We start from the raw sequence: 57,671 nt of genomic DNA on the forward strand, positions 1-57,671 counted from the left end.
ATTGATGAAGTTAATTAATTTATCTATTGAAAATAACTTAAGAATCATTGACACCAATGGGATGAAGAAAGAGTTAGATCAGAAATTGTTTGACCTCTTTGTTATAAATCAAAGCACCAAAGCGTTACTTTCAGAGTTAGATATGGATAAATTATATTCCTTAGCTACAGACGTTTTTAGTGAGGTTTCAGGAAGCAGGATTACCACTTTTGGTGTATATGATGAGATTGATGATAAGCTTAAGATTGTTGGCTACCGAAATGTAAGTTCTTTTCAGTCTGTTTACACAGAATTTAGCCTTCATAAAAATGTATTACCATGTAAAGTAGTATTACATATAGAGAAGGATTTAGAACTTATAAAAGAATTATTTATAGAATGGGAACGTTTCACAGATATAAATGCAAAATATATTGTTCTCATTCTAAAGCAAGAGATTATTGGAATGGTTACCTTAGGAGAATGTATATCAGGTAATGACTATACGGAGTCAACATTTGAACTAATTGAAACATTGTCCTCATCTACTTGTATAGCTCTAACGAACGCTAAACAATTTAAAACAATTTCTTTGCAGAAACAAATGAATGAAGAAAAGTTTAGGACACTGCAATTATTTAATCATCTATCTAGAAACATAAATATTTGCGAAACAGAAGAAGAACTGCTAAGCGTTTCATTAAAAACGATTGAATTAGCATTTGGAGTGGAGCATGCTTTTTTTGCTAAACAACGGAAAGGAAATCAGTATTACATTATTAGTTCAATACAATCAAAACATAATGGAAAACATTTTCACTTAGCTAATGATTTCTATCAGGATTTTGGGGAGATTTTTGTCCAGTATGAGAATAGGTCACTAAACCAATATTTTGGAGACGACTCATTCGTTTCTTCGTTGGGGGAGACTAATGGTTTAATAATATCTCCTATTATGCAGAGGAAGAATTCTTACCATACAGAAGAAGAGCCGATGTATCTCCTCGTGATCTTGAATGCTAAACGGCGTTTTAAAGGGGAAGATGTATTGGTGATGGAAACGTTAACTCAAAACATGAAACCCGTTTTGTATCATATGAATAAAGTAAGGAACTCACAAAAAGATTTTTTCCTACGGGTAGAGGAAGAACTGAGGGCTAAAGAATCTATTAGGGATGTCATTATTTACTGGCGTAAACTAAGCAATCCGTTTTATGATTATAAAGAGGAGATTGAATCAAATCTATTATTAGCTGATGAAGAACTATATGAGTTTAACGGATATCAGTTTATTGTTGGTCATAAGTGGTATAAAGAGTTGGAACAATGGTTCTTCATTGTTAATCCAACAAATATAGAACAGATTATTTTGGATGTAAGTGAAAAAAGTGGCTAATTAGTTAACCACTTTTTCGTCTATTCTTACTCTTCCTTCTTTTCAATTTCCATCATCTTTTGAATAAGAATATGCTGAGGCATGTGTAGAATCTGCTCAAGTGGTAGCTTTAGTTTTTCAGCTAGTTTCATAGCAGTTTCGGGTGATAATTGTAAAGGTTTCAAGAGTATTTCCTCCATTCATTTAAGGAAGTGGTCTAATGACATTAATATTTGCCCACAGAGGGTATTCTTCAGCATTTCCAGAGAATACAATGAGAGCTTTTATGGAAGCAGAAAAGGCTGGCGCTGAAGGTCTAGAGATTGATGTACAACTAACAAAAGATGGAGAAGTTGTTGTTATACATGATGAAAAAGTCGACCGTACAACTGGTAGCACAGGCTATGTAAAAGATTTTACCTTTAAAGAACTTAGAAAGCTAGATGCAAGTTATCTTCACAAGACACTTCTTAAAAAGGAGCCAATTCCGTCTTTAGAAGAATTATTTGAGTGGATGAGCACGACCAATCTTGTGTGTAATGTTGAATTGAAGAATATTATTTTTCGATATGAGGGAATGGAAGAAAAAATTATTGAACTAGTAAGGAAATATAACCTTGCTGACCGGATAATCCTCTCTTCCTTTAACCATTACAGTATTATCTACAGTTATAGAATTGACCCAGAGGTAGAAATAGCACCGCTTCTAGCAGAGGGACTATACATGCCATGGGTATATGCTAGTTCCATTCAAGCAAAGGGCATTCATCCTAAATATATTGCAGCAACTAATGAAATGGTGAAGTCCTGTATGGAAAATGGAATCGCCGTTAGGCCATACACAGTTAATAAAAAAGCGGATATGCTGAGGTTTTTTGAGGTAGGTTGTTCAGCATTTATTACGGACGATCCGGTAAAAGCACTGAGAATAAGAAAACAGTTTGAAAGAAAAAGCAAAAAATAAAACAAAGAAAAGCTTGGTGGAACTGATTTCTCACCAAGCTTTTTGTGTTTTCGAAATAAATGTGGTTTTATAACTTTATTTAAATCTGGATTGAACCTTGTTTCTTTTACGGTCACGATGAAGGATAAAACCAGCAACGAACCCTAAGCCTATTAGGAATAAAAGTAAACCAGCTATAAATTGAAGCCACAAATAAGGAAACGGAGAAGTTAAAACCCCAAACACCATATCCCTCATTAATTTAATGCCATATGCAGCTAAAAAACCAGGGATTAATAAGACAAATAATGCAATGATTCTAATCATAACATGTCCTTTCAGAAAAAAATTCACTCTAAAAAATCATAGTATAGAAAAGCATTTTCTGCAATTATTGTTTGAAGAATAATTTTAATGAAGGAAAGGTTAATTGGATTGTTTTATTGTATTACTAAATCCTAATAAAATTCAAAGTGTTATCAGAGTTGATTGGAACGGAGGGCGCTTGACTCCTGTAGGAATAGAGGGAATGGGAGACCCCACAGGCGGAACGCCGAGGAGGCTCCCAACCCTCCCTGCGGAAAGCAAGTGCCTGGAGTGGAAATCAACGGCGTACATAAGTCAAAAAACATCTGAATTTTAAGAAATTTGTCAAGAATGCACTTTCATTTTACAATAGGTTCATGAAAACTTTTTCATGTAATTATCTGCAAAATATTTCCTATTTGAAATGTGGTGATACATATTGCAAAAAGTGATGATTGTTGGTGCCGGAAAGGGAGGCACTTCAATATTAAAGATCTTGACAGAGACAGATATGTTAGATGTAAAAGTCGTGATCGATAAGAATGAGAATGCACCTGGATTCAAAATTGCCAAAGAAAAAGGGATCACGACAGATATAGATTGGCGTCCTCATTTAAGTGAAGAGATTGACATAATTATAGAAGTTACCGGAGATGAAGAGGTATTTAAACAGTTAAGGGACGCAAGGTCTCGAAATACAGTCTTAATACCCGGAAGTGTAGCTTTTTTAATCTCCAAGTTAATGGAAGAAAAAGAAGATTTAATTTCAATATTTAAAAATGAAACATACAAGCAAGAGCTTATTTTTAATTCGACTGGGGATGGAATGGTCGTAATTAATAAAAATTCCGAAGTTATTTTGTTTAATAAAAGTGCAGAATTAATGACAGGAATTAACAGGTCACAAGCACTAGGTAAAAACATCCTTGAAATCATACCGAGCAGTCAACTTCCAAGGGTTTTAGATACGAGACGTATTGAATTAAATCAGGAACTTATTCTTTCGAATGGTATGAAAATTATTACAACAAGAATACCAATGGTTGATGAAAATGATGAATTAATCGGGGCTTTTTCTGTATTTAAAGATATTACAGAAGTAGTCAACTTAGCTGAAGAAATTACCAATCTTAAAAGTATCCAAACGATGCTACAAGCGATTATTCAATCCAGTGATGAAGCCATTTCAGTTGTTGACGAAAATGGGAATGGGATTTTAATTAACCCCGCTTACACTCGTCTAACTGGATTAACGGAAGAACAAGTCATAGGGAAGCCTGCAACCGCTGACATTTCAGAAGGTGAAAGTATGCATATGCGAGTGTTGCAGACTAGAAGAGCCGTTCGTGGTGTGGCAATGCGTGTTGGACCAAAGAAAAAAGAAGTCGTGGTAAATGTAGCCCCTATCATTGTTGACGGTAAGATAAAAGGAAGTGTCGGTGTTATACACGACATGTCTGAAATACAAAGTTTAAATAGGGAACTTACTAGGGCAAGGCAAATTATCCGCACGCTAGAAGCAAAATACTCTTTCGAAGATATTATTGGTGATTCTGAAGAAATGACTCTGGCTATTGGACAAGCTCAACTTGGTGCCAAAACACCTGCGAATGTTTTGCTTAGGGGTGAATCTGGTACGGGAAAAGAGTTGTTTGCTCATGCCATCCACAATGCAAGTGACCGTAAATATAATAAATTTATCCGTGTGAATTGTGCTGCTTTATCAGAAACGTTGCTAGAAAGTGAATTGTTTGGGTATGAGGAAGGTGCTTTTTCCGGGGCCAAGCGAGGCGGAAAAAGAGGATTATTTGAAGAAGCGAATAATGGCAGTATTTTTTTGGATGAGATTGGTGAATTAACCGCAAGTACCCAGGCGAAATTACTCCGGGTTTTACAAGAAAGAGAATTGACTCGAGTGGGTGGAACAAAGCCTATACAGATTAATGTAAGGGTAATAGCAGCTACAAATGTGAACCTCGAGAAGGGCATTGTAAACGGTACCTTTAGGGAAGACTTATATTATCGTTTAAACCGTATGCCGATACAGATTCCGCCACTTAGACAAAGAAAAGGGGATATACCTGCCCTTTGTAAAAGATTGATTGAAAAAATCAATCAAGACTATGGCCGAAATGTAGATGGTATTACGCCTTCTGCCATGTCTCAATTACTTGAATACGATTGGCCGGGAAATGTAAGAGAACTTGAAAATATTCTAGGTAGGGCTATTATTTTTATGAACAACTATGAAACAGAAATTGATGTAGATCATTTACCAGAACTACTAGGAAATAAAGTATCATCAGAAAAAAGAGTTTCAGACTACGTACCTATGGATGAGGGAACATCCTTAACCGAACTAGTAGAGAATTATGAAGCAAAAATTATTAAACAAACCTTAAAAAAGTTAAGTGGAAACAAAACAGCCACAGCAAAGGCTTTGGGACTGTCTGTTCGTAATTTGTACTACAAAATTGAGAAATACGGACTTAGTGACGTTAAGTGATATGTTTTACCGTTGATTGGAGCGGAACTCAATATTCAAACTAGAAAAGGTCAATTTTAAAGTGTATGATGCAATTATTGCAAATATGAGCACGCAAAAATTTGCGTAGTATGAATAACTTTGCATGGTGTATTTTTTAAAATAAAGCGTTTTCATAACAAAAACATGTTGGCACACTTCTTGCATCTATATTAAAGTGAGTGTAGGACATTACTTTAAAGGTCGTTTAGACGAAGAATTTATCACATTTTGTAAATGACCTTATTCTACAAATTCATTTCGTTTTCGTGCTGTTTTTTAGAACAGATTAAGAAAAGACTAGAATGTAGAACAGCTTATCGAAAAGGGGTTGAAATTATGAAATTGGATTCGCTTATCGAAAGAGCAACCCAATACGAAGAAAAAACGGTAGCCGTTGCGGCCGCAGAAGATACAGAAGTAATTGAATCCGTTGCCCAAGCACTCAAACATAACCTTGCAAACTTCATGTTGTTTGGTGATAAAGAAAAAATTATGGATATTTTATTATCTAAACATCCTGATTTAGTGAAAAATGAAAAGATTAAAATTATCCACACAAATTCCCAAAGTGCTGCTGCAGAGCATGCTGTAAAAGCAGTTAAACTGAATGAGGCAAATGTATTAATGAAGGGGAATGTTCCAACTGCTACTATTTTAAAAGCAGTGTTAAATAAGGAATACGGTTTAAGAACAGGAAGTGTGCTCTCACATGTAGCCGTGTTTGAGGTTGAAGGCTACGACCGTTTTACCATTGTCACTGACGCAGCGATGAATATTGCACCTGACTTAGATCAAAAAGTTCAAATTATTAACAACTCAGTTGAAATTGCAACCCGCATTGGAATAGATACACCTTTAGTAGCACCTATAGCTGCAGTTGAAGTGGTGAATCCAGCCATGCAAGCAACTTTAGATGCTGCAGCATTAACCGTAATGAACAAACGTGGACAAATTAAAAATTGTATTGTAGATGGTCCTCTTGCGTTGGATAATGCCGTTTCTAGCTTGGCTGCTGAACATAAAGGTATCGAAAGCACTGTAGCTGGACGAGCAGATATTTTACTAGTGCCAACCATTGAAGTCGGAAATGTATTATATAAATCATTAATTTATTTTGCTAAAGCGAAGGTAGGGGCATTAATTGCCGGAGCTAAAGCGCCAATCGTACTAACATCTAGAGCAGATACTGCAGAAAGTAAGTTATATTCACTTGCCCTTGCAATTTGCTCTGTGAATAAATAATTTATAGTTTAAACAAAAAACACTAAATAAAATTACTTATTGGATATTGGGGAGGAAACAACAAATGGAAATCTTCAAGTATATGGAAACTTATGATTATGAGCAAGTGGTATTTTGTCAAGATAAACAATCAGGATTAAAAGCAATCATTGCTATTCACGATACAACATTAGGGCCAGCTCTTGGTGGAACTCGTATGTGGACATATGAATCAGAAGCAGCTGCAATTGAAGATGCATTACGTTTAGCTAAAGGTATGACTTACAAAAATGCTGCAGCAGGTTTAAACCTTGGTGGAGGAAAAACTGTTATTATCGGTGACCCACGTAAGGATAAAAACGAAGAAATGTTCCGCGCTTTCGGACGCTATATCCAAGGCTTAAACGGAAGATACATTACAGCTGAAGACGTAGGAACTACAGTTGCTGATATGGATTTAATCCATGAAGAAACTGATTATGTAACTGGTATCTCACCTGCTTTCGGTTCTTCAGGTAACCCATCTCCAGTTACTGCATATGGAGTTTATCGCGGGATGAAGGCAGCAGCTAAGGAAGCATTCGGTACTGATTCATTAGAAGGTAAAGTAATTGCTGTTCAAGGTGTAGGTAACGTTGCATTTACATTATGCCGTCATTTACATGAAGAAGGTGCTCAATTAATCGTAACTGATATTAATAAAGAAGCCGTTCAACGTGCAGTTGAAGAGTTTGGTGCTAAAGCAGTTGATATTAACGATATTTACAGTGTTGAATGTGATATCTTTGCTCCATGTGCTTTAGGTGCGGTAATTAATGACGACACAATTCCTCAAATTAAAGCTAAAGTTATTGCTGGTGCAGCAAACAACCAATTAAGAGATCCACGCCATGGTGACATCATTCATGAAATGGGTATTGTTTATGCACCTGACTATGTAATCAATGCTGGAGGAGTAATTAACGTTGCAGATGAGCTTTACGGATACAATCGTGAGCGTGCATTAAAGAAAGTTGAAACTATTTACAATAACATTGAAAAAGTTATTGAAATTGCAAAAAGAGATGGTATTCCAACTTATAAAGCTGCTGATCGCATGGCGGAAGAGCGTATTGAAAGAATGCGTAATTCTCGCAGCCAATTCTTACAAAATGGCCACCATATCTTAAGCCGTCGTTAATCGTAAAAAGGAGAGAGCAAGAGCTGAATATTTATTCAGCTTCTTTCCCTTTTTAATAATAAGTGTAGAATATTGGAGGTTTAAAAGTGCAAGAAACAAACAATCGAATTCTCGTAATCAACCCAGGTTCAACTTCAACGAAAATAGGAGTTTTCGATAATGATATTTCAATCTTTGAACAAACAATCCGTCATGACAGTGAATTAATCAATCAATATGAGAACATCATTGATCAGTACGAATTCCGTAAAAACACCATCCTAGAAACGCTTGATAATGAAGGAATTAATATCTCTAAGTTAAGTGCCGTTTGTGGTCGAGGTGGTTTACTTCGTCCAATAGAAGGTGGAACCTACAGTGTAAATGACCAAATGTTAAAGGATTTACGTGCAGGTTATTCCGGACAACACGCATCTAACCTAGGTGGAATTATTGCTTACGAAATCGCAACAGGTTTGAATATACCTTCCTATATTGTGGATCCAGTAGTTGTAGATGAATTAGATCCGATTGCCAGAATTTCTGGTTTCTCATTAATTGAAAGAAATAGTATCTTCCATGCCTTAAATCAAAAAGCAGTTGCAAGACGTGTAGCTAAAGATTTAGGAAAAAGATACGAGGATCTTAATTTAATCGTTACACATATGGGTGGAGGTATTACCGTAGGTGCTCATAAGAATGGGAAAGTAGTCGATGTAAACAACGGTTTACATGGTGACGGTCCGTTTAGTCCAGAGCGTGCTGGAACAGTTCCTGCTGGTGATTTAGTTGCTCTTTGTTATTCAGGTGACTTTTATCGTGAAGAAATCATGAAAAAGCTTGTTGGTCAAGGTGGACTTGTTGGTTATTTAGGTACTAATGATGCGGTTAAAGTTGAAAAGATGATTGAAAAAGGCGACGAAAAGGCTAAGCTAGTTTATTCGGCAATGGCCTACCAAGTTGCCAAGGAAATAGGCTCGGCAAGTGCAGTCCTTTCAGGTAAAGTGGATGCCATTATTTTAACGGGTGGCTTAGCATACGGAAAAGAGTTTGTAAAAGAGATTAGTGATCGTATTAGCTGGATTGCTGATGTGATTGTACAACCAGGTGAAAACGAACTTCAAGCATTAGCTGAAGGTGCGCTTCGTGTTCTACGTGGAGAGGAAAAAGAAAAGGAATACCCTGGTACGATAAAAGATAGGGCTAAGGTTTAGTGTAAAGTCCATTAGGAGGAATTGAATTGGCACAAGAGTATGATTTGGTCATTCTTGGGGGCGGAACGGGTGGTTATGTTGCTGCGATTCGTGCATCCCAACTTGGTCTAAAAACGGCTGTAGTTGAAAAAGGAAAACTGGGTGGGACTTGTCTACACAATGGTTGTATCCCTTCTAAGGCTCTTCTTAGAAGTGCTGAAGTTTATGCTACGACAAAGCACTCAGAAGACTTTGGAGTAATGACTAGTGATGTAACATTAAATTTTGGTAAAGTTCAAGAAAGAAAAAATAAAATCATTGATCAGCTTCATAAAGGTGTTCAACACTTAATGAAACAAGGCAAGATTGATGTTTATGAAGGAACTGGTCGTATTTTAGGGCCTTCTATTTTTTCTCCGATGCCAGGAACGATCTCTGTTGAAATGAACAACGGAGAAGAAAATGAAATGTTAATCCCGAAAAATGTTATTGTTGCAACTGGTTCACGTCCAAGAACACTTCCAGGGTTAGAGATTGATGGAAATCTTGTTATGACCTCTGATGAGGCATTAGCTATGGAATCTGTACCGAACTCAATCATTATTGTCGGTGGTGGAGTAATCGGTATTGAGTGGGCATCTATGCTTTCCGATTTCGGTGTTGACGTAACAGTAATTGAATATTCAGATCGAATTATTCCGACTGAGGACAAAGAAATCTCTAAAGAAATGCAACGTTTAATGAAGAAAAAAGGCGTAAAAATTGTTACGAGTGCAAAAGTACTTCCTGAAACTTTACAAAGAGGAGAAGGAGTAACGATCTCCGCTGAAGTTAAAGGTGCATTAAAAGAATTTACAGCTGAAAAAATCCTAGTTTCTGTAGGTCGTCAGGCTAATGTTGAAGGAATTGGTATTGAAAACACTGAGATCCAAGTAGAAAGAGGATTTATTGCAACAAATGAATATTATCAAACGAAAGAATCGCATATCTATGCAATTGGGGATGTAATTGGTGGATTGCAGCTTGCACACGTTGCTTCACATGAAGGAATCGTTGCAGTTGAACACATTGCAGGCGAAAATCCATCTCCTATTGATGCTAAATTAGTATCAAAATGTATCTACAGTAATCCAGAAGTTGCAAGTGTTGGCTATACAGAAGATGAAGCGAAGGAAAAAGGGCATAATGTTAAAGTTGGAAAGTTCTCATTCCGCGCAATCGGTAAAGCACTAGTTTTTGGTGAATCTGATGGATTTGTTAAAATCGTTGCTGATAAAGATACAGATGATCTTTTAGGGGTACACATGATTGGTCCTCACGTGACAGATATGATATCTGAGGCAGGGCTAGCTATGGTGCTAGATGCAACACCTTGGGAAATCGCTCATACTATTCATCCTCACCCAACTTTATCTGAAGCTATTGGTGAAGCAGCTCTTGCAGTGGAAGGAAAAGCAATTCATTCTTAATAATTTTGGAGGGATTAAGTCCCCTCCTCTTTACATACGAATTTAGGAGGTTTATATAATGGCTGAAAATCGTCATAAAGCATTAGGTTTAAGTGATGAGAATGTTTTAGAAATGTATGAAACCATGCTTTTAGCTCGTCGAATTGATGAGCGTATGTGGTTATTAAATCGTGCAGGTAAAATTCCGTTTGTTATTTCTTGTCAAGGGCAAGAAGCAGCTCAAGTCGGTGCTGCATTCGCATTAGACCGTCAAAAAGATTATGTTCTTCCATACTATCGTGATATGGGTGTTGTTTTAACATTCGGTATGACTGCAACAGATCTTATGTTATCAGGTTTTGCTAAAGCTGAAGATCCAAACTCTGGTGGTCGACAAATGCCAGGTCACTTCGGGCAAAGGAAAAACCGCATCGTAACAGGTTCTTCTCCAGTTACTACTCAAGTACCACATGCAGTTGGTGTTGCTTTAGCTGGAAAAATGGAAGGCAAAGACTTAGTTACTTTTGTAACATTTGGTGAAGGATCTTCTAACCAAGGGGACTTCCATGAAGGGGCAAACTTTGCGGGTGTTCATAAACTACCAGTTATTTTCATGTGCGAAAATAATAAATATGCAATCTCTGTACCAATTGAAAAACAGCTTGCTTGTGAAAACGTTTCCGACCGTGCAATTGGATACGGAATGCCTGGATTTACAGTTGATGGGAATGATCCATTAGAAGTATATAAAGTAGTGAAAGAAGCTGCTGACCGTGCTCGTCGTGGAGAAGGTCCTACATTAGTAGAAACGATTTCTTATCGTTTAACACCTCACTCTTCAGATGATGACGATCGCGCATACCGTGCTCAAGAGGAAGTAGCAGAAGCGAAAGCAAAAGACCCTATTATTACTTTTGCAACCTACTTAACAGAAGTTGGAGTTTTAGACGAAGCGAAAGCAAAAGAAATTAATGATCGTATAGCAAAAATGGTAAATGAAGCAACAGACTACGCAGAAAATGCACCATACGCAGCGCCGGAACATGCGTTGAAGTATGTTTATGCTGATAAGTAAGGGGGAATATAAATGGCTGTAATTTCTTATATTGACGCGGTTACAATGGCAATCCGTGAGGAAATGGAAAGAGACCCTAAAGTCTTTGTACTAGGTGAAGATGTAGGACTAAAAGGTGGAGTATTTAAAGCAACTCAAGGATTATACGACCAATTTGGTGAACAGAGAGTAATTGATGCACCACTAGCTGAGTCTGCAATTGCAGGTGTCGGTATTGGTGCTGCGATGTACGGAATGCGTCCAATCGCAGAAATGCAATTTGCTGATTTCATTATGCCGGCTGTAAACCAAATTATCTCGGAGGCAGCTAGAGCGCGTTACCGTTCAAATAACGATTGGAGCTGTCCAATGGTTATTAGAGCTCCTTACGGTGGTGGAGTTCACGGAGCATTATATCACTCACAATCAGTTGAGAAAGTTTTTGCTGGTCAACCAGGTCTGAAAATTGTTATGCCTTCTACTCCTTATGATGTAAAAGGATTATTAAAAGCAGCTATTCGTGACGAAGATCCAGTTATCTTCTTTGAACATAAGCGTGCTTACCGTTTAATCAAAGGTGAAGTTCCTACAGATGATTATGTATTACCAATTGGTAAAGCAGATGTAAAACGTGAAGGTGAAGACCTAACGGTAATTACATATGGTCTTTGTGTACACTTTGCACTGCAAGCAGCTGAAAGACTAGCTAAAGACGGTATTTCTGCTCATATTTTAGATTTAAGAACGGTGTATCCGCTTGACAAAGAAGCGATTATTGAAGCAGCTTCTAAAACAGGTAAAGTTCTACTAGTAACAGAAGACAATTTAGAAGGAAGCATCATGAGCGAAGTTTCAGCTATTATTGCAGAAAACTGCTTGTTTGACTTAGATGCACCAATCAAACGTTTAGCTGGCCCAGACGTACCAGCTATGCCATATGCACCAACAATGGAGAAATTCTTCATGGTGAACCCAGATAAAGTTGAAAAAGCAATGAGAGAATTAGCAGAATTTTAATATAAAAGCGGAGTTCGCTTGTTCAGAGCCGACAAGCATAAGGCAGCTCACGCAGGTGGTTGAAAAACCACCGGAGGGAGATGCCTTATGACTCGAGGCTCTAGCGAACGGAGCTGGACATAGAAACGGAAAAGATTTGCAATAAGGAGGTTTACCCATTGGCTATTGAACAAATTAAGATGCCTCAATTAGGGGAAAGTGTTACAGAGGGTACAATCAGTAAGTGGTTAGTCTCTGTAGGCGATAAAGTGAATAAATATGATCCACTAGCAGAAGTAATGACGGATAAGGTAAATGCTGAAATTCCATCATCTTTCACGGGTGTAATTAAAGAACTAATTGCAGAAGATGGCGATACTTTAGCAGTAGGAGAAATTATTTGTACGATTGAAGTTGAAGGTGGAGAGTCAGGAGAAGCTCCAGCTGCTGCAGCGACTCCAGCACAAGAAGACTCACAAACTAGTGCTGCTACAGAGGATACGACAAATAAAGCTCGTTACTCTCCGGCTGTATTAAAACTGTCACAAGAGCATGGAATTGATCTAACTCAAGTGAAAGGTTCTGGAGCAGGCGGACGTATCACTCGTAAAGATATTCAAAAAGTGATTGAAAGCGGGAATATCCCTACTGCAGCAACAAAACCAGTTGAAACAAAACCAGCTGCTGTTGAAGCACCTGCTGCCGGGCAAGTTGCACCAACTACACAACCTGCAGCTACACCAGCAAAACCAGCTGCAGCTCCTGCCGTTAATGTACCTGTTGTTCCTGGTGACATTGAAATCCCAGTAACAGGTGTTAGAAAAGCGATTGCTGCTAACATGCTGCGCAGTAAGCATGAAGCACCACATGCGTGGACGATGATTGAAGTAGATGTTACAAACCTTGTAGACTATAGAAATTCAATTAAAAATGACTTTAAGTCTAAAGAAGGTTTCAACTTAACATTCTTTGCTTTCTTTGTAAAAGCTGTTGCACAAGCGTTAAAAGAATTCCCGCAGATCAACTCTATGTGGGCTGGCGATAAAATCGTTCAAAAGAAAGATATTAATATCTCAATCGCTGTAGCTACTGACGATGCTTTATTCGTTCCAGTCATTAAGCATGCTGATGAAAAAACAATCAAAGGTATTGCTCGCGAAATTACGGAGCTTGCTGGAAAAGTTCGTAATGGTAAATTAACATCTGCAGAAATGCAAGGTGGAACATTTACAGTTAACAACACAGGTTCATTTGGATCTGTTCAGTCAATGGGTATCATCAACTATCCACAAGCTGCTATCTTACAGGTAGAATCAATCGTCAAACGTCCAGTTGTTATGAATAATGGCATGATTGCTGTTCGTGATATGGTAAACCTATGTTTATCTCTAGATCACCGTGTACTTGATGGCCTAGTTTGTGGTCGTTTCTTACAACGTATTAAAGAAATTCTTGAAAATACTTCAAAAGAAAATACTTCTGTATATTAATTATTAAAGCCGCTACTCTAGAAGTAGCGGCTTTATACTTAATTTATGTCAATTTTAAGTACAGCGTATTTTTATTCAGGTTGGATGTAGCCTAATACAATTTTACCTCATTGCTTGTTTGTTTTATCTATACTAAAATAGGATTTAAAGTTAATAATTTTGAATTTTCATACACGTGTTTGTTAAAATTTAGAAATCAGCCTCATCTATTATTTGGAAGGAGGGAGTACTGTCTTAAAAAGAGGACAGTACAATAAATTATGAGTTTAAAAGATATGTTACAAACCACTTTTGAGGAAGCAACTACTCAGAACTGGGTCCAAAAAGGGGAAGAAACTTTAAAAGGTAAGTCAATAGAGAGTTTATCTAGAAATACATATGAAAACATTAAATTGAAACCGCTTTATTCACGTGAAGATCAAAATCTAGATAAAGTTTCTCAATATCCGAGTCAAGCCGATTTTAGACGTGGAAAAGCAGCATTAGGATATGTGAGTAGTGAATGGAAAGTCGCACAACAATTAGTAGCTGAAACAGTTGAGGATTTACAAAATGAGTTGAGAAACGCTTTAGAAAGAGGTCAAACAGCTATATCTTTTGAAGTGAATAAAGAATTGCTCAATCATTTGTCTGATACCTTAAAAGAATATCATGGCAAATTTGCTTATAGCCTAGATGGTAAAAACTATCAATCTTTAATTTTAAATGAATTAAAGTCTAATTTAAATCCGGAGCAAGGAACAGGGTATATAGGAAAAGACCCAATTGCTTTATATGTACAAGGTGTTCTGGACAATCATCAACTAGATGAAGCTTATACTAGTTGGGGAAAAACGATTGAAGACACAGATAAAACTATGCCAAATATACGTACAATATTAGTGAATACAACACCATTCCATAACGGTGGGGCAAATGCAATTCAGGAATTAGCTATTGCTATTAGTTCAGGTGTTCACCATATTGATCAATTAGCAAAAAACGGATTAGGTATTGATAAAGTTTTATCAAAAATGGTTTTCGAATTTTCCATTGGAGCAAACTTCTTTATGGAGATTGCTAAACTAAGAGCAGCCAGAATCCTTTGGGCAAAGGTAGCTGAAGCATATGGTGCTCAAGGTGAAAATCTGGGAATGGAAATTACTGCACGCACCTCTCAATTTACTAAAACGGTATTTGATCCTTATGTAAATATGTTAAGAGCGGGCAATGAAGCATTTGCTGCTGTTTTAGGAAATATACAATATCTGCATGTAAGTCCATTTAATGAGCCAGAAGGAAATCCTACTAGCTTCTCTAATCGAATGGCAAGGAATACTCAATTAATTCTAAAAGAAGAAACTCATCTTTCTAACATTGTAGATCCGGCTGGTGGATCGTGGTATATTGAACAGCTAACTAATGAACTAGCTCAAAAAGCATGGGAACTCTTCCTTGAATTAGAAGATAAAGGTGGAGTAGCAAACAGCTTGAAAACTGGTTGGCTTCAAGAACAAATTCAGACAGTTAAAGAAAAGCGTACAAATGACATTGCTACAAGAAAACAAAGTATTGTTGGAACAAATGTGTATGCTAATTTACAAGATCAGCCTTTACATGTTAGGGAAGAAAGGGTAAAACATTCTATAATTCCACAAGATAGACTATCGGAACCTTATGAACAACTAAGATTACGTGCCGAGACATTAAAAAGCGGTGGTAAAGAAGTGGCTATCGGGCTATTATGTATCGGTAAATTAAAGGAATATAAGCCACGTGCTGATTTTATTACCGGGTTCTTAGCTGCTGGAGGAATTCAATCCTTGTTAAGTGGTGAAATAGAGTCAACTGAGCAGGCGCTAGATTTTATTAAAGCATCAAATAATCAACAATTCTTTATTTGCAGTTCAGATGATAAATATAAAGAAATCGGTTTAGCCATGTTAAAGGAATTAAATGAACAATGTAAAGGTAAACAATTCTATTTAGCTGGATTACCTAGTGAATCAGACCAAACGTTATGGCTAGAAAATGGAATTAAACAGTTCGTTCATATAAAGAGTAACTGTTATGAGACACTTTCAACTCTATTAAGTGAAATGGAGGGGAACATTAATGAATAAACCTAATTTTAAAGACCTTACCATCTTTCCTGAAAAAATAGCTGAATCAAAAGAGGATTGGAAGGAAAAGGCTGAAAAAGAGGTAAAGAATTCAATTGATGATTTACTGTTCGAAACAAATGAACAAATTAAATTAAAACCTTTGTATACAGAAGAAGACAGAGCGGGACTTGAGCATCTTGATGACAAACCTGGTCTACCTCCTTATACTAGAGGGCCCTATCCAACGATGTATGTAAACAGACCTTGGACCGTACGTCAGTATGCCGGCTTCTCGACAGCTGAAGAAAGTAACGCATTTTACCGACGTAATTTAGCAATGGGTCAAAAAGGATTGTCTGTTGCATTCGACTTGGCTACTCATAGAGGATACGATTCCGACCACCCACGTGTTGTTGGAGATGTTGGAAAAGCTGGTGTTGCTATAGATTCAGTTTTAGATATGAAAACACTGTTCGATGGCATTCCTCTTGACCAAATGAGCGTGTCAATGACGATGAACGGTGCAGTGCTTCCTGTAATGGCTTTCTATATTGTTACGGCTGAAGAGCAAGGAGTTAGCCAAGAAAAGCTATCAGGTACGATTCAGAATGATATTTTAAAAGAGTACATGGTTAGGAACACTTATATTTATCCTCCAGAAATGTCCATGAAAATTATCGCGGATATTTTTGAGTATACATCTAAATACATGCCTAAGTTTAATAGCATAAGTATCTCTGGTTATCATATGCAAGAAGCTGGAGCACCGGCTGATATTGAATTAGCTTATACATTGGCTGATGGTCTTGAATATGTAAGAACAGGGTTAAAAGCAGGCATTGATATCGATTCCTTTGCGCCAAGACTATCTTTCTTCTGGGCGATAGGAATGAACTATTTCATGGAAGTAGCAAAAATGCGTGCAGCAAGGTTTATCTGGGCAAAGATGATGAAAACCTTTCATCCTAAGAACGATAAATCAATGGCCCTTAGAACTCATTCCCAAACATCGGGTTGGAGTTTAACCGAGCAAGACCCGTTCAACAATGTGATTCGAACATTGGTTGAAGCACATGCAGCATCAATGGGGCACACTCAGTCATTACACACAAATGCACTTGATGAGGCGATTGCGTTGCCTACAGACTTTTCAGCTAGGATTGCACGTAATACTCAGTTATTCTTGCAAGAAGAAACAGGTATTACGAATGTTATTGATCCATGGGGCGGTTCTTATTATGTGGAAGCATTGACTGAGCAGTTGATCAATCGTGCTTGGAAGCATATTGAAGAGATTGAAGAATTAGGCGGTATGGCAAAGGCAATTGAAACGGGCTTACCGAAGATGAGAATTGAAGAAGCTGCCGCTAGAAGGCAAGCCCAAATTGATTCTGGTAAGGAAACCATCATCGGAGTAAACAAATACCGTTTAGAAAAAGAAGAACCAATTGAAATTTTAGATATTGATAATACAGCAGTTCGACTAAAACAAATTGAAAAATTAAACGAGCTAAAAGCAAGCCGTGATGAAGAGAAAGTCAAAGAGGCACTAGATGCGATTACAGTTGCAGCGGAAACCGGTGCAGGAAATCTTCTACAACTTTCTGTTAATGCTGCTAGAGTTAGAGCAACGTTAGGAGAAATTTCTTATGCCATTGAAAAAGTAGCCAATCGTCACAAAGCGGTTATACGTTCGATTAGTGGAGTCTATAGTTCTGCCTTTTCAAACGAAGATGAAATTAATGAAATTAAAGAAATGACAGATGAATTCTTAGAGAATGAAGGAAGACGACCAAGAATTTTAATTGCCAAGATGGGGCAAGATGGGCATGATCGCGGGGCAAAAGTCATTGCAAGTGCATTTGCCGATTTAGGTTTTGATGTGGACATCGGACCTTTATTCCAAACTCCTGAAGAAACAGCCCTGCAAGCAGTTGAAAATGATGTCCATGTAATTGGTATGAGCTCACTTGCTGCCGGACATAAAACGTTATTACCTCAATTAATTGAAGAACTAAAAAAATTAGGTCGTGAGGATATTTTAGTTGTCATCGGTGGGGTAATTCCTGCACAAGACTATCAATATTTGTACGATCATGGTGCAGCAGCCATTTTTGGACCTGGTACAGTTATTCCTGTGGCTGCACAAAAAGTTGTTCGAGCAATTTATGAGCAGCTAGGTTATGAGGAAGTGAATTAATCCATGACCATGGATAAAAAGCCGGAATGGAATGATCCAGAGAATCCCGACCATTGCTTAAGTACGGTGAGAAGTGGTGTTGAGCTATCGAATACTCATAATCAATTTCAAAAAAAGGAAAGATTCAAAAAGAAAGTTCAAAAGGGCCCTTCTATTGAAGAATTAGTTCAAGGAGTACGACAGGGGAATCGAGCGATGTTAGCCCGCTCGATTACTCTTATAGAGAGCAATGCTGAACATGATTTTAGGCATTCACAACAGCTTCTTCAACAACTTCTACCTTATTCAGGAAAAGCCATTCGTGTTGGAATTACAGGTGTTCCTGGTGCGGGAAAAAGTACCTTTATTGAGTCCTTTGGTATGTATCTTTGTGAATTAGGCTTAAAAGTAGCCGTTCTTGCTGTTGATCCAAGCTCTAGTATAAGTGGAGGAAGTATTCTTGGTGATAAAACCAGAATGGAACAGCTTTCACGAAATGAGAGAGCCTTTATTCGCCCTTCCCCTTCTGGAGGAAAGTTAGGTGGAGTCCACCGAAAGACTAGAGAAACGATGCTTATATGTGAAGCAGCTGGTTTTGATGTTATTTTGGTGGAAACGGTTGGAGTAGGACAAAGTGAAGTTATTGTAAGAGAAATGGTCGATTTCTTTATGTTGCTTGTATTGACTGGTGCAGGGGATGAGCTTCAAGGAATGAAAAAAGGGATTATGGAACTTGTTGACGGAGTCTTCGTAAATAAGGCAGATGGTAGTAATAAAGCAAATGCCCAAAAGACGAAGGAAGAGTACAATCAAATTCTCCATTTTCTTCAACCTGCAACTAAAGGCTGGGAAACAAAAGCCTATACTTGTTCTGCTCTATATCAAGAAGGAATTGAAAACGTTTGGAAAACCATTCAAAAGTTCGAAGAGACAACGAAAGCTTCCGGTATATATGACGATAGAAGACGGACCCAGACGAAAGAATGGATGCACTCCATGATTATTGATCAACTGCAAGCAAGTTTCTTTTATCATCCAAAGGTAAAAGAAATGCTGCCCCAAATGGAAAATGAAGTGATGTCTGGAGTTCAGACTACTGCAACTGCGGTTGAGAAACTATTTGAAGTGTTTTATGAAAATATGACGCGGTAGTATCTAGCCGCAAGTAAAATAGAGCAAAAAAGGGGCTAGTGTCATTTAGAGACACTAGCCTTTAATCAGGGAGTTAAGGGGTATGGATCTAGCTGTGTTTTTATAATACCCGCACTCCAAAAAACTAAACCACTAATTTATAAATTTTTTAAATTTGATAAAATTGTTCTCATATTGGTATCATGTAAAGAGAACATACACTTATTTTGATTAGGAGCGATCATATGAATATGGATTTCAATTTATTTATGAACGATGTTGTTCGTCAGGCTCGTAAAGAGATTACGGCAGCTGGATATACAGAATTAACAACACCAGAAGAAGTAGATGCAGCATTGAACAAGCAAGGAACGACTCTTGTTATGGTTAACTCTGTTTGTGGATGTGCAGGGGGAATTGCTCGTCCTGCTGCCGCTCATTCCGTCCATTATGATAAAAGACCAGATCAATTAGTAACCGTATTTGCTGGACAAGATAAAGAAGCAACTGAAAAGGCGCGTAGTTATTTTACAGGTTATCCACCATCATCACCATCATTTGCTTTATTGAAAGATGGAAAAATCATTACTATGGTTGAGCGTCATGAAATTGAAGGACATGAACCAATGGCGGTTATTAATAAACTGCAACAGGCATTTGATCAATATTGTGATGAAGTTTAAAGAATTTTAACCTTGGGGAAATCTCCCAAGGTTTTTTTATATACCTTTTGACCTAAATATTAACAATTTTTACTTGATTATACAGTTATATAGTGTAAAATAAACATTATGTCATAATGTTAGAATATTATAATTTTACAGTTTATTCAGTTAAAATTAATATTTAAAAATAGTATTGCATAAATATAAAAGTGTGTTAAAATTCATTTATGTGAATATATATTAGTTTGTAGAAGATTAATAGAATAATAAATTAAACAAATAGGGGGAAATTTTTAAATGAAAAAAGTTATTTCATTTCTAATGCTAAGCGTACTTTTAGTAGGAGTATTATCTGCTTGTGGTACGAGCGAGAAATCTACATCAGGATCAGGTAGTAAAGAAGAAAGTGGTAAGAAGGTTTTAGTAATGGGAACTTCTGCTGATTACCCACCTTTTGAATATGTAGACAGTGCTAAAGGTGAAGAAATTATTGGATTTGATGTTGATCTAGCAAATGCTATTGCTGAGAAATTAGGTTATGAAGTACAGGTAAAGGATATTGATTTTACAGGATTAATCCCAGCATTAGAAACAGGTCAAGTTGATTTTGTATTAGCTGGTATGACTCCGACTGAAGAACGTAAGAAAAACGTTGATTTTAGTGATATTTACTATACTGCTAATCACTTAATTGTTTCCAATAAGGATAGTGGTCTTAATACTTTAGAAGATTTAAAAGGTAAAACGGTTGGGGTTCAGTTAGGTTCTATTCAAGAAGGAAAAGCGAAAGAAATTGCTGAATCAATTGATATCAAGATCGAAAACCGTAACCGTATTCCAGAAATCATCCAAGAAATTAAATCAGGTCGTTTTGACGCTGCTATCATTGAGGATACTGTTATGAAAGGTTACTTCAAAAAGAATCCTGAATTAACTGGTTTTATCCTTGAAGAAGATACTGAAGAAGGTTCTGCTATGGCATTCCCTAAAGGTAGCGAGTTAACAAAAGAGTTTAACGATGCATTACTTGAAATGAAAGAAAACGGTGAACTAGAAAAGTTAATCGTAAAATGGTTTGACCAATAATATAGATTAGTTGCGTTCAGCGGGGCAACCTTCTGAACGCTTTCTAGCTTTATATTAAAAATAGATAGAGAGGAATGTACGAGAATGAATTTAGATTTTACACAAATCCTCCCATCTATACCTTATATTTTAAAAGGAATAGGTGTTACCCTTCAGATTGTCCTTATTGCTGGTATCTTGGGATTTGCTTTTAGTATTTTATTAGCTTTGTTCAAAATAAGTTCAATTAAACTACTGAGTTGGTTTGCAGACGCTTATACATCTGTATTCAGAGGTACTCCGTTAGTTTTACAATTAATGCTCATTTATTTTGGTTCACCTCAAATCTTTGGTTTTCAAATTGAACCATATGCAGCTGCAATTTTGGCATTCAGTTTAAACTCAGCCGCCTATATATCGGAAATTATTAGAGCGGGAATCCAAGCGGTAGACAAAGGCCAAAGGGAAGCTGCCATGGCGTTAGGAATTCCTTATCGAAAGATGATGTCAAATATCATTCTTCCACAGGCGATGAAAAACATTTTTCCCGCACTTATGAATGAGTTTATTACGTTAACAAAAGAATCCGCTATTGTGACCACCATTGGTGTGACAGACATTATGCGACGTGCATACATTGTCGGCGGTGAAAAATTCTCTTTCTTCGAGCCATTATTAATTGCTGGCCTAATCTATTACTTACTCGTAATCTCGTTGACCTTCATAGGAAAGACAGTTGAAAGGAGAATGAGACGCAGTGATTAAAATTGATAATTTGCATAAAAAATTTGGGAAGCTAGAAGTGTTAAAAGGTATATCTACAACGATCAAGGATAGAGAGGTTGTCGCCATCATTGGGCCTTCCGGATCTGGGAAATCTACATTTCTTCGTTGTATGAATTTATTAGAAGTCCCGACTAGCGGAAAAATTTTAATAGATGAAGTTGATATTACGGACAAGAATACCAACATAATGAAGATTAGACAAAATGTAGGAATGGTATTTCAACATTTTAACTTATTTCCTCATAAAACCGTTCTTGAGAATTTAACTTATGCTCCAATTACGGTTAAAGGCATGGTTAAAACAGATGCAGAAAAATTAGCCCTTGATTTATTAGCGAAAGTTGGTCTTTCCGAAAAAGCGAATGAATATCCAAATCGTTTATCAGGTGGTCAAAAACAAAGGGTAGCCATTGCAAGAGCCTTAGCAATGGAACCCGGAGTCATGCTTTTTGATGAACCTACATCGGCACTTGATCCAGAAATGGTTAAAGAGGTATTAGAGGTAATGAAGTCCTTAGCCCACACAGGAATGACCATGGCCATCGTAACACATGAAATGGGCTTTGCTAAAGAAGTAGCCGACCGTGTGTTATTCTTAGACAATGGACAACTAGTAGAAGATGCCCCACCAGAACAATTCTTCTCCAACCCAACTAGCCAGCGTGCTAAAGACTTCTTGGAAAAGATGTTGTGATTAGGTAAAATAATATTATTTAAAAAAGATGATCTAATGGTCATCTTTTTTGCTTTTGTAATTTAGCCCGTTGATTTCCGCTCCAGGCACTTGCTTTCCGCAGGGAGGGATGGGAGCCTCCTCGGCGTTCCGCCTGTGGGGTCTCCCATTCCCTCTATCCCTGCAGGAGTCAAGTGCCTTCCGCTCCAATCAACTCAGACAATTATATTTTAATTTAACCATCTAAGACACAAATCTAAAAAAGGATTTCTCGTTTTTATTAGCTAAGTTAGTCATAAAATATAAGCAAGCCACTTTAGGGAGTTATTTGAATGAAGTATAAAATTGGTTACAGAACAATCAAAACAGCTTTAGGAACACCAATTGCCATTATGATTGCCCAGTATTTAAGTTTACAAAACTTTGCTTCTGCGGGAATTATCACCATATTATGCATAAAAGTAACAAAAAAGAAATCATTACGGGCTTCATGGGATAGGTTTCTAGCGTGTGTACTTGCCATCCTATTCTCCACCGTATTTTTTGAGGGAATATCCTATCATCCCATTATGATTGGAGTCGTTCTGTTATTCTTTATTCCAACAGTTGTTGTCTTGAGAGCTAGTGATGGAATCGTTACAAGCAGTGTCATTATTTTACATATGTTTATTAAGGGACAAGTAACGTTTGCTTTTATTTTAAATGAAATTGCCCTAGTAGTCATTGGAATCGGTGTTGCACTGATTATGAATCTTTATATGCCAAGTGTAGAAAATCAATTAAGTACGTATCAAGAAGAAATAGAGAGAAACCTCCAAAAAATCTTTAAAGAAATCGTGCTTTATTTGCGAACATATGATAGTCGTTGGGACGGTAAAGAACTAGTTGAAACCTCCAGACTAATTGCAGAAGCAAAGACATTAGCTTTTCGTGATGTTGAAAATCACTTCTTAAGGTATGAAAATCTTTATTATAACTATTTTAAAATGAGAGAAAAGCAATTTGAAATTATCGAGAGAGTGTTGCCCATAGTTACATCAATCCCTTCCTCCGTTGAACAAGGCCAAATAGTGGCAGACTTTATTGAGGATATCTCCAATCATATTCATCCAGGAAACACGGCAAATATCTTTTTAGATAAATTGAATCAAATGCGTGTTGGATTTCAAAATATGGAACTCCCTAAAGATAGAAAGGAGTTTGAAACGAGAGCAGCACTTCTACATTTTGTGAAAGAAATGGAAGGATATCTAATACTAAAAAGGTCCTTTTCGGGATTGAATAAGAATAAAAAGCTGCATAAAACCCCTCAATCTGGAGCAAAATAGTGGGAAAATGATAGGTTGGTGATTTTATGCTTAAGCTGAAGTTCATTACTTCAATTATCATGCTATTCACGTTATCACCAATTTGGCCACTCGGGACGAATCCTTTACCAGGTGATCCTTTTGTCATAGTAAATAAAAAGACAAATGAATTAGCGTTAATCGTAGATAATCGTGTTCAAACGGTTGTCAATGTTGCTACAGGAAAAGAAGATGATCTAACTCCAGAGGGCTTATTTACGGTAACGGTTAAAGCACAAAACCCTTATTATCGAAAGAAAGACATCCCTGGTAAAGATCCCAATAATCCATTAGGAACAAGGTGGATTGGTTTTGATGCTGCTGAAACGGACGGAAGAATATACGGATTACATGGTACGAATAGTCCGGATTCTATTGGTAAATATGTATCAGAAGGCTGTGTTCGTTTACAAAATGAAGCCATTGAGTCACTATATACTTTTATCCCAGTAGGTACAAAGATATTAATTGTATCTACCAATAAAACATTTGAAGAGCTAGGGAAAAACTATGGAGCTATATCAAAATAAAATGAAAAAAACCTGAATTCCGATCATGGGAGTTCAGGTTTTTATATGATATGAGTAGTAAACCCATAAATTAGCTATTAAAAGAACATAGATGCGCCCATTAGAAGAGTTGAGGCTAACATAGCAAATATCATTAAATAGACAACAATTTTTCTCGTTTTTTTATTTTTCATAGATAAAATCCCTCCATATATAAGGTGTTACCTAACAATTATAAAGGATAAATAAAAGTTTATGAAAACTTTATCGTTAATAGCTAGCAATTATAAATTATATAATCAATCCTCCCTTCTATTTTACTAGCTTTAACTAAATTGAACAACCGCTCGATTTTGGAAGGATTTTCGACAAGTTTAGCGAATATTAATTTTATATTCTATTTAGTTAACGGGTGGAGGGGAAAACGTGATTAAGAAAATCGATCATATAGGAATTGCAGTAAAATCTATAGATGAAACATTGCCCTTTTATACAGATACTTTAAAGTTAGAATTATTAGGAATAGAAGAAGTAGAGAGTGAAAGAGTAAAGGTAGCCTTTCTACAAGTAGGGGAATCAAAGATTGAGCTATTAGAACCTACAAGTGAAGAGAGTGCCATTGCAAAGTTTATTGAAAAGCGTGGGGAAGGAATTCACCATGTAGCACTTGGAGTGGAATCAATCCAAGCTCGAATAGATGAAATTAAAGAAATAGGAATACAAATGATACAGGATGTGCCGAAAAAGGGTGCGGGTGGAGCAATGGTAGCGTTTATGCATCCGAAATCAACAGGCAGTGTATTATATGAGCTTTGTGAAAAAACAGGAAAGGGAGAATAATATGGCAGACATCTACGAAACAATTAATGAACTTTATGACAGAAGAAGAGAAGTAGAGCTTGGTGGTGGAGATGACCGAATCGAAAAACAACATGAAAAAGGGAAATTAACTGCTAGAGAAAGAATTGAATTACTAGTCGATCCTGGAACCTTTGTGGAACTTAATCCTTTTATTCAACATCGTTGCCGTGATTTTGGACTAGAAAACCAAAGTGGCCCTGGAGACGGAGTTGTAACTGGCTATGGAAAAGTTAACGGACGCCCTATTTATTTATTTTCTCAGGACTTTACGGTGTTTGGTGGGGCACTTGGGGAAATGCATGCTAATAAAATTGCTAACGTAATGGATTTAGCAGCTAAAAATGGTGCTCCTTTTGTTGGTTTGAATGATTCTGGTGGTGCAAGAATTCAAGAAGGAGTACTTTCACTTGACGGCTACGGTCACATTTTTTACCGAAACGCTATTTATTCCGGTGTTATTCCACAAATTTCAGTTATCATGGGGCCGTGTGCGGGTGGTGCCGTTTATTCACCAGCGATTACAGACTTTGTCTTCATGGTTGAGAAAACAAGTCAAATGTTCATCACTGGACCTAAGGTTATTGAAACGGTTACAGGTGAAAAAATTTCTGCTGAGGATTTAGGAGGAGCGAAAGTACATAATACGATTAGTGGAAATGCTCACTTCCGTGGTGAAACAGAAGAGGAAGTGATTGAACAAGTTCGTTTATTGCTAAGTTATCTACCTCAGAACAATGAAGAAAAACCGCCTCGTCAGGAATTAGACCAAGAAGATGATTATCGTGCAGACTTAACGGATGTTGTCCCGTTTGATGCCCTTCGTCCTTACGATGTCAGAAAAGTAATCGAGCAAGTCGTTGATGAAGGATCCTTTATGGAAGTTCAACAAGACTTTGCAAAAAATATTGTTATCGGCTTAGCGAGAGTAAAAGGGGAAGTGGTTGGTCTCGTATGTAATCAACCAAAATTTATGGCTGGTGGTCTTGATATTGATTCATCAGATAAAGCAGCTAGATTTATTCGTTTCTGTGACTCTTTTAATATTCCAATTATTACGTTTGAGGACGTTACTGGATTCTTCCCAGGTGTCAAACAAGAGCATGGTGGAATCATCCGTCATGGAGCGAAAATTTTGTATGCATACTCTGAAGCAACAGTACCGAAGCTAACAGTTATCCTTAGAAAAGCTTATGGAGGAGCATATGTAGCTCTAAATAGTAAATCAATTGGTGCGGATTTAGTATTTGCATGGCCAAATGCTGAGATAGCGGTTATGGGTCCTCAAGGGGCAGCGAATATTATTTTTGCCAGAGAGATAGCAGGCAGTGAAAATCCAGAAGCAACTAGAGCTCAAAAGATTGAAGAGTATCGTGAAAAATTTGCTAACCCATATGTGGCAGCAAGTATGGGAATGGTAGACGATGTCATCGACCCTCGTGAAACAAGAATTAAAATTATTCAAGCATTAGAAATGTTAAGAAACAAAAAAGAGTCTCGTCCAAATAAAAAGCACGGAAATATTCCATTATAAAGGTTAGTGTATATAAGTTGACTGAAAGATGAACCTGTAACCGCTAACATAACCAATGATTTGCGGCTTAATGGTTTTAAAAGTTATACTATTTTAGTGAGTAATCAACTTGGAGGTAGTACCACATGATTAATGAAGAAAGATTATTAAATGAGTTTTTAGAGTTAGTTCAAATTGATTCTGAAACAAAGCATGAAGCCGAGATTGCAAAAGTGTTAAAACAAAAATTTACTGACCTTGGTGTAGAAGTTTTTGAGGATGATACCACTTCGGTTACTGGCCATGGAGCGGGCAATTTAGTTTGCACACTTCAAGGTACAAAAGAAGGCGTAGACACGATTTATTTTACTTCCCATATGGATACAGTTGTTCCGGGTAAAGGGATTAAGCCGTCTGTAAAAGATGGGTATGTTGTTACAGATGGAACAACGATTCTAGGTGCTGATGATAAAGCTGGATTAGCGGTTATGTTAGAGGTAGTGCGTTTATTAAAAGAGCAGAACATTCCTCATGGCACAATCCAATTTATTATTACAGTTGGAGAAGAGTCTGGTCTAGTAGGTGCTAAAGCTCTTGATTCTTCGTTAGTTACAGCAAAATTTGGTTATGCCCTTGATAGTGATGGTAAAGTAGGGAACATCGTTGTTGCAGCTCCAACACAAGCGAAAGTTAAAGCAACGATCCTTGGTAAAACTGCTCATGCTGGTGTAGCACCTGAAAAAGGAGTTTCTGCCATTACGATTGCGGCAAAAGCAATTGCAAAAATGCCTTTAGGAAGAATTGATGAGGAAACAACAGCGAATATTGGTCGTTTCGAAGGTGGAACTCAAACGAATATCGTATGTGATCATGTAGAAATTTTAGCAGAAGCTCGTTCTCTTGTAGCTGAAAAAATGGAAGCTCAAGCACAAAAAATGAAGGATGCTTTTGAAAGTGTCGCAAAAGAGATGGGCGGAAGAGCAGAAGTAGAAGTTCAAGTGATGTACCCAGGATTCAAATATGGGGCAGGCGATCATGTGGTTGAAGTTGCACGAAAAGCAGCAGCGAAAATTGGACGTAGCAGTGAATTACAAAAAAGCGGTGGCGGAAGTGATGCTAACGTAATTGCTGGTTTTGGCATTCCAACAGTCAATCTTGCTGTAGGATATGAAGAAATACATACAACAAATGAACGTATGCCGATAGAAGAGTTAAATAAATTAGCTGAAATGGTTATTGCCATTATTGAAGAAGTTTCACAATCATAAGAAATGGAAGAGAATCTCTATCTGAGGTTCTCTTTTCGTATGATCTAAATTAAATTATACTAAGTATTTGCTTAGAGCTACCGATATAATGGGTAAGAAGTATTGCGTTAAATGGAGAACGTTCCTAATCTAGCAATCTATATGCTTTATTTACTAGACAAAAGGAATGGTAAATTAGTAATATGATGGTAGGATAAACTTGAATGTTAGTTAGGAGGCTTGAGCATGACAGTAGAGGATCTAAAAGTAGTTGTCTTCCAAGTAGGGACAGAAGAATATGCAATACCCATTCAATATGTGATTTCCATTGAAAAAATGGAAGGAATTACGCCTATTCCCCATTTACCAGCATACGTAAAAGGAATTGTAAAAGTAAGGGGAGAGCTCATACCTGTTATCGATTTCGAAAGAGTTTTATACAATCGCCAAATTGATAATAGTGATTCCATTAGACTAATTGTTCTTCATACGGAAGAAATGTCTTTAGCTGTTTTGGTAAACGAGGCAAAAGAAATTATTAATATACCTCAAGACAAGTTAAAACAAGTCGGCTTAGTTGCTTACCAAAAAACCAGTTACTTCACAGGTGTAGCGAATCTAGAGACACGTCTTATTACATTAATTGACCCATTGTTACTGATTCGTTCACTAGAAGGAATTAGAGAGATACAAGAATTTATGAAAAGTGAAAAAGTGAAGTAGCTCAAGTAATTTTTGGAGCTACTTTTTTTCTATTCTGTGGTCAATAATACATGTTAAAGACAGAACAGTTTGGTAAAATGTACTTTGAATGACTGACGGGGAAGTGCTTGTATGAAGGAGATGTATCCTAAAAGAGGTAGAGTGATCTTACATGTAGATATGAATAGCTTTTATGCTTCCGTTGAAATGGCATATGATCCAACTCTTAAAGGGAAGCCTTTAGCCATCGCTGGTAACGTGGAGGAGCGGAGAGGCATCATTGTTACATGTAGCTATGAAGCACGGAAATTTGGTGTTAAAACAACGATGCCTCTATGGGAGGCGAAAAAACTTTGTCCCAAGCTTTTAGTTATGAAACCCAATTTTGACCGTTATCGTGCAGCCTCCGTCGGAATGTTTGAGATTTTAAGGCAGTATTCCAAACTAGTTGAACCAGTTTCAATTGATGAAGGCTATGTTGATATTACGGATAGTTATGAATTTGGGACTCCTTTAGAAATTGCAGAATCCATTCAAAAAAGAATACTTGAACAGCTAGACTTACCTTGCAGTATTGGCGTAGCACCAAATAAATTTTTAGCCAAAATGGCTTCAGATATGAAAAAGCCAATGGGAATAACTGTTTTGCGTAAAAGAGATGTACCTAAAGTGTTATGGCCATTAGATGTGGTAGAGATGCACGGTGTTGGAAAAAAAACAGCAGAGAAGCTTCGAGGCATCGGTATTAAGACTATTCAGGATTTAGCAGAATCAAACGAAATTCAAGTAAAAGCACTTATAGGTATAAATGGCTTGCGTTTAAAAGAACGGGCAAATGGAATGGATAGAAGACTAGTAGACCCCGATGCGGTTTCTGATTTTAAAAGTGTGGGAAATTCCACGACTCTACCAAGAGATGTTTATAATCAGCAAGAATTGATTCGAGTACTTGAACAATTAGCTATAAAAGTCTCCGCAAGGCTCAAAGGGAAAAGAGTACTAGCGACGACGGTTAGTGTAACGATTCGCTATAAGGATAGAAAAACGGTCACACGTAGCAAAAAACTTCAAAATCCAATCTCTACAAAAGAGGAGATCCACTTAGTTGCTACACAATTATTTAAGGACCACTGGAACGGCAATGCTGTACGCTTATTAGGAATTACAGGAACAGATTTAGTGGAACAAGACCAAGCGGTTAAGCAGCTGGATTTATTTTCGTTTGAAAAGGATGCAAAAAAAGAACCGTTGTTGGACGCTCTTTCCAAATTGAAAGAAAAGTACGGCTCAAATATTATTGAAAATGCTAATAAACGGGTAAATCAGTCGTTTAACATAGGAACAGACACTAGTTTCAATAAAGACTTTCTCCAAAGTAAAAAAGATGGATTATAATGTTTTTTTCTTAAAGTTTTATGAAAAACTATACTATGATCTTAAACAGTGATTATAGTTGCATCTATTATTGAAAATTGCTAAAGTATAGTGGGTTAATCTATAATATTGGCTAATTTTTATCTTGTTTAACCAATTTCAAAAGGCGGTAAAAACAGCCATAAAATAAAAGCATTTATAGGTTATTAGAAGGGACGAATAAAATGACTAAACAACAATTTGGTGTAATCGGCTTAGCGGTTATGGGTAAAAATCTTGCTATGAATATTGAGAGTAGAGGCTACACAGTGTCTGTTTTCAACCGTTCACGCGAAAAAACAGATGAAATGCTAGCAGAAACTAGCGGAAAAAATCTTGTTGGTACATATACAATTGAAGAGTTTGTAGAATCATTAGAAAAACCACGCAAAATCATGCTAATGGTTAAAGCTGGTGGCCCAACGGATGCTACAATTGAACAATTAAAGCCACTTTTAGAAAAGGGCGATATCTTAATTGATGGCGGAAATACATATTTTGTTGATACACAACGCCGTAACAAAGAATTAAGTGAACTTGGAATTCACTTTATCGGTACAGGAGTATCTGGTGGGGAAGAAGGAGCATTATTAGGTCCTTCTATCATGCCTGGTGGTCAAAAAGAAGCCTACGAATTAGTAGCACCTATTTTTAAAGACATCTCTGCAAAAGTGAATGGTGAGCCATGTACAACCTATATCGGTCCAGACGGTGCAGGTCACTATGTGAAAATGGTTCATAACGGAATTGAATATGGAGATATGCAGTTAATTTCTGAATCTTATTTTCTTTTAAAGAATGTTTTAGGCTTAACAGCAGATGAGCTTCATCACGTATTTGCTGACTGGAACAAAGGTGAACTAGATAGCTACTTGATTGAAATTACAGCGGACATTTTTACAAAGAAAGATGATGAGACAGGTAAACCGCTTGTTGATGTGATTTTAGATACGGCTGGACAAAAAGGAACTGGTAAATGGACAAGCCAAAGTGCTCTTGATTTAGGTGTTCCTCTACCAATCATTACTGAGTCTGTATTTGCTCGATTTATTTCTGCGATGAAAGATGAGCGTGTAGCTGCGAGTAAAATTTTAAACGGCCCAACTACCGAGAAATTTGCGGGAGATAGAGAAGCATTCGTTGAATCCGTTCGTAAAGCATTATATATGAGTAAAATTTGCTCATACGCACAAGGCTTTGCACAAATGCGTTCTGCTTCTGAGGAATATGGCTGGGATTTAAATTACGGAGAAATCGCGATGATTTTCCGTGGTGGTTGTATCATTCGTGCCCAATTCTTACAAAAAATTAAAGAAGCTTATGACCGTGAAGCAGGTCTTAAAAACTTATTACTTGATCCATATTTCAAAGAAATTGTTGAAAGCTATCAATATGCACTTCGTGAAATCATTAGTGTGGCAGTACAAAACGGAATTCCTGTTCCATGTTTCTCTGCAGCATTATCTTACTATGATAGCTATCGTACAGAAACATTGCCAGCAAACCTTTTACAAGCACAACGTGACTATTTCGGTGCTCATACTTATCAACGTGTGGATAAAGAAGGAATCTTCCATACTAATTGGATGGAATAAATATTAGAAACGAGCGACATACCTAGGTATGTCCTCTTTTTTTGTAAAAAAATAGCCCCTCTACCAAACGGCAGAGAGGCATGTTTATTTAACAATTATCAACATCTAAATTTGTTACCGGCCACCAGAAGAATCCATCACGTTCTAGTAGTTCATCAGCTTCTTTTGGCCCTACTGACCCGGAAGCGTAGTTAGGGAAGTTTTTAGCCTTACTGTTTTCCCATACTTCAGATATTTTATCGACAAATCCCCATGAAAGTGCTACTTCATCCCAATGGGTAAAGTTAGTAGCATCCCCGCGCATGCAATCGAATAGAAGCTTCTCATAGGCTTCAGGAGTGTTAATTCCATCAATCCCTTTATTAGCAAAATTCAATTTAACAGGAGTAGCTTCCATGCTTTGTCCAGCTTTCTTAGCATTTAGGTGAAGGGTAATTCCTTCTTCAGGCTGAATATGAATGACAAGTAAGTTTGGATTTAATGTTTGCTCTGTACGGTAATACAGGTTCATTGGAATATCTTTAAATTGGATGACAATCTTAGTAGATTTTGTTTCCATTCTTTTTCCAGTGCGGATATAGATTGGAACGCCAGCCCACCTAAAGTTGTCAATCATCAATTTACCAGCAACATATGTTTCGGTATTTGATTCTTCGGATACCATGACTTCATTGCGATAGGCAGGAACGTCTTCCCCACTTACTGTTCCACTACCATATTGCCCTCGAACAAAGTATTGCTCCACTTCATCTCCCTCCATCGGGCGTAAGGCTCTTAACACTTTCACTTTTTCAGAGCGAATTTCTTCTGTATTTAAACGAATCGGTGGTTCCATGGCAAGTAAGGCAACCATTTGAAGCATATGGTTTTGAACCATATCCCTGAGCGCACCACTTTTTTCGTAATAGCGGCCTCTTTCTTCAACGCCTAATATTTCACTAGATGTTACTTGAATATTAGAGATGAAACGGTTATTCCAAAGTGGTTCGAAAATGGCATTGGCAAAACGAATAACTTCAATGTTTTGAACCATTTCTTTACCTAAATAGTGATCAATACGATAAATCTCATCTTCAGAGAAGGCTGTTCGGATCTGGTTGTTTAACTCCTTGGCCGATTCTAAATCATGACCAAATGGCTTTTCAATGACTAGACGTTTAAATCCGTTTACATCTGTTAGTCCGTCTTCCTTCAAATGCAAGGCAATAGTTCCAAAGAATTCTGGAGCCATTGCTAGATAGAAAATACGATTTCCATCTAGTTGATAATGTTCATCTAATTCACCAGCAAGCTTCTTTAATGAAACATAAGAATCAGAGTCAGTCACATCTAATGAATGATAGTAGAAGTGTGAAGCAAACTCATCTACACGATTATCATCTTTTGAAGCTGATTGGATTGATTTTCTTACATTGTTTTGAAATTCATCATTTGTTAACGGTCTTCTAGCAATACCAATTACAGCAAACTGTTCTGAAAGCTTATCTTTTTCAAATAGCTTATAAAGAGAAGGAAAAAGTTTACGATTTGCTAAGTCCCCTGTTGCTCCAAAAATCATTATTAGTGCAGTCGGCTTTCCGTTCTGTTTCACGATATAGAACCCCTCTTCAACTGAATTCACATTTAATATGTATTATTTATGTACTTTTTTAAAAACAACGATAATATAACAGGACTTAAACTGACCCTGAAAAAATATACCCATACAAATACAAAATTTTATCGGTTTCTGACCAAATAAGCAATCATTATGTGGCAAGATTCGCTAATTTTTTCAGCTTCTATGTAGATTAATAAACGTATACCTATATTTTCATCTATTCTTAAGGAACTATCCAAAAACATAGTAAATAACAAGAAATAAATTTTATGAAATAAATCAATAAATATATTTCATAATTTTAATGTGTGTAGTATGATTAAGGTGTAAAAACATATTCTTTTGATAAAAGAATGCTTAAGGGAGGGGTAAGCTTGAAAGCAATTGAAATAAATAAATTAACAAAAACTTATGGAAATAACCGGGGAATTACAGATGTTAGTTTTTCTGTTGAGCAAGGTGAGATTTTTGGGTTTATCGGACCGAATGGGGCAGGGAAATCTACGACGATTCGAACCTTGTTGTCACTAATTTATCCTACGAGTGGGAATGCAAAAATCTTTGGAAAAGACTGTATTCAGTTTGCACCTGAGATAAAAAAGGAAATTGGCTACCTGCCTTCTGAGGTCTTTTATTATGACAATATGAAGGTAATGGATTTACTCAAATACTCAGCTAGTTTTTATAAGAAAGACTGTACTAGTAGAATTAAAGATTTAGCAGAAGTGATGCAGTTAGATTTAACTAAGAAAATTGATGATTTATCACTAGGGAATAAGAAGAAAGTAGGAATTGTTCAAGGACTTCTTCATGAGCCTAAACTGATTATTCTTGATGAACCAACAAGTGGTTTAGATCCTCTTATGCAGCAGAAGTTTTTTGATTTATTAATAGAGGAAAATAAAAAAGGCGCTACCATTTTATTTTCTTCTCATATATTGAGTGAGGTTCAGCGTCTATGTGACCGTGTTGCAATTATAAAAGAAGGAAGAATTGTAAAAGTTGAAAAAATTAGTACCTTGAAAGAAAACAACTATAAAAAGTTTAAGATTGAAATGCCTTCAAAAATAGATAAACAACATTTTAATATAAGTGGAGTAAATAATTTAGAGGTAAAAGACCAGACGGTTAGCTTCTTATTTAAAGGGAACATAAACAGCATGATGAATAAAATTGCTGAAGTGGAAATCTCAAACTTATGGGTAGAGGAACCTGATTTAGAGGAGATTTTTATGCACTATTATGAAAAGGAGGACTAAACCCGAGATGAACATGTATTTGCATGAATTAAAAGCATACAGAAAATCTACTTTTATCTGGACTAGTTCCATCCTTGTTTTAGTGGTTCTCCTTTTCTCCATGTTTCCTTCATTTGCCAGAGAAGCGGATGAAGTTAAAAAGTTGCTTGAAGGGTTTCCAGAAGCATTGAGAAAAGCGGTAGGGCTTGAAGTGGAGAGTATTACATCTTTGCTAGGGTTTTATTCGTATGTATTTTTCTATATTACCCTTTGTGGCGCGATCCAGGCTATGAACCTAGGAACCTCCATTGTGTCTAAAGAAGTACGTGAAAAGACAGCCGATTTTCTGTTAACGAAGCCAGTAACTCGTACTCAAATTATAACATCTAAATTGCTAGCAGCGTTTACTTCATTAGTCATTACCAATATCGCTTTCTTAATTGTAGCTATTACCATGGCCTCATACGATAAAACAGAATCGTTTAGTTTGAGCCAATTTATCTTGATTTCCATAACCTTGTTTTTTATTCAGATCATGTTTATGTCATTAGGCGTGTTCCTATCTGTTGTTTTAAGAAAAGTTAAGGCTGTTTTGCCCATCTCCCTTGGAACCGTATTTGCTTTCTTTTTTATTGGCATGTTCGGTGCCACAACAGGAGATGAAAAAGTACGCTATATGACTCCATTTAAATATTTTGAACCATCTTATATTATAAAAAACTCAACCTATGAATGGTCATATATTTTTATTGGCTTAGGCTTTGTTCTTTTGGCGATTGGGTTGAGTTACTATATTTATGGAAAAAAGGACATTCAAGCCGTGTAGGTTTTAAAAGGAGGGATGTTAGATGAATATGTTTTTTCATGAGTTAAAAGCTCACAGAAAATCTCTCATGATTTGGTGTATAGGGGTTATTTTGATGGTAGTAGGTGGGATGAGTAAGTACGGGGGCATGGAAGCTTCAGGACAATCCATGAATGAACTGATGGCTAGTATGCCGAAAGTGTTACAGTCTATCATGGGAACGGGGAGTCTAGATTTATCAACAGTAGGTGGTTATTTTGGGGTCCTCTTTTTATATTTAATGATTATGACCTCTATACATGGGGCCATGTTAGGGGCAAATATTGTATCAAAAGAGGAGCGGGATAAAACAGCGGAGTTTTTGTTAGTAAAGCCGGTTTCGAGGAAAGAGATCATCACGGCAAAACTACTAGCTTCCCTTACCAACATTCTCATACTTAATATAACCACATTAACTGCGTCTATTTTAATCGTGAACTACTATAGTGAAGGGGACCGTAACTTAACCTCTGAAATCGTTATATTATTAATCGGAATGTTCATTTTACAAATATTGTTTATGGTCATCGGGACCGCGATTGCCAGTTTGAATAAAAACTCAAAGGCAGCAACTTCTTTATCAACGGGACTGTTGCTATTCACGTTTCTATTATCAATAATAATAGATTTAAATGAAAAGCTTGAAGGGTTACGGTTTTTGACTCCTTTTAAATATTTTGAAGCAAAAAATATATTAGTTGGCGAAGGCTTAGAAATGGTTTATCTACTTTTATCCCTTATGATGATCCTCGCTTCCATTTGGGTTACCTATTTCTTTTATGAGAAAAGAGATTTAAGGATTTAACTGTAAGAGCTTTGAAAATGACGAGTAACCAAGTTATGATATAGTATAGAAAAAAGTCCGATGCTACTTTGGCATCGGATTATTCATTTGAAAGGAGTGAGAGGTACGTGGAAGTGTTTTTTCTAGGTACAGGTGCCGGAATTCCTGCTAAGCTTCGAAATGTGACATCTATCGCTTTAAAGCTTTTGGAAGAAAGAGGAGCCATATGGTTATTTGATTGTGGAGAAGCTACTCAACATCAAATCTTACATACATCTATTAAACCGAGAAGAATTGAAAAAATATTTATTACTCATCTCCATGGCGACCATATATACGGTCTTCCTGGCTTACTTTCAAGTCGTTCCTTCCAAGCTGGAGATACCGAAGTGACGGTTTACGGTCCAAAAGGATTGAAGGAATATATTGAAGTCAGCTTGGCCGTTAGTCAGACGTTTTTAAAATACCCTTTACATATTATTGAAATAGAAGAGGGAATGATTTTTGAGGATGACCAGTTTTTAGTGGAGGCGAGATTGTTAGAACACGGAATCCCTTCTTATGGCTATCGAATTATCGAAAAAGATCGCCCTGGTACACTAATGGTCGAAAAGCTAAAGGAAGCAGGTATTCCCCCGGGCCCATTGTATAAGAAGATTAAGAATGGTGAACAAGTGATACTAGATGATGGTACTGTTGTAGATCCCGCGGACTTCGTTGGTCCCGATCAAAAGGGAAGAATTGTGTCAATCTTAGGAGACACGAGGATTTCAGAAGCCTCAGTGTTATTGGCAAAAGAAGCAGATTTGCTTGTCCATGAAGCAACATTCTCTATGGGTGATGAAAACTTAGCCTATGATTATTTTCATTCAACCTCTTATCAAGCGGCCAAAATTGCTGTCCAAGCTAATGCAAAAAAGCTCTGTTTAACGCACATAAGCTCCAGATATGACAAAGTTGCCTCTCTTGAGTTGGCTGCTGAAGCACAAACCATCTTCCCAAACACCGTTGTTGCGGAAGATTTCATGGAGATTGTAGTTCCAGTTCAGAAGTAGAGTGGAGGGCTTAGGTTAATTTTGCGAAATCGTGGGCTTTTTGCGAAAAAGTAAATAATTTTGTGATTTTCGGATTTATTTTGCGAAAAAATGATTTTTTTTTGCGAAAATCCCAGTATTTTTGCGAACATAAAAAAGAGGGCATCATGCCCTCTTTATTACCAGCCTCTATCATACTGCTTCGGTGGCTCAATTTCGTATCCCAACTCTTTTGCTGCTGTTCGTGGCCAGTACGGATCACGTAGAAGGGCACGAGCAATAAAAATTAAATCAGCACGATCATTTTGAAGAATTTCTTCTCCTTGTAGACCGGATGTAATCAGGCCGACTGCACCAGTTGGTATCTCAGCGCCATGCTTTATTTTTTCAGCGAATCCTACTTGGTAACCTGGATATGTAGGGATATGTGCGGGTACAACTGCGCCTGAACTCACGTCGATTAAGTCTACACCTTGTTCTTTCATCCACTTGCTCATTTGAACATAATCTTCAATGTGTAAGCCTTCCTCATTGTAATCGGAAGCAGAAACTCTCACCAATAATGGCCCTTCCCATACTTCTTTCACTCCATCGATTACTTCGCGTAGGAAGCGGTAGCGATTTTCAGGAGAACCACCATATTCATCTGTTCGCTTATTGGTTAACGGAGACAAGAATTCGTTGATTAAGTAGCCATGTGCTCCGTGAATTTCAATCACATCAAATCCAGCTTCTAAAGCTCTTTTTGCTCCTTTTACAAAAGCTGAGATGGTTTCGTTAATTTCTTCTTTTGTCATTTCTTTTGGTGTTTTCATTTTTTCATTAAAAGGAAGACTAGAAGGTGCAATAATTTCACCATCAATCATAGCTTTTCTACCTGCATGAGCCAGTTGAATTCCTGTTTTAGCTCCATGCTCCTTCATTAAATCGGTTAATTGCTTTAAGCCTTCAACATGGCTGTCATCCCAAATTCCTAAATCTTGAGGAGAGATTCTTCCTTGAGCTGTAACCGCCGTTGCTTCAACAATAATCAAACCAACTTGCCCAACAGCACGACTTGTGTAATGAGTTAAATGCCAGTTTTGTACTTTACCATCTTCGTTATGGCTTGAGTACATACACATCGGTGCCATCACAATTCGGTTTTTAAAAGTAACATTCTTAATCGTATAAGGTGAAAATAGTTTTGGTGCCAAGATAAATAACCTCCTTTATTTCGGTGTCCTAAATAATTACAGTATATCAGGGGACTCTCATTTTGAAAAAGAAGTTGCTTTACAAAAGGCTCTTTTCTAAAACTTTGTTGCTTCTCACATAGTTAAACCAGCCTATAAAATATACATCCTATATTGGGCTTAAAAGTTTATCAGTTTTAGAAAAAGCCTTACCATCTAAATTTGTAGCACTCTTTAACTATTAAGGGCTAAAAATCGGCCTTTGGATTTTTACAAAAACAACAATCATCATGAAAACAGCCTTACAAAAAAAGCTTACTTTTTCTCTCTGAGTTCACTCAATCGATATTTTGTCCCCCTCCATACAATTCCACCTCTTACAAAAGTAAGGAAGCTTGCTCGAATAATAGAGTAAATAAAGAGAAGGGCTGTGATTGGAAAGACCAAAAACATAGAGGGGGAGAAGGTTGTCATTCTTCTAATAATAATGCTGTATAGAACCGCTAACACAACAACATTGGCAAAGCTTAAGAGAAAAATTGTTGTGTCTGTACTCAATAAAGTGAAAAACGGAAGTACTTGTGAAAAAAAGGTACCAGTGATTGCAAGTAAAACCATACTCATTCGATAATGGAGCCCAGCAAATGTGTTCTTTTCAAGGCCAATAAAAGCTTCTCTCAAACTACCGTACCATTCCACCTCAAGAAGGTTCAAGGCGGTCACAATTCGTTGATTAAAGCCCCTTTGCTTCATAAGCATACCAAGCATAAGGTCATCGTCCGGTCGCATTTTAATGGTTTCATGTGTACCTAATTTTTTATATGCTTCTTTTGAAACTAAGTTAAATGCCCCAATCCCCATTCCTGTCTTTGAGCTCTTCCTATTAGCGAGCCATGGTCTTTTATAGTAGGAGAACCCAAATAGAAAAAATCCAATAAAACTTCTTAACCAAAACCTTTTTCCGTTTAAGTTTGGGGCTGCAGTTAGGTGGTCTAGATTGTTTTTGGTAAAATATTGAACGGCCTTCCCAATAGCATCATCCTTAAAAATAACATCAGCGTCTGTAAATAATAGCAGCTCTCCAGAGGCTTTTTTTGAACCAACATGTAAAGCGTGATTTTTCCCTAACCATCCCGCTGGCAATGCCTCAATATGAATGACTTTCGCTCTTGAATCTTCTTTTTGAATGTTATCCATTATTTTTCCGGTTTGATCAACGGAACGATCGTTTACCAGAATCCATTCAATAGGTTCGTATTTTTGTAAAAACTGACTCTTAATACTATGTTCAATGGACTTTTCTTCATTACGAGCAGCTACAATAATAGATAATTTAGGTCCTTGTTGTGATGGCTCTTCCTCCTCAAGCCGATTTAAGTTATTAAATCCTATAATGGCATCGATGAGTGCAGCTATCCAAATGAGCAAGCTTAAGGAAAGTAATATTGTTAATATCATACATACCATGCCTTTTTTCTAAAATTGTAAACAAGTTTTTTGAGCTAGGTAATTTTCAATGTGTTTTTTATAAGCTTCTTTGAGTAAAAATTACGAAACCCCAAAATCAACCTTTAGAGATAGTTAACTCTGCGGTTAAGGACTCTCCCATACGCTTTGATTGGGCAGTCGCTTCTTGGATGCAGTTAATAAATGCTTTTTGGACCCCATGCGTCTCTAATACTTTAATTCCTGCTTCCGTTGTTCCGCCTGGGCTCGTAACTTCTCTGCGTAACTGCTCTGGCTTTTTAGTTGTCTTTGAAAGCATATCTGCTGCACCTAGTAGGGTCTGAACAATAAGCTGTTTGGCCAGTTCTCTTTCTAATCCTATTTCAACCGCGCTTTTCTCCATAGCTTCTACAAGGTAATAGATATAAGCAGGACCGCTTCCGCTTAACCCTGTTACGGCATCTAATTGCTCTTCTTTTACAAAAGTCGTAAGTCCGACCGTTTCAAATAAGGTTTTTACTAATTTGGTTTGTGATGAGGAGACGTTTTCGTTTGCGGCTAAAGCCGTTGCAGACTTTCCAATAGTGGCAGATGTGTTGGGCATAGCTCTTACAATGGCTAGTGATTTCTCGGCAAGTATTTCTATACTCTCAATCGAAACACCTGCAAGAACTGATACAATCAGCATTTCTTTTGTTAAAAAATGCTTACATTGCTCAACAGCTGAAGCAACATCTTTAGGCTTCATGGCTAGCACAATAAGATCAGTATCATTTAAAATTTCTTCCCAGTTGTAAGAGGTGCTCACTCCATATTGCTCGTTTAATTGTTGTAATCTTTCCTCGTTACTCCTATTGGTAACCCATATTTGTTTACCGCTAAGTAACTTATTTTCGACAATACCTGAAATAAGTGCTTCTGCCATGGAACCTGCCCCAATTACTGCTAGTTTTTTCAATCCAATCTCCTCCTTAGTTTTTATAGTTTTAACGTAGAGAAAAATTCTTACTTGCTATTTTAAGAATTAAAAAGACCCTTCATCCTGTAAAAAGGACGAAAGGTCTTAGCTTCCGTGGTACCACCTTCATTCACAGTCCCCCTGAGCAAAGAGAGTCTGCAACTCGAATCCAATAACGCTGGAGAGGCGGCTAGGTTTTCCTAACAGCTCATAAGGTAGGTTCAATGGGTAAGGGGACGGTGAAGCCTTTCAGCCGATGAGCTTCACTCTCTTTCGTCTTTACTCCATTTACTGGCCTTAATCATTGCTTCTTTAACGTAGTAAATTTTAATTGTGATTATGCTAGAAATTCAGCATGTCTGTCAAGGTGAATTTTTTATATAAAGAAACATTTTTTTGATTTAATTATGTGAAAATAATGACAATTAAAATGTTTAGAGATACACTTATGATTACATACTAATGCTATTTATTGTTTAGGTTACATATATTAGAGTAGCTAGGGCTGTATATAAGCTAATTACATATATTTTTGTAAAATGATTTTTTTCATAATACTTCTAAAAGTAAAAGAAGATTTTTTATTTAAATATAATGTTTAAGGAGATAAAAAATGACTGAATGGAAAAACGGAATTGCTAAAATTTCTTTGCCTACTCCTTTTCCCGTTGGCGATGTAAATGTCTATGTCGTGAAGGGAAATCGCCTTACTCTCGTTGATGTCGGCCCTAAAACAGATCAAGCGTGGCGTTCTTTAAATGAACAGCTTAAAGAGTTAAACCTCACTCCCTCTGACATAGAGCAGGTGGTCTTAACCCATCATCATCCAGATCATGCTGGATTACTGGACTTTTTCCCAGAAACTCTACCTGTGTACGGTCATTGGGTTAATGAAAGATGGCTAAACCGTACAGAAGATTTTTATAGTCAGCATCAGCAGTTTTTTCACAAACTTTTTATTGAGTTTGGAATACCTGATCGGTTCTTTAAGTTTATTGAAGGACTGAAGAAAACGTTAATATACTCCTGTAATCGTTCTTTAACAGGTCATTTGGCAGAAAGAGATTATCCGTTAGGTTTAGAGGAGTGGAGAGTGATTGAAACTCCTGGACATGCGCAAAGTCATATTGGTTTATTCCGTGAGAAAGATGGAGTTTTTATTGGTGGAGATCACATTTTAGCCCATATCTCACCTAATCCAATTATTGAGCCACCCCTACCAGGTGAAGTGGAGCGACCTAAATCGCTTCTTCAGTACAACCATTCTTTACGAAAGCTACGGGAATACCCTATTCAATTAGTCTATTCGGGGCATGGAGAGGAAGTCATAAATACAAATGAACTTATAGAAAAAAGGTTAAAACGTCAGCATGAACGTGCCATGCAGGTGAAAAAGTGGCTAGATCAAGAATCTTTAACGGTTTTTGAAACCTGCCAACGCCTTTTTCCTACTGTCTATGAGCGTGAATTATCTTTAACCTTATCTGAAACGGTTGCTCAGCTTGACTATTTAGTTGATTTAGAGGAAATTTATATTAACAATGACCATGGTGTGTATCGCTATTCTTCTAACCTGAGGTGAGTAAATGACAACAAAGAGTCTTAGTGGAAAAAATATTTTCATTACTGGAGCATCGGGAGGAATCGGTGCTGAGATCGCTCGACTTTGTGCAGCTAGGGGAGCGAATCTCTATCTTTTTGCTAGAAGCCTAGATAAGTTAGAGGCGCTTAAATCGGATTTGGGAAATCAATATCCAGTCAAAATAGAAGTTCATCGTTTGGATGTTTCTGATACCGATGCCATTCATGAAGTGTTCACAACCGTATTAAAGGATCTTAAAACGGTTGACATCCTTGTGAATAACGCAGGTTATGGAATTTTTCGTGAAGCCCATGAAGCAAGCGTGGATGAAGTAAAAGGGATGTTTAACGTAAATGTAGTAGGTTTAATGGCTTGTACAAGTATGGTTCTCCCCTTTATGAGGGAACAAAGAAGCGGTCACATTATCAATATCGCTTCTCAAGCCGGGAAAATTGCCACTCCAAAATCAAGTGTCTATTCTGCTACCAAACATGCTGTTCTTGGTTATACGAATAGTTTAAGAATGGAACTTGCCGACTTAAATGTTTTCGTTACATCTGTAAATCCAGGTCCCATTGCGACTAATTTCTTCAACATTGCAGACGAACAAGGTACATATGTGAAAAATATACAAAGGTTTATGCTGCAACCGGAATTCGTAGCTAAGAAAGTGGTAGATGCGATGCTTACTCGTACAAGAGAGATTAATCTGCCTAGCTGGATGAATCTTGGCAGCGTATTTTACGCTTTATTTCCAAGGGTATTTGAGCGAATTGGAAAGCGGGCTTTTAATCAAAAATAGTTAAAAAAATCACCTCGTTCCTTGAGGTGATTTTTTTCTTCTTCTTAGCCTGTATAAAATTCATATACAAGATCGTTGATAATATCATGTAGTGAATGGTCAGGATCATTTTTTCTTGCTTCTACAATTTTGCAATAAAGCTCCTCAAAATCCTCTTCCGTTAACGGAATCTCATCAAATTCATGTCGATATTGTTTAAAGCAATTTTGAACCATTTTATAAATGAATTTTTTGTCCATAAATGACACCTCAAAAGAGATTATAACTCTATTATCCCTTTAGTGGCATCTGAAATATAACAGACATGGCCCTGAACATCAGAAAGGAGCTGTCGTTAAATGTAAAAATATTTCCATTGAAACCGAACGTATATTCCCTTAATATAAGTAATATACTATAAACAGAACGGATGTTCTTTAAATTACTTTGAAGGAGGGTAGGATCATGGTCGATTACAGCGAGATGCCACAGCAGACAATTTTATGCATTGACATGAAGAGCTTTTATGCAAGCTGTTCAGCGGTCATGCTAGGCCTTGATCCACTTGAATGTTATTTAGCTGTTGTCGGTGATAAAGAGCGCCAAGGGAGTATCGTACTAGCAGCATCTCCGAAAATGAAAAAGGAATTTGGGATTAAAACGGGTTCTCGTATGTTCGAAATTCCTCAAGATCCACGAATACAAATAGTAGAGCCGAAAATGGCTACATATATTAGAATTTCTACTGAAATTACTCGTGTCTTTCATCGTTATGTTCCAAAAGAGGCCATTCATACGTACAGTGTTGACGAGAGTTTTATTCAAGTTGATGGGGCGTTAAACCTTTGGGGAGATGCCATGACAATCGCCAAAAAAATAAGGGACGATATTGAACGGGAATTTCAGCTTCCTTGTGCTATTGGAATCGGTCCTAATATGCTTCTATCAAAGCTTTGCCTCGATCTAGAAGCAAAGAAAAAAGGGATTGCAGAATGGACTTATGAGGATGTAAAAGAAAAACTTTGGAAGGTGTCTCCGTTAAGGGATATGTGGGGAATTGGCCGAAAAGTAGAAAAAACATTGAACGGCATGGGTATTTTTACAGTTGGCCAGCTTGCGCGCTACGATTTAAAAAAACTTGAAAAGAAATTTGGGGTCATGGGAAATCAGCTTTATTATCATGCGTGGGGAATTGACCTTTCAGAGATTGGTGCTCCCATTATGGAAGGGCAAATTAGTTTTGGTAAAAGCCAAGTATTACTCAGGGATTATAAAGAAGAACATGAAATTAAAAATGTTATTTTGGAAATGTGTGAGGAGGTCGCAAGAAGGGCCAGGAGTAATCAAAAGGCAGGGCGAACGATTAGTTTTGGTGTTAGCTATAGCCAAGAGGAATTTGGCGGTGGTTTTTATCGGTCAAGAACGGTTGAACAGCCAACGAATATTACAATGGATATCTATCGTATCTGTCTAGAGCTTTTTCAAGAAAATTACGAAGGAAAAACCGTTCGGAAAATTTCTATGGCCCTCAGTAATATCGTGGACGACCGAGAATATCAATTAAATATTTTTGATTTAAATGGATGGAAGAAAAGAGAGCTAGGCTATGTTGTTGATCAAATTAGAAACCGTTTTGGATCAGGGGCACTGCTAAGGGCTGTATCTTATACAAATGCTGGGACAGCAAAACATCGTGCCAAACTAGTGGGCGGACATAAAATGTAGAGCAACAAGAAGGGGGTGGAGATATGATTCGCGATCGAGGTAGGATTAAATGGACATCTATGATGCTACCAGAACATGTGAGGGTATTACGTGATTGGGCAAAAGAAGATGCTTATGAAGTGAAAAAAGAAGTGGATGAACAGCATCTAGAATCAATGAATGAAGCTATTTTTGAGGCAATGGAGTTTAGAAAGACGGTAACAATCACACATTACCGGAAACAGAATTATGAATTAGTCATTGGTCATATTCATTATTGGGATGAGATCAATCATAAAATACATGTGGTTGATCGTTTCGAAGAGGTGCACCGTATTTCAATTTCATCCATAGCCGATGTAAGACTTTCAGAAGAATAAAAGTCCGCCAAATTACTAGCGGACTTTAAATTATTCCTTCTCATCTAATACTTTTTCTGCACGAACACAAGATTCAAAGTTGCCTTTATGCGTTCCATCACAGAAAGGTAGTTTCGATGATTTACCACAGCGGCAAAGGGAAAAAGCTTGTTTCGTTTCAAACTTATTGCCATCCACATCTATTAACTCTACTTCTCCAGTAACTCGAAATGGACCATTATCCATTACTTTAATCTGAACCTTAGACATAAGATCACCCTTTCACAAAGTTGTAACATTTTACCTTTAATGGTAAAGAAGATACGTGAAAAAAGCAAATAAAAATAAATAAAATGGGCAAAGCAAGAACTTTGATTGTTTATATAGGTTCCACTAGAATATTCATATGACATCGGAAGGAGTTCTACGCATGAAAATTACACTTACAGAGCAAGCAAAAAAGAAAATAGAAGAAAAGTTAGATGGAGGAACAGGCTATTTAAAACTGAAATATGACACAGAAGGCTGTGGTTGCGTAGTCAGTGGAGTAACAGCTTTATGGTTTGTTAAAGAAGTAGACGAGGGGGATCGGGAAGTACAAACGAATGGTCGTTCCATCTACGTAGAAAAATCAAAAGAAGTCTTTCTTGACGATATAATGACTATTGATTATTCCTCTAGTGCAAATTGCTATCAATTAAAAAGTCCTAATCAGTATTTAAATCCAAGGATGAGCTTTTTAATAAAAACAAATCTTTAAATAGGAAAATCTCATTTTATTCCCTATTATACCCCTGACAAAGGGGCTAAAAACGCAAAAAAGTGAATGTTTCTCTTGTCCTTTACATTAAATGGTATTAATGCGTTTTACCATCAATGGGCAGGAGGGACAAGATGAAAGTAAAGAAAGTAATGGTTGTTGTGGTGAGTGTATGGTTACTAACCGCTTGTATGCCTCTCGGTTTGGAGGAGGCTATTCAAAAAGAGATTCCTTTTAATGTTGCAAGGGTCTTACACAAAGAAGAAGTACCCCATGGTGTAGTCATTTTATATACAACAAAGCAAGAAAGTAAATTAGGAGAATTTGAGACCATAACAGCTGCCTTTTTAAAAGGAGACGACCAAAATGGCTGGAGTAATGCGGGGAATAACCATTGGGATTATTATGAACACAAACAGTTTACCACTTATAAAAAAGCTTTTTATGATTACGACACAAAAGGTAAGCTAGAAAATAAAATCAGTCTCTTATTAGGGAAAATTGAAAATAAAAAGATTAGGAGCATAGAAGTTGCCGGGAAAGAATATGAAGAGGCTAAAGTGATTGAAGTAGATGGTGTAAGGTACTATTATCAGTTTGGAGAGTATTCAAAGGTAAGAGGGTTAAGCAAAAACGGTAAAGTAGTGTATAGGACAAAGCTTCCTAATTAACTAAAAAAAGAAGAAAGAGACTACAAGGGTAGCCTCTACATAGGAACATTTAATGGGAGAATGTGATCGCGCAAAAATTCATCAAGCATCTTTTCATAATCAGCTTTATTTTCATTGAGTGATTGGGCGTGAACGCCGTTCATTGCCATAAATAATTTTTTTGGACCTTTTTTCCTCTCAAACAACGCTTCAGTCATGGAAGGTAAAATGAAGTCATCTTTTTTACTATGAATAAACAAAATAGGCTTTTTTATATTCTCTATAACGGAAATTGGAGAAACATCACGTAAAGAATATCGATCTCTCATTCGAAGAAAAATATTTGCAATAGGAATGACGAGCTGAGAAGGGATTTTAAGCTCCACTTTAATTCTGTGAGCCAGCTGTTCCTTAAAGTCAGAGAAAGGACAATCGGCAATATAGAAATCAGCCCCATCCTCTAATAACCCTGCATATAAAATCATTGTTGCTGCTCCCATGGATTCTCCGTGTATACCTAATTGTATACTTGATCCTTTTTCTGCTTTTAACCAATCAACTACTGCTTTTAAATCATATTTTTCGTAGTAACCATAACTCGTAGTTTTTCCTCCTGATTCACCGTGCCTACGATGATCGTATATCACGCAATTAAACCCTCGCTCTAAAAAGAGATTCATGTACTTCACTGAATTTAATTTGTTTTCTGTTACACCGTGACAAATAATTACATATCGATCAGCTCGATACGGTTCTACAACAATAGCTTTTAATGAATAACCGAAAGGAGAAGAAATTAAAACTTCTCTTTTTGGTAGTTCATCGTAGTGTAATGGATTAAGTCTTCCAGCTTCTTTTTCACGATTTAAAATAAATAAATCATCTTTCCTCTTCAAAAACATAAGGCGGTTCGTAAAGTACAAGCCAAATGTTGCTACGAAAAAGATAAATGAAAAAAGGAAACGAATAGTTCTTCTCAGAAGACATCACCCCTTTGAACCTGTTTAAATTATTTTACCACTTAGAGGGAAATTTAGACAAAAAATCAACTTAAAGTAGGAGATTCGAAAATTTAATGAGGAAAGCACCTCTATAAAATAATAATAAATTAAAATAGTTCCTAAAAAATGAGTAGGAGACTAGAAAAAAATCAGCCCAATGTTTATTGAAAATATTATTGACATAACATTATAATTGATAGTAATATAAGAAATCTCGACAGGATAATAAAATATTTCAAAAGAGATTCATACAAAAAAACGTTGACAACAAAGTAGTTGTTATATATAATTTATAACTGTCGCAGATTCATTAATAACTATTCTAAAATAGTTTTAAATAATGGCCCATTGGTCAAGCGGTTAAGACACCGCCCTTTCACGGCGGTAACACGGGTTCGAATCCCGTATGGGTCACCAAGTTTTTTTTACGGAACGTAGTGGAGTAAAAAGAAAACTTCCTTAATCCTTTACGAAACGTAGTGGGATAAAAAGAAACTTCCTTCAAGGAGGATTAGCTCAGCTGGGAGAGCACCTGCCTTACAAGCAGGGGGTCGGCGGTTCGATCCCGTCATCCTCCACCAAAACTTTTTTACGAAACGTAGTGAAGTAAAAAGAAACTTCCTTTTTCAAAACATTCATGCCGGTGTAGCTCAGTTGGTAGAGCAACTGACTTGTAATCAGTAGGTCGTGGGTTCGACTCCTATCGCCGGCACCATTTATTCAGAAAATATTGAGAGCCATTAGCTCAGTCGGTAGAGCATCTGACTTTTAATCAGAGGGTCGGAGGTTCGAGTCCTCCATGGCTCACCAAAGCTTTTTGCGATAGCAAAAGAATTTTTCCATACGCGCCCGTAGCTCAATTGGATAGAGCGTCTGACTACGGATCAGAAGGTTATGGGTTCGACTCCTTTCGGGCGCGCCATTATCACTTATACGACTATGGGGCCTTAGCTCAGCTGGGAGAGCGCCTGCCTTGCACGCAGGAGGTCAGCGGTTCGATCCCGCTAGGCTCCATCTAGATTTTTTCACGAAACGTAGTGTAGTGAAAAGAATCTTCCTTAACGTTTCCATAATTACGGAGGTATACCCAAGTCCGGCTGAAGGGATCGGTCTTGAAAACCGACAGGCGGGTCAAACCGCGCGGGGGTTCGAATCCCTCTACCTCCTCCATTTTGCGGGTGTAGTTTAATGGTAAAACCTCAGCCTTCCAAGCTGATGTCGTGGGTTCGATTCCCATCACCCGCTCCAATTGGGGCCTATAGCTCAGCTGGTTAGAGCGCACGCCTGATAAGCGTGAGGTCGATGGTTCGAGTCCATTTAGGCCCACCAGATAATCCTAAATAAAGAAGAATCAATACTAACTATTCCGCAGTAGCTCAGTGGTAGAGCATTCGGCTGTTAACCGAACGGTCGTAGGTTCGAGTCCTACCTGCGGAGCCATTTTTTATATGGGGAAGTACTCAAGAGGCTGAAGAGGCGCCCCTGCTAAGGGTGTAGGTCGGGTAACCGGCGCGAGGGTTCAAATCCCTCCTTCTCCGCCATACATAAATTGTAATTCAACACTAATCAAAAGATGGTTAGTGTTTTTTGTACTATAAAGGCTTTTCTTGTTAAGAATCTTTTCTTATTAAGAAATAAATAAGATTTCGTTAAGAAGGAATTAAAACTCTCGAGGTAAGATAGTCCTATACGACTTAATTCAGGAGGTACATTGTGGGAGTTTCAGAATTGAATATTCATCTCTTTAGAAAAATAAATGATTTAGGAAAAGAATACACATATTTGAATCCGTCATTTGTCATTATTACTGAATATATGGTGATTTTTTTAGCCCTGAGTGTGGTTTACTTTTGGTTTACGAGAACCGAAAATAATAGAATGATGATTATATCTGCTTCTTTTGCTTTTATTCTTGCTGAAATAATAGGTAAGACAGCAGGTAAGTTTCATTCTAATCTTCAACCATTTGCAGAATTATCGAGTGTAAATCAATTAATAGATAAAGCAATCAATAATTCTTTTCCAAGTGATCATACAATCCTTTTCTTTTCGTTTTGCGTTTCTTTCATGCTTTTTAAGAAGAAAGCAAGCTTCTTGTGGATTTTGTTAGCCATGCTAGTTGGACTTTCTCGAATTTGGGTGGGAGTTCATTATCCTTTTGATGTTCTGGTGGGAGCTTTAGTAGGCAGTATCTCAGCAGTACTAAGTTATATTCTAATACAGAGAGTAAAACTATTTAATAAGCTTCTTGAGATATATGAAAAAGTTGAAAAAAATCTACTTCCTGTAAAAGAAAAATCAAAGGATCTCTAATGACATAAATAAAAAAATCAACGCAACGAATAAAAGCGTTGATTTTTTTATTAGTAATTATTGCGGAGAGTTTTGTCTTTTTGTTGGGTGAATGGCTTTTTCTAAATCTTCCGCTGCAATGGTTTGTTTTACATTATCGGCATTTGGCTTACCCTTTTGAGAATAGCCTTTGTCACGTTTTTGGCTCATGATTTAATCCTCCTCACCTTAAGATAGACTTTCACTTAACAAAAAAGTCTATTTATAAGATGGATTTCGAAGAAGAAGGATATTCACTTTTTAAACCTTTTCTGCATGAAGGCGATAATAGGAACTATCAATCGTGCGAGTTAGGTATGGTTTAACAACTTCAATAGCTTCCAATAGCTTATCCAAGTCAACACCTGTTTCAATTCCCATTCGATGAAGCATAAAAATCACGTCTTCAGTAGACGCATTGCCAGAAGCTCCTGGGGCAAACGGGCATCCTCCAAGACCACCGGCAGAAGTATCAAAGCGGTCAACTCCAGCTTGAAGTGCGGCATAGATATTCGTAAGCGCCATATTTCGAGTGTCATGGAAATGAGCAGTTAATAAAGTATTAGGGAATGCTTCTTTTAACTTACTGAATAAGGAAAAAGATTCATGCGGAGCTGCCATCCCAATGGTGTCAGCAACACTTAATTCATCTACACCAGCTTCTACAAATTCTCTACATAAGCTAAGCGTGTCTTCTTCAGCTATTTTACCTTCATAAGGACAATAAAAAGACGTAGAGATACATGCACGTACAAAGTAGCCCTTTTCCTTTAGTTCGGCAATTATAGGCTTTAGTTCTTCCATGCTTTCAGACGTTGTTTTGTTAATATTTTTCTTATTAAAACTGTCGCTAACACCTACAAAAACAGCCACAGCCTGACAGTTTGTATCTAAGACACGATCCACACCTCTGCGATTTGGAGCTAAAACAATATGTCTTGCATTTGGGTCTAAACAATCTGCTACAATCTCAGCAGCATCACTCATTTGTGGAACCCATTTTGGTGAAACAAAGGATGTTAGCTCCATTTCATTTAAACCTGATGCTTGGAGTTTTTGAATAAATTGTTTTTTTACTTCAGTAGGTACGAAAGCCTTTTCATTTTGTAAACCATCTCTAGGACCCACTTCTATAACTGTTACTTTTTTAGGTAATTGATTTGTCATGTTTACCCCTCCTGTTCTCATAGTTTTATTGTAGAGTGAAAAAAATATAAAAAGCAAGAATAATAGAAATTTTGACAAAATAAGAGGATTTTTTTTATTTCGCTCGAACTATTAATAGTGAAACTGTTTGAAAGGGATGAAGAATATGGCATCAACAGAAGTAGTCATAGTAAGTGCTGTTCGAACAGCAATTGGTAGTTTTAATGGTAGTTTAAAAGGTGTATCAGCCCCTGAACTTGGTGCGATTGCCATAAAAGGTGCTTTAGAAAAAGCAGGTTTAAAACCTGAGCAAGTAGATGAAGTCATTCTAGGAAATGTATTACAAGCTGGACTTGGGCAGAACCCTGCACGACAAGCAGCTCTTAAAGCAGGACTTCCAGAAACGGTTTCTGCCATGACAATAAATAAGGTTTGTGGTTCAGGTTTGAAAGCGGTTCATTTAGCTACTCAAGCAATATTAGCGGGAGACGCTGAAATTGTAGTAGCAGGTGGAATGGAAAATATGAGCCAAGCACCGTACATATTAAAAAATGCTCGTGATGGCTTTAAAATGGGCGATCAAAAATTAATTGATACGATGATTTCTGATGGTTTATGGTGTGCATTTAACGATTATCATATGGGGATTACGGCAGAGAATTTATGCACGAAGTATGATTTAACTCGTGAAGAACAAGATCAATTTGCGGCACTTAGCCAAGAAAAAGCAAGCCAGGCTATAGAAGCAGGCAAGTTTAAAGATGAGATTGTACCTGTCATCATTCCACAACGTAAAGGCGATCCTGTTGTGTTTGATACAGACGAGTATCCGAAAAAGGGGACAACCGCTGAAAAATTAGCAAATCTTCGTCCAGCATTTAAAAAGGATGGAAGTGTAACAGCTGGAAATGCCTCAGGAATAAACGATGGAGCTGCCATCTTACTTGTTATGAGCAAGGCAAAAGCGGATGAGCTTGGAGTAAAACCACTAGTAACAATTAAAGCAAATGCAAGTGCTGGTGTGGATCCAAGTATTATGGGAATCGGCCCTGTATCAGCTGTTAAGAAAGCTCTTGAAAAAGCAGCTGTATCAATGGATGAATTAGAGCTAATTGAAGCAAATGAAGCATTTGCAGCACAATCTTTAGCTGTAGATAGAGAGTTGCAATTTAATAAAGAGATCCTTAACGTTAATGGTGGAGCCATTGCTTTAGGACACCCAATTGGAGCTAGTGGGGCAAGAATCCTTGTAACACTAATTCATGAAATGAAGAAAAGAGAAGCGAAAAAAGGTTTAGCAACTTTATGTATTGGCGGCGGGCAAGGTGTCGCAACAATCGTTGAGCTAGCCTAAAATATTTTACTTTTTACTAAATCTAAAAAAGTAAACGATTACAAAAGAAAGGGGAGAAGAAAATGAAAAGAATTTGTACTTCCTTTCAGGATGCAGTTGCGGAGATAAATGATGGAGCAACGTTGATGGTTGGAGGGTTTGGCCTATGTGGGATACCTGAAAATCTGATTTTAGCATTAGTAGAAAAAGGCGTGAAAGATTTAACGGTGATCTCCAATAACTGTGGTGTAGATGATTGGGGATTAGGATTACTTCTTAAAAATAAGCAGATTAAGAAAATGATAGGGTCATATGTAGGTGAAAATAAAGAGTTTGAAAGACAAGTTTTGTCAGGTGAAATCGAGGTTGAATTAACACCTCAAGGAACCTTAGCAGAAAAAATTAGAGCAGGTGGAGCAGGAATCCCTGCATTCTATACTCCAGCTGGTGTAGGAACTCCTATCGCTGATGGTAAGGAAACTAGAATGTTCAATGGAAAAGAGTATTTACTTGAAGAAGCTTTAACAGCTGATTTCAGTTTAGTAAGAGCATGGAAAGCAGATAAGATGGGGAATCTTGTGTATCACAAAACCGCTCGAAACTTTAATCCGATGATTGCAGCAGCAGGAAAAGTAACCATTGCTGAAGTAGAGAACCTTCATGAAATTGGAGAGCTTAATCCGAATGAAATTCATACTCCAAGTATTTATGTTCAGTCATTAATAGAAGGTAAACAAGAAAAGAGAATTGAAAGACTAACGGTGAAAAAGTAAGGGGGGATTTTAATGAGTAACGTTCGTGAAACCATTGCTAGAAGAGCGGAAAGAGAAATTGAAAATGGGTTCTATGTCAATCTAGGGATCGGAATGCCGACACTTGTTGCGAACTATATTTCTGAAAATAAACAAGTCGTACTTCAATCAGAAAATGGATTACTAGGTATTGGGCCTTATCCTGAAGAATCGGATGTTGATCCAGATTTAATTAATGCAGGTAAAGAAACAGTTACAGCTATCCCTGGTGCTGCCTATTTTGACAGTGCGGAGTCATTTGCTATGATTCGTGGTGGGCATGTAAATATTGCCATTCTTGGTGGGATGGAAGTTTCTGAAAAAGGGGATTTAGCTAACTGGATGATTCCTGGAAAGATGATTAAAGGAATGGGCGGAGCAATGGATTTAGTTCATGGTGCTCAGAAGATCATCGTAATTATGGAACATACGAATAAAAATGGCGATTCCAAAATTTTAAAAGAGTGTACTCTACCACTTACAGGAAAACAAGTAGTCAACCGTATTATTACTGAAAGAGCGGTAATGGATGTAACAGAAAAAGGCTTAAAATTGGTTGAAGTAGCAAAAGGGTATACAATTGATGATGTGGTAAAATCGACTGAACCTGAGCTAATCATTGATAGTACCGTTTTAACAGATGCTTTTTAAATAGGCTGTTTTTGCAAAAACTTAAATAATCATTGGAAAAGTACAGTTTTCGCTGTACTTTTCTTTAATTAAGATGGAGAGGTGTAATGATGGGATTTTCACTAGTAGAAATTGATCATGTACAATTAGCGGGACCAAAAGGTTGCGAAGAGGAAGCAAGAATCTTTTATGGGAAAATTTTAGGTTTGACTGAAATTCCCAAGCCGGAAAATCTTCAAAAAAGAGGGGGGTGCTGGTTTAAGTTTGGGCGACAAGAAATACATATCGGCATCCAAGAAGACTTTTTACCAGCTAAGAAGGCTCATCCAGGATTCATAGTAGAAAATTTACACTTACTAAGGGAAAGACTAGAGTTGGAAAAAATTGAAATCAAAGAAGAGCCTCCAATCGAAGGAAGAGAAAGATTTTTTGTAAGTGACCCATTCGGCAATAGAATTGAATTTTTGGAATTTAGCTCATAAGCAGCGAGACTCTTATATAAGTGTTATAATAATGCTGTTTTAAGCAAGAAAACAGTGCAACAAATGATAGAGAGGGATCAATATGAAGAAGAAACAACAACGTCCTAATGTAAAGAAAGATGATAAACCTGTAACTTTAGGAGATATGCTTAATCTAGATTTAAAAAACCAACTGAAAGAAAGACAACAGCAATTGAAAGTAGAAGAAGAGAAAAAGAAGTTGGCTGAAGAGGAAAGAAAAAGAGAAGAGAGAAGACTAAAGGAAAAGAATAAATCCTTTGAAGAACTACTTGAAGAAAGTTCCATTAACTGGAAGGAATTTAAGTAATGTCTGAAACAAAGCGGATTGTCGAAGTGGTTCCCTACACAAAAGAATGGAAGAGATTGTACGAAAATGCTGAAATAGAGCTAAAAAATGTTTTTAGGACTACAGATGTCACGTTCCATCATATAGGAAGCACGTCAGTAGAAGGTTTAAGTGCAAAACCAATCATTGATATACTCGCTGAAGCTGCGGATATCAACTTATTTGATAAACATTCTCCTGAACTTGAGCAGATTGGCTACTTTGGAAAGGGTGAAAACGGCATCCCTGGCCGCCGTTATTTTCATAAGGTGAAAGACGGGAATGAAGCACATCGATTAGTTCATTTACATGCATTTGAAAAAGGAAATCCTGAAATTAACCGACATCTTATATTTAGAGATTTTTTGCGGGCACATCCTGAGGCTAGAAATGAATACAGTGAAGTTAAAGAAAGAGCCGCAAAAATGTATAGAGAAAGCATTGATGACTATATTGAAGCTAAAACTCCAATAATACAAGAGTTGGAGAAGAAAGCATTGATATGGAGTCAAGGAAGTAAATAGTTAAGGAGCAGCCGTTAAGATGGAAAGGCTGCTCCTTTAATGTTTAACGGTGCTCTAAATAAAAATTCTCTTTTGAAATCTCTTTAAGAAGACTAATTTCATCTTCTGATAAAGGGCTACGTTTTACAGCCGTCGCATTATCTTTTACTTGTTCAATGGAACTAGCCCCAGCAATAACAGAAGAGACGGACGGTTGAGAAAGTACATATTGCAGCGCTAACTCGGTGAAAGAGCGGTTCTCTAGCATTTTTGACTGAATCGTTGAAACTAATTCTTCTATCTCAGTAAAGCTATAATCCAAGTATCCCTTTTCAATGATTGACTCGGAAGCCTTTTCTATCGATTTATTACTTAATAAGCCTTTTGCTAGTGGCCCTCTAGCAACTACGCTAATATGATTTTGATTAAGCAATGGCAATACGGTCTCTTCTGGACGACGATCCAATAAGCTGTATTGCATCATAACAGAAACAATATTTGAATTTGAAACATACTCTCTAATGACGTTTGGACGAATAGAAGAAATTCCATAGTAACGAATAATTCCTTCGTTAACCAGTTCATCAAATGCTTCTATCGTTGCCTCCATCGGGTCCTCTAAAGTTCCACCATGAAGTTGATATAAATCAATATAATCTGTCTGGAGTCTTTTTAAACTTTGTTTGACTGCCTCTTTTATGTATGCTTTTGAAGGATCCCAAGTCCATCCATCACGAGTTTGGTTCGGTTTATTTCCTACCTTTGTGGCAATAATGACTTTGTCTCGAACAGCTTTTAATGAATCTCCAACTATTTTCTCATTTATACCGTAATCGTATAAATCCGCTGTATCAAAGTAGTTAATTCCTTCTTCAAGAGCAGCTTCAATTATTTTTTGAGCCCGAGTTTCATCTGTTCCTAATGACATACAACCGAGTCCTAATTCACTAATCATTAAATCCGATTTTCCTAATTTTCTTTTTTCCAACAAGCTCACCTCTGGTTCTTATTTTATCGGATGTGTATCATGAATAACAAATCAGGAACTACCCATTATGATAATGAAATATAATTTATTATAATAAAGTTACGTATTTGAATAGGGAGTGAAGATGGAATGAGTCAACTGGAAGAAAAAACAATTAAGACAGAAAAGATATTCTCTGGAAGAGTGATTAGTCTACAAGTAGACGATGTGGAGTTGCCAAATGGGAAAACATCAAAGCGAGAGATTGTAAAGCATCCAGGAGCCGTAGCCGTTATTGCTATTAAAGATGATAACAAAATAGTCATGGTAGAGCAGTTCCGTAAACCGTTAGAAAGATCTTTAGTGGAAATACCAGCTGGTAAGCTAGAGGCGGGAGAAGAACCTATAAATACAGCAAGACGAGAATTGGAAGAAGAAACAGGTTATGTATGTGACGAACTTGAATGGCTAATCTCTTTCTATACATCACCAGGTTTTGCAGATGAACTAATTCACCTATATGTAGCAAAAGGTCTAAAGAAAAAAGAAAACGCGGCTCAATTAGATGAAGACGAATTTGTTAACCTAGTCGAATTGACATTGGAAGAAGCAGTTCAATATGTTGGGGAAAAGAAAATTTACGATGCTAAAACAGCTTTTGCCGTTCAATACCTTCAATTAAAAGAGGCTCTAAAAAAGTGAATCTATACTATGTAGACTTACATATTCATATCGGTCGAACCATGACTGGGAAAGCTGTAAAAATAACGGGAGCTAAAACTCTCACTTTTTCTAATATAACCAGTCATGCAAGAGACAAAAAAGGCTTGCATATGATTGGAATTATTGATTGCCACTCACCTGAAGTAATAGAAGAGATGAGTTTGTTATTGCAATCTGGGGATTTAGTTGAACATGAAGACGGCGGGTTATTATATGGTGGTCTAACGATTATTCCAGGTTCTGAGCTTGAGATTTATGATGAAAGTTGTAAAGGGCCAATCCATGTTTTATGTTATTTTTCCAATTTAGAGGTGATGAAAGATTTTTCAAAATGGCTGGCTAAGCATTTGAAAAACATCAACCTTAGCTCTCAAAGGGTATATATATCGGGGCGTGAGCTACAAAAGAAAGTGAAGAAGCTTGGGGGCTTATTTATCCCTGCGCATGTGTTCACTCCTTTTAAAAGCTTATATGGAAAAGGGGTAGTTGCTTCTTTATCAGAAGTACTAGAGCCGGAATTAATAGATGGAATTGAATTAGGGCTTAGTTCAAATACTGAAATGGCTGACCAATTGGAAGAATTACAATCGTACAATTATGTTACTAATTCAGACGCCCATTCACTTGCTAAAATTGCTAGAGAGTACCAGATTATTCAAATGAATAATCCAACATTTAAAGGCTTAAAAGAAGCATTGCATAATCAAAATGGTCAACAAATTGTGGCTAATTATGGATTGGACCCCGTATTGGGTAAGTACCATGAAACTGTTTGTGCACGATGTTTTACCCCTAAAGGTTCAAAAGAAATCACTAGCTGCAAGAACTGTGAACACAGTAAATTTATCAAGGGTGTGGCTGAACGGATACTAGAGTTAAAAACGGCAAAAGAAGGAAAACACAACCGTCCACCCTATATCCACCAAGTACCATTAGAGTTTATACCTGGTCTGGGTAAAAAGTTATTAGAACGCTTACTTAATCATTTCGGAACAGAGATGGCAATTCTTCACGAGGTTCAGGTAGAGGCATTAAAAGAAGTAGTA

The 57,671-nt window shown here is 37.1% G+C and carries 57 protein-coding genes and 11 tRNA genes (2 of these 68 cut by a window edge); 55 read left to right on the top strand and 13 right to left on the bottom strand.

Going from position 1 to position 57,671, the window contains the following annotated elements:
* On the top strand, positions 1 to 1,375 hold the 3' portion of the coding sequence (locus tag SM124_RS04805) for a hypothetical protein (RefSeq protein ID WP_322445143.1). Its footprint begins 428 nt before the window's first position; 1,375 of the gene's 1,803 nt are visible here — the last part of the coding sequence; its start codon lies off the left edge, out of view; its stop codon occupies positions 1,373 to 1,375.
* Positions 1,376 to 1,401: 26 nt separating this feature from the next.
* On the opposite strand, the gene SM124_RS04810 is transcribed toward SM124_RS04805, so the two are convergent.
* Positions 1,402 to 1,539 carry a YycC family protein gene (locus SM124_RS04810; RefSeq protein WP_322445144.1) on the bottom strand — a complete coding sequence of 46 codons (138 nt, stop codon included), beginning with the start codon at positions 1,537 to 1,539 and terminating at the stop codon, positions 1,402 to 1,404.
* A gap of 35 nt (positions 1,540 to 1,574) precedes the next feature.
* Between SM124_RS04810 and SM124_RS04815 the strand changes: the two genes are divergently transcribed.
* Entirely contained in the window at positions 1,575 to 2,318 is a 744-nt protein-coding gene (locus SM124_RS04815) for a glycerophosphodiester phosphodiesterase (RefSeq protein WP_322445145.1), read from the top strand.
* A gap of 75 nt (positions 2,319 to 2,393) precedes the next feature.
* Here the strand turns inward: SM124_RS04815 and SM124_RS04820 are convergent, their stop codons facing one another.
* Complete coding sequence (locus SM124_RS04820; RefSeq protein WP_322445146.1) at positions 2,394 to 2,624, bottom strand: DUF2627 domain-containing protein; 231 nt, start codon at positions 2,622 to 2,624, stop codon at positions 2,394 to 2,396.
* Positions 2,625 to 3,042: 418 nt separating this feature from the next.
* Between SM124_RS04820 and SM124_RS04825 the strand changes: the two genes are divergently transcribed.
* The 17 genes from SM124_RS04825 (at position 3,043) to SM124_RS04905 (ending at position 24,150) form a co-directional block, all read left to right on the top strand.
* Entirely contained in the window at positions 3,043 to 5,109 is a 2,067-nt protein-coding gene (locus tag SM124_RS04825; RefSeq protein ID WP_322445147.1) for a sigma-54 interaction domain-containing protein, read from the top strand.
* Between the two features lie 357 nt (positions 5,110 to 5,466).
* Positions 5,467 to 6,372, top strand: a complete 906-nt coding sequence (yqiS, locus tag SM124_RS04830) for a phosphate butyryltransferase (RefSeq protein ID WP_322445148.1) — start codon at positions 5,467 to 5,469, stop codon at positions 6,370 to 6,372.
* A gap of 64 nt (positions 6,373 to 6,436) precedes the next feature.
* Positions 6,437 to 7,531, top strand: coding sequence for a branched-chain amino acid dehydrogenase (gene bcd / locus SM124_RS04835; RefSeq protein WP_322445149.1), 1,095 nt, complete (start codon positions 6,437 to 6,439; stop codon positions 7,529 to 7,531).
* Between the two features lie 86 nt (positions 7,532 to 7,617).
* The gene (gene buk / locus SM124_RS04840; RefSeq protein WP_322445150.1) at positions 7,618 to 8,724 is read left to right on the top strand and encodes a butyrate kinase; all 1,107 of its coding nucleotides are present in this window, start codon (positions 7,618 to 7,620) and stop codon (positions 8,722 to 8,724) included.
* 26 nt (positions 8,725 to 8,750) lie between these two features.
* Positions 8,751 to 10,172 (top strand): dihydrolipoyl dehydrogenase, encoded by a 1,422-nt coding sequence (lpdA, locus tag SM124_RS04845; protein ID WP_322445151.1) that lies wholly within the window; start codon positions 8,751 to 8,753, stop codon positions 10,170 to 10,172.
* Positions 10,173 to 10,230: 58 nt separating this feature from the next.
* On the top strand, positions 10,231 to 11,226 hold the full coding sequence (locus SM124_RS04850) for a thiamine pyrophosphate-dependent dehydrogenase E1 component subunit alpha (protein ID WP_322445152.1): 996 nt from the start codon (positions 10,231 to 10,233) through the stop codon (positions 11,224 to 11,226).
* A 12-nt stretch (positions 11,227 to 11,238) separates the two neighbouring features.
* Positions 11,239 to 12,222, top strand: coding sequence for an alpha-ketoacid dehydrogenase subunit beta (locus tag SM124_RS04855; RefSeq protein ID WP_322445153.1), 984 nt, complete (start codon positions 11,239 to 11,241; stop codon positions 12,220 to 12,222).
* Between the two features lie 158 nt (positions 12,223 to 12,380).
* Positions 12,381 to 13,691 carry a dihydrolipoamide acetyltransferase family protein gene (locus SM124_RS04860; protein ID WP_322445154.1) on the top strand — a complete coding sequence of 437 codons (1,311 nt, stop codon included), beginning with the start codon at positions 12,381 to 12,383 and terminating at the stop codon, positions 13,689 to 13,691.
* A gap of 275 nt (positions 13,692 to 13,966) precedes the next feature.
* A complete protein-coding gene (locus SM124_RS04865) occupies positions 13,967 to 15,793 on the top strand; it encodes a methylmalonyl-CoA mutase subunit beta (protein WP_322445155.1) in 1,827 nt (608 codons plus the stop codon).
* Positions 15,786 to 17,975 (top strand): methylmalonyl-CoA mutase, encoded by a 2,190-nt coding sequence (gene scpA, locus SM124_RS04870; protein ID WP_322445156.1) that lies wholly within the window; start codon positions 15,786 to 15,788, stop codon positions 17,973 to 17,975. Before SM124_RS04865 ends, scpA begins: the two co-directional genes overlap by 8 nt.
* 3 nt (positions 17,976 to 17,978) lie before the next feature.
* The gene (gene meaB / locus SM124_RS04875; RefSeq protein WP_322445157.1) at positions 17,979 to 19,106 is read left to right on the top strand and encodes a methylmalonyl Co-A mutase-associated GTPase MeaB; all 1,128 of its coding nucleotides are present in this window, start codon (positions 17,979 to 17,981) and stop codon (positions 19,104 to 19,106) included.
* Positions 19,107 to 19,330: 224 nt separating this feature from the next.
* Positions 19,331 to 19,768, top strand: a complete 438-nt coding sequence (locus tag SM124_RS04880; protein ID WP_322445158.1) for a BrxA/BrxB family bacilliredoxin — start codon at positions 19,331 to 19,333, stop codon at positions 19,766 to 19,768.
* A gap of 279 nt (positions 19,769 to 20,047) precedes the next feature.
* Positions 20,048 to 20,836: a transporter substrate-binding domain-containing protein gene (locus SM124_RS04885; RefSeq protein ID WP_322445159.1), complete on the top strand. Its 789-nt coding sequence runs from the start codon at positions 20,048 to 20,050 to the stop codon at positions 20,834 to 20,836.
* Between the two features lie 84 nt (positions 20,837 to 20,920).
* A complete protein-coding gene (locus SM124_RS04890; protein ID WP_322445160.1) occupies positions 20,921 to 21,580 on the top strand; it encodes an amino acid ABC transporter permease in 660 nt (219 codons plus the stop codon).
* Positions 21,573 to 22,295, top strand: a complete 723-nt coding sequence (locus tag SM124_RS04895) for an amino acid ABC transporter ATP-binding protein (protein WP_322445161.1) — start codon at positions 21,573 to 21,575, stop codon at positions 22,293 to 22,295. Before SM124_RS04890 ends, SM124_RS04895 begins: the two co-directional genes overlap by 8 nt.
* A gap of 311 nt (positions 22,296 to 22,606) precedes the next feature.
* The gene (locus SM124_RS04900) at positions 22,607 to 23,602 is read left to right on the top strand and encodes an aromatic acid exporter family protein (protein ID WP_322445162.1); all 996 of its coding nucleotides are present in this window, start codon (positions 22,607 to 22,609) and stop codon (positions 23,600 to 23,602) included.
* A 26-nt stretch (positions 23,603 to 23,628) separates the two neighbouring features.
* On the top strand, positions 23,629 to 24,150 hold the full coding sequence (locus SM124_RS04905) for a L,D-transpeptidase (protein ID WP_322445163.1): 522 nt from the start codon (positions 23,629 to 23,631) through the stop codon (positions 24,148 to 24,150).
* A gap of 77 nt (positions 24,151 to 24,227) precedes the next feature.
* On the opposite strand, the gene prli42 is transcribed toward SM124_RS04905, so the two are convergent.
* Entirely contained in the window at positions 24,228 to 24,323 is a 96-nt protein-coding gene (prli42, locus tag SM124_RS04910; protein ID WP_322445164.1) for a stressosome-associated protein Prli42, read from the bottom strand.
* 232 nt (positions 24,324 to 24,555) lie between these two features.
* Between prli42 and mce the strand changes: the two genes are divergently transcribed.
* The 6 genes from mce (at position 24,556) to gnd (ending at position 31,457) form a co-directional block, all read left to right on the top strand.
* Complete coding sequence (mce, locus tag SM124_RS04915) at positions 24,556 to 24,969, top strand: methylmalonyl-CoA epimerase (RefSeq protein ID WP_322445165.1); 414 nt, start codon at positions 24,556 to 24,558, stop codon at positions 24,967 to 24,969.
* A gap of 1 nt (position 24,970) precedes the next feature.
* Positions 24,971 to 26,521 (top strand): acyl-CoA carboxylase subunit beta, encoded by a 1,551-nt coding sequence (locus SM124_RS04920; protein ID WP_322445166.1) that lies wholly within the window; start codon positions 24,971 to 24,973, stop codon positions 26,519 to 26,521.
* Positions 26,522 to 26,646: 125 nt separating this feature from the next.
* Positions 26,647 to 27,768 carry a M20/M25/M40 family metallo-hydrolase gene (locus tag SM124_RS04925; RefSeq protein WP_322445167.1) on the top strand — a complete coding sequence of 374 codons (1,122 nt, stop codon included), beginning with the start codon at positions 26,647 to 26,649 and terminating at the stop codon, positions 27,766 to 27,768.
* A gap of 225 nt (positions 27,769 to 27,993) precedes the next feature.
* On the top strand, positions 27,994 to 28,470 hold the full coding sequence (locus SM124_RS04930; RefSeq protein WP_322445168.1) for a chemotaxis protein CheW: 477 nt from the start codon (positions 27,994 to 27,996) through the stop codon (positions 28,468 to 28,470).
* A 111-nt stretch (positions 28,471 to 28,581) separates the two neighbouring features.
* A complete protein-coding gene (locus SM124_RS04935) occupies positions 28,582 to 29,844 on the top strand; it encodes a DNA polymerase IV (RefSeq protein ID WP_322445169.1) in 1,263 nt (420 codons plus the stop codon).
* 203 nt (positions 29,845 to 30,047) lie between these two features.
* A complete protein-coding gene (gene gnd, locus SM124_RS04940; protein WP_322445170.1) occupies positions 30,048 to 31,457 on the top strand; it encodes an NADP-dependent phosphogluconate dehydrogenase in 1,410 nt (469 codons plus the stop codon).
* 88 nt (positions 31,458 to 31,545) lie between these two features.
* Here the strand turns inward: gnd and zwf are convergent, their stop codons facing one another.
* A complete protein-coding gene (gene zwf / locus SM124_RS04945) occupies positions 31,546 to 33,015 on the bottom strand; it encodes a glucose-6-phosphate dehydrogenase (RefSeq protein WP_407691377.1) in 1,470 nt (489 codons plus the stop codon).
* A 416-nt stretch (positions 33,016 to 33,431) separates the two neighbouring features.
* On the opposite strand from zwf, the gene SM124_RS04950 reads away from it, so the two are divergent.
* The 4 genes from SM124_RS04950 (at position 33,432) to rnz (ending at position 36,978) form a co-directional block, all read left to right on the top strand.
* Positions 33,432 to 34,316 (top strand): ABC transporter ATP-binding protein, encoded by an 885-nt coding sequence (locus SM124_RS04950; protein WP_322445172.1) that lies wholly within the window; start codon positions 33,432 to 33,434, stop codon positions 34,314 to 34,316.
* Positions 34,317 to 34,323: 7 nt separating this feature from the next.
* Entirely contained in the window at positions 34,324 to 35,121 is a 798-nt protein-coding gene (locus SM124_RS04955) for an ABC transporter permease subunit (RefSeq protein ID WP_322445173.1), read from the top strand.
* A gap of 22 nt (positions 35,122 to 35,143) precedes the next feature.
* Positions 35,144 to 35,944, top strand: coding sequence for an ABC transporter permease subunit (locus tag SM124_RS04960; protein WP_322445174.1), 801 nt, complete (start codon positions 35,144 to 35,146; stop codon positions 35,942 to 35,944).
* A gap of 107 nt (positions 35,945 to 36,051) precedes the next feature.
* Positions 36,052 to 36,978, top strand: coding sequence for a ribonuclease Z (gene rnz / locus SM124_RS04965; RefSeq protein WP_322445175.1), 927 nt, complete (start codon positions 36,052 to 36,054; stop codon positions 36,976 to 36,978).
* A 158-nt stretch (positions 36,979 to 37,136) separates the two neighbouring features.
* Here the strand turns inward: rnz and namA are convergent, their stop codons facing one another.
* The 3 genes from namA to proC form a co-directional block, all read right to left on the bottom strand.
* On the bottom strand, positions 37,137 to 38,153 hold the full coding sequence (namA, locus tag SM124_RS04970; protein WP_322445176.1) for an NADPH dehydrogenase NamA: 1,017 nt from the start codon (positions 38,151 to 38,153) through the stop codon (positions 37,137 to 37,139).
* A gap of 294 nt (positions 38,154 to 38,447) precedes the next feature.
* Entirely contained in the window at positions 38,448 to 39,590 is a 1,143-nt protein-coding gene (locus SM124_RS04975; protein WP_322445177.1) for a glycosyltransferase family 2 protein, read from the bottom strand.
* Between the two features lie 106 nt (positions 39,591 to 39,696).
* Positions 39,697 to 40,536: a pyrroline-5-carboxylate reductase gene (proC, locus tag SM124_RS04980; RefSeq protein WP_322445178.1), complete on the bottom strand. Its 840-nt coding sequence runs from the start codon at positions 40,534 to 40,536 to the stop codon at positions 39,697 to 39,699.
* 613 nt (positions 40,537 to 41,149) lie between these two features.
* On the opposite strand from proC, the gene SM124_RS04985 reads away from it, so the two are divergent.
* Together SM124_RS04985 and SM124_RS04990 are read left to right on the top strand one after the other, a co-directional pair.
* Positions 41,150 to 42,118, top strand: coding sequence for an MBL fold metallo-hydrolase (locus SM124_RS04985; RefSeq protein WP_322445179.1), 969 nt, complete (start codon positions 41,150 to 41,152; stop codon positions 42,116 to 42,118).
* A 4-nt stretch (positions 42,119 to 42,122) separates the two neighbouring features.
* Entirely contained in the window at positions 42,123 to 42,920 is a 798-nt protein-coding gene (locus SM124_RS04990) for an SDR family NAD(P)-dependent oxidoreductase (RefSeq protein ID WP_322445180.1), read from the top strand.
* 44 nt (positions 42,921 to 42,964) lie between these two features.
* Here SM124_RS04990 and SM124_RS04995 read toward each other — a convergent pair whose 3' ends face one another.
* Positions 42,965 to 43,159: a YqzH family protein gene (locus SM124_RS04995; RefSeq protein ID WP_322445181.1), complete on the bottom strand. Its 195-nt coding sequence runs from the start codon at positions 43,157 to 43,159 to the stop codon at positions 42,965 to 42,967.
* A 205-nt stretch (positions 43,160 to 43,364) separates the two neighbouring features.
* On the opposite strand from SM124_RS04995, the gene SM124_RS05000 reads away from it, so the two are divergent.
* Positions 43,365 to 44,624 carry a Y-family DNA polymerase gene (locus SM124_RS05000; RefSeq protein ID WP_322445182.1) on the top strand — a complete coding sequence of 420 codons (1,260 nt, stop codon included), beginning with the start codon at positions 43,365 to 43,367 and terminating at the stop codon, positions 44,622 to 44,624.
* Positions 44,625 to 44,647: 23 nt separating this feature from the next.
* Positions 44,648 to 44,983: a YolD-like family protein gene (locus SM124_RS05005; protein ID WP_322445183.1), complete on the top strand. Its 336-nt coding sequence runs from the start codon at positions 44,648 to 44,650 to the stop codon at positions 44,981 to 44,983.
* Positions 44,984 to 45,013: 30 nt separating this feature from the next.
* Here the strand turns inward: SM124_RS05005 and SM124_RS05010 are convergent, their stop codons facing one another.
* Positions 45,014 to 45,232 carry a CDGSH iron-sulfur domain-containing protein gene (locus SM124_RS05010; RefSeq protein ID WP_322445184.1) on the bottom strand — a complete coding sequence of 73 codons (219 nt, stop codon included), beginning with the start codon at positions 45,230 to 45,232 and terminating at the stop codon, positions 45,014 to 45,016.
* A 160-nt stretch (positions 45,233 to 45,392) separates the two neighbouring features.
* Here SM124_RS05010 and SM124_RS05015 point away from each other — a divergent pair, with 160 nt between their 5' ends.
* Both SM124_RS05015 and SM124_RS05020 read left to right on the top strand, forming a co-directional pair.
* Entirely contained in the window at positions 45,393 to 45,722 is a 330-nt protein-coding gene (locus SM124_RS05015) for an iron-sulfur cluster biosynthesis family protein (protein ID WP_322445185.1), read from the top strand.
* A gap of 134 nt (positions 45,723 to 45,856) precedes the next feature.
* Positions 45,857 to 46,393 (top strand): hypothetical protein, encoded by a 537-nt coding sequence (locus SM124_RS05020; RefSeq protein WP_322445186.1) that lies wholly within the window; start codon positions 45,857 to 45,859, stop codon positions 46,391 to 46,393.
* A gap of 35 nt (positions 46,394 to 46,428) precedes the next feature.
* Here SM124_RS05020 and SM124_RS05025 read toward each other — a convergent pair whose 3' ends face one another.
* Positions 46,429 to 47,352: an alpha/beta hydrolase gene (locus tag SM124_RS05025; RefSeq protein WP_322445512.1), complete on the bottom strand. Its 924-nt coding sequence runs from the start codon at positions 47,350 to 47,352 to the stop codon at positions 46,429 to 46,431.
* A 363-nt stretch (positions 47,353 to 47,715) separates the two neighbouring features.
* On the opposite strand from SM124_RS05025, the gene SM124_RS05030 reads away from it, so the two are divergent.
* The 12 genes from SM124_RS05030 (at position 47,716) to SM124_RS05085 (ending at position 49,686) form a co-directional block, all read left to right on the top strand.
* Positions 47,716 to 47,790 (top strand) — tRNA-Glu (locus SM124_RS05030).
* An 88-nt stretch (positions 47,791 to 47,878) separates the two neighbouring features.
* Positions 47,879 to 47,954 (top strand) — tRNA-Val (locus SM124_RS05035).
* Positions 47,955 to 48,012: 58 nt separating this feature from the next.
* Positions 48,013 to 48,088: transfer RNA gene (locus tag SM124_RS05040), tRNA-Thr, on the top strand.
* 19 nt (positions 48,089 to 48,107) lie between these two features.
* A tRNA-Lys gene (locus SM124_RS05045) sits at positions 48,108 to 48,183 on the top strand.
* Between the two features lie 35 nt (positions 48,184 to 48,218).
* Positions 48,219 to 48,295: transfer RNA gene (locus SM124_RS05050), tRNA-Arg, on the top strand.
* A 19-nt stretch (positions 48,296 to 48,314) separates the two neighbouring features.
* Positions 48,315 to 48,387 (top strand) — tRNA-Ala (locus SM124_RS05055).
* Between the two features lie 63 nt (positions 48,388 to 48,450).
* Positions 48,451 to 48,543, top strand: a tRNA-Ser gene (locus tag SM124_RS05060).
* A 4-nt stretch (positions 48,544 to 48,547) separates the two neighbouring features.
* A tRNA-Gly gene (locus SM124_RS05065) sits at positions 48,548 to 48,621 on the top strand.
* A gap of 4 nt (positions 48,622 to 48,625) precedes the next feature.
* Positions 48,626 to 48,702: transfer RNA gene (locus tag SM124_RS05070), tRNA-Ile, on the top strand.
* A 36-nt stretch (positions 48,703 to 48,738) separates the two neighbouring features.
* Positions 48,739 to 48,813 (top strand) — tRNA-Asn (locus SM124_RS05075).
* Between the two features lie 10 nt (positions 48,814 to 48,823).
* Positions 48,824 to 48,914, top strand: a tRNA-Ser gene (locus SM124_RS05080).
* 172 nt (positions 48,915 to 49,086) lie between these two features.
* Positions 49,087 to 49,686, top strand: coding sequence for an undecaprenyl-diphosphatase (locus SM124_RS05085; protein WP_322445187.1), 600 nt, complete (start codon positions 49,087 to 49,089; stop codon positions 49,684 to 49,686).
* 57 nt (positions 49,687 to 49,743) lie between these two features.
* Here the strand turns inward: SM124_RS05085 and SM124_RS05090 are convergent, their stop codons facing one another.
* Both SM124_RS05090 and SM124_RS05095 read right to left on the bottom strand, forming a co-directional pair.
* Positions 49,744 to 49,875: a hypothetical protein gene (locus tag SM124_RS05090; protein ID WP_322445188.1), complete on the bottom strand. Its 132-nt coding sequence runs from the start codon at positions 49,873 to 49,875 to the stop codon at positions 49,744 to 49,746.
* A 90-nt stretch (positions 49,876 to 49,965) separates the two neighbouring features.
* Entirely contained in the window at positions 49,966 to 50,871 is a 906-nt protein-coding gene (locus SM124_RS05095; protein ID WP_322445189.1) for a hydroxymethylglutaryl-CoA lyase, read from the bottom strand.
* Between the two features lie 145 nt (positions 50,872 to 51,016).
* Between SM124_RS05095 and SM124_RS05100 the strand changes: the two genes are divergently transcribed.
* The 6 genes from SM124_RS05100 to SM124_RS05125 all read left to right on the top strand — a co-directional run bounded on the left by SM124_RS05100 (position 51,017) and on the right by SM124_RS05125 (position 54,956).
* The gene (locus tag SM124_RS05100) at positions 51,017 to 52,204 is read left to right on the top strand and encodes an acetyl-CoA C-acetyltransferase (protein WP_322445190.1); all 1,188 of its coding nucleotides are present in this window, start codon (positions 51,017 to 51,019) and stop codon (positions 52,202 to 52,204) included.
* Positions 52,205 to 52,266: 62 nt separating this feature from the next.
* Positions 52,267 to 52,956 carry a CoA transferase subunit A gene (locus SM124_RS05105; protein WP_322445191.1) on the top strand — a complete coding sequence of 230 codons (690 nt, stop codon included), beginning with the start codon at positions 52,267 to 52,269 and terminating at the stop codon, positions 52,954 to 52,956.
* Between the two features lie 12 nt (positions 52,957 to 52,968).
* Positions 52,969 to 53,625: a CoA transferase subunit B gene (locus tag SM124_RS05110; RefSeq protein ID WP_322445192.1), complete on the top strand. Its 657-nt coding sequence runs from the start codon at positions 52,969 to 52,971 to the stop codon at positions 53,623 to 53,625.
* An 89-nt stretch (positions 53,626 to 53,714) separates the two neighbouring features.
* The gene (locus tag SM124_RS05115; RefSeq protein ID WP_322445513.1) at positions 53,715 to 54,086 is read left to right on the top strand and encodes a VOC family protein; all 372 of its coding nucleotides are present in this window, start codon (positions 53,715 to 53,717) and stop codon (positions 54,084 to 54,086) included.
* A gap of 82 nt (positions 54,087 to 54,168) precedes the next feature.
* The gene (locus SM124_RS05120; protein WP_322445193.1) at positions 54,169 to 54,414 is read left to right on the top strand and encodes a YqkE family protein; all 246 of its coding nucleotides are present in this window, start codon (positions 54,169 to 54,171) and stop codon (positions 54,412 to 54,414) included.
* Positions 54,414 to 54,956: a GrpB family protein gene (locus tag SM124_RS05125; protein ID WP_322445194.1), complete on the top strand. Its 543-nt coding sequence runs from the start codon at positions 54,414 to 54,416 to the stop codon at positions 54,954 to 54,956. Before SM124_RS05120 ends, SM124_RS05125 begins: the two co-directional genes overlap by 1 nt.
* A 43-nt stretch (positions 54,957 to 54,999) precedes the next feature.
* On the opposite strand, the gene SM124_RS05130 is transcribed toward SM124_RS05125, so the two are convergent.
* Entirely contained in the window at positions 55,000 to 55,923 is a 924-nt protein-coding gene (locus tag SM124_RS05130; protein ID WP_322445195.1) for an aldo/keto reductase, read from the bottom strand.
* Between the two features lie 129 nt (positions 55,924 to 56,052).
* Here SM124_RS05130 and SM124_RS05135 point away from each other — a divergent pair, with 129 nt between their 5' ends.
* Together SM124_RS05135 and SM124_RS05140 are read left to right on the top strand one after the other, a co-directional pair.
* Positions 56,053 to 56,604 (top strand): NUDIX domain-containing protein, encoded by a 552-nt coding sequence (locus tag SM124_RS05135; RefSeq protein WP_322445196.1) that lies wholly within the window; start codon positions 56,053 to 56,055, stop codon positions 56,602 to 56,604.
* Positions 56,601 to 57,671, top strand: the 5' portion of a protein-coding gene (locus SM124_RS05140; protein ID WP_322445197.1) for an endonuclease Q family protein. It continues 99 nt past the right edge of the window; 1,071 of the gene's 1,170 nt are visible here — the first part of the coding sequence; its start codon is at positions 56,601 to 56,603; the stop codon falls past the right edge of the window. The genes SM124_RS05135 and SM124_RS05140 overlap by 4 nt, the downstream gene beginning before the upstream one ends.

The organism is Robertmurraya mangrovi (assembly GCF_034427655.1).
Taxonomy (GTDB): domain Bacteria; phylum Bacillota; class Bacilli; order Bacillales; family Cytobacillaceae; genus Robertmurraya_A; species Robertmurraya_A mangrovi.

Excerpts from the sequence above, each read along its gene's own strand:
- SM124_RS04960 (WP_322445174.1), top strand. The coding sequence starts at position 35,144 with ATGAATATGTTTTTTCATGAGTTAAAAGCTCACAGAAAATCTCTCATG.
- SM124_RS05095 (WP_322445189.1), bottom strand. The coding sequence starts at position 50,871 with ATGACAAATCAATTACCTAAAAAAGTAACAGTTATAGAAGTGGGTCCT.
- SM124_RS04890 (WP_322445160.1), top strand. The coding sequence starts at position 20,921 with ATGAATTTAGATTTTACACAAATCCTCCCATCTATACCTTATATTTTA.
- SM124_RS04985 (WP_322445179.1), top strand. The coding sequence starts at position 41,150 with ATGACTGAATGGAAAAACGGAATTGCTAAAATTTCTTTGCCTACTCCT.
- SM124_RS04820 (WP_322445146.1), bottom strand. The coding sequence starts at position 2,624 with ATGATTAGAATCATTGCATTATTTGTCTTATTAATCCCTGGTTTTTTA.
- SM124_RS05010 (WP_322445184.1), bottom strand. The coding sequence starts at position 45,232 with ATGTCTAAGGTTCAGATTAAAGTAATGGATAATGGTCCATTTCGAGTT.
- yqiS (WP_322445148.1), top strand. The coding sequence starts at position 5,467 with ATGAAATTGGATTCGCTTATCGAAAGAGCAACCCAATACGAAGAAAAA.
- SM124_RS05005 (WP_322445183.1), top strand. The coding sequence starts at position 44,648 with ATGATTCGCGATCGAGGTAGGATTAAATGGACATCTATGATGCTACCA.
- meaB (WP_322445157.1), top strand. The coding sequence starts at position 17,979 with ATGACCATGGATAAAAAGCCGGAATGGAATGATCCAGAGAATCCCGAC.
- SM124_RS04900 (WP_322445162.1), top strand. The coding sequence starts at position 22,607 with ATGAAGTATAAAATTGGTTACAGAACAATCAAAACAGCTTTAGGAACA.
- SM124_RS04885 (WP_322445159.1), top strand. The coding sequence starts at position 20,048 with ATGAAAAAAGTTATTTCATTTCTAATGCTAAGCGTACTTTTAGTAGGA.
- SM124_RS04995 (WP_322445181.1), bottom strand. The coding sequence starts at position 43,159 with ATGGACAAAAAATTCATTTATAAAATGGTTCAAAATTGCTTTAAACAA.
- SM124_RS05110 (WP_322445192.1), top strand. The coding sequence starts at position 52,969 with ATGAGTAACGTTCGTGAAACCATTGCTAGAAGAGCGGAAAGAGAAATT.
- SM124_RS04880 (WP_322445158.1), top strand. The coding sequence starts at position 19,331 with ATGAATATGGATTTCAATTTATTTATGAACGATGTTGTTCGTCAGGCT.
- SM124_RS04930 (WP_322445168.1), top strand. The coding sequence starts at position 27,994 with ATGACAGTAGAGGATCTAAAAGTAGTTGTCTTCCAAGTAGGGACAGAA.
- SM124_RS05020 (WP_322445186.1), top strand. The coding sequence starts at position 45,857 with ATGAAAGTAAAGAAAGTAATGGTTGTTGTGGTGAGTGTATGGTTACTA.
- SM124_RS05135 (WP_322445196.1), top strand. The coding sequence starts at position 56,053 with ATGAGTCAACTGGAAGAAAAAACAATTAAGACAGAAAAGATATTCTCT.
- scpA (WP_322445156.1), top strand. The coding sequence starts at position 15,786 with ATGAATAAACCTAATTTTAAAGACCTTACCATCTTTCCTGAAAAAATA.
- zwf (WP_407691377.1), bottom strand. The coding sequence starts at position 33,015 with ATGATTTTTGGAGCAACAGGGGACTTAGCAAATCGTAAACTTTTTCCT.
- SM124_RS05100 (WP_322445190.1), top strand. The coding sequence starts at position 51,017 with ATGGCATCAACAGAAGTAGTCATAGTAAGTGCTGTTCGAACAGCAATT.
- SM124_RS04935 (WP_322445169.1), top strand. The coding sequence starts at position 28,582 with ATGAAGGAGATGTATCCTAAAAGAGGTAGAGTGATCTTACATGTAGAT.
- prli42 (WP_322445164.1), bottom strand. The coding sequence starts at position 24,323 with ATGAAAAATAAAAAAACGAGAAAAATTGTTGTCTATTTAATGATATTT.
- SM124_RS04815 (WP_322445145.1), top strand. The coding sequence starts at position 1,575 with ATGACATTAATATTTGCCCACAGAGGGTATTCTTCAGCATTTCCAGAG.
- SM124_RS04855 (WP_322445153.1), top strand. The coding sequence starts at position 11,239 with ATGGCTGTAATTTCTTATATTGACGCGGTTACAATGGCAATCCGTGAG.
- bcd (WP_322445149.1), top strand. The coding sequence starts at position 6,437 with ATGGAAATCTTCAAGTATATGGAAACTTATGATTATGAGCAAGTGGTA.
- SM124_RS05090 (WP_322445188.1), bottom strand. The coding sequence starts at position 49,875 with ATGAGCCAAAAACGTGACAAAGGCTATTCTCAAAAGGGTAAGCCAAAT.
- SM124_RS04850 (WP_322445152.1), top strand. The coding sequence starts at position 10,231 with ATGGCTGAAAATCGTCATAAAGCATTAGGTTTAAGTGATGAGAATGTT.
- SM124_RS04920 (WP_322445166.1), top strand. The coding sequence starts at position 24,971 with ATGGCAGACATCTACGAAACAATTAATGAACTTTATGACAGAAGAAGA.
- SM124_RS05015 (WP_322445185.1), top strand. The coding sequence starts at position 45,393 with ATGAAAATTACACTTACAGAGCAAGCAAAAAAGAAAATAGAAGAAAAG.
- SM124_RS05105 (WP_322445191.1), top strand. The coding sequence starts at position 52,267 with ATGAAAAGAATTTGTACTTCCTTTCAGGATGCAGTTGCGGAGATAAAT.
- SM124_RS04955 (WP_322445173.1), top strand. The coding sequence starts at position 34,324 with ATGAACATGTATTTGCATGAATTAAAAGCATACAGAAAATCTACTTTT.
- SM124_RS05115 (WP_322445513.1), top strand. The coding sequence starts at position 53,715 with ATGGGATTTTCACTAGTAGAAATTGATCATGTACAATTAGCGGGACCA.
- SM124_RS04925 (WP_322445167.1), top strand. The coding sequence starts at position 26,647 with ATGATTAATGAAGAAAGATTATTAAATGAGTTTTTAGAGTTAGTTCAA.
- gnd (WP_322445170.1), top strand. The coding sequence starts at position 30,048 with ATGACTAAACAACAATTTGGTGTAATCGGCTTAGCGGTTATGGGTAAA.
- SM124_RS05120 (WP_322445193.1), top strand. The coding sequence starts at position 54,169 with ATGAAGAAGAAACAACAACGTCCTAATGTAAAGAAAGATGATAAACCT.
- SM124_RS05125 (WP_322445194.1), top strand. The coding sequence starts at position 54,414 with ATGTCTGAAACAAAGCGGATTGTCGAAGTGGTTCCCTACACAAAAGAA.
- SM124_RS04905 (WP_322445163.1), top strand. The coding sequence starts at position 23,629 with ATGCTTAAGCTGAAGTTCATTACTTCAATTATCATGCTATTCACGTTA.
- SM124_RS04975 (WP_322445177.1), bottom strand. The coding sequence starts at position 39,590 with ATGATATTAACAATATTACTTTCCTTAAGCTTGCTCATTTGGATAGCT.
- SM124_RS05000 (WP_322445182.1), top strand. The coding sequence starts at position 43,365 with ATGGTCGATTACAGCGAGATGCCACAGCAGACAATTTTATGCATTGAC.
- SM124_RS04990 (WP_322445180.1), top strand. The coding sequence starts at position 42,123 with ATGACAACAAAGAGTCTTAGTGGAAAAAATATTTTCATTACTGGAGCA.
- SM124_RS04865 (WP_322445155.1), top strand. The coding sequence starts at position 13,967 with ATGTTACAAACCACTTTTGAGGAAGCAACTACTCAGAACTGGGTCCAA.